Source organism: Methylorubrum sp. GM97 (assembly GCF_024347855.1).
GTDB lineage: Bacteria > Pseudomonadota > Alphaproteobacteria > Rhizobiales > Beijerinckiaceae > Methylobacterium > Methylobacterium extorquens.
In genome coordinates, this window is record NZ_AP025942.1 from 1226634 (window position 1) to 1284304 (window position 57671).

Sequence of the window (57671 nt, forward strand, 5' to 3'; positions counted from 1 at the left end):
CTCGACGCTCAGCACGACCTGCCCCTCCCCGGCCCAGGCGCGCACCGCGACCTCCGCACCGGGGCGCCCCTTCACGGCATCGAGGGCGTTGCCGACGAGGTTGACCAGCACCTGCGACAGGCGGATCGGCTCGAACACCACCCATCGCGCCGCTGGGTCGAGATCGGTCGTCACCCGTGCCCCCGCGTCGCGGATGCGGGAGGACAGGATGGCGAGGCTTTCCGAGACCGCCACGCCGACATCGACCGCGACCCGCTCCGTCCCCGAGCGTCGGGAGAAGCTGCGCAACTGTCCGGTGATCTTGCCGAGCCGGTCCACCAGGGAGACGATCCGGGTCAGGTTGGCGGCGGCCTCCGCCTCCCGGCCCTGGCGCAGGAAGGCGGAGGCGTTGTCGGCCAAGCCCCGCATGGCGGCGAGCGGCTGGTTGAGTTCGTGGGTGATGCCTGCCGCCATCTGGCCGAGGGTCGCCATCTTCGCCGCCTGGACCAGCTCCCCTTGCGCCTCGCGCAGGTCGCCCTCGGCGCGGGTCCGCTCCTCGATCTCACCCGCGAGCTTGAGGTTGGCCGCGCTGAGATCGGCGGTCCGGGCCGCGACCGCAGCCTCCAGCGCCCGCTGCGCCGCGCGGTTCTCGCGCACCCGCCGCAGGTGCTGGCGCCCGTAGAGGCCGATCAGGCCGAGCACGACCAGCGCCAGGATCGCGCCGACCCGGGCGCTGCGCCCGGCGATGGCCACCGGCGCGGCGTCGGCGAAGAGCAGCAGCGTCCAGCCATAGGCCGGCAGGCTGGCCTCCTCGAACAGCGCGGGGGTCTGCGGCGCGGCCTCCGACCGGCTGACCAGGGGCACGCCGCCGACGGTCTCCGTCCGGCCGAGATCGATCGGGGCATAATCGTCGCGCCCGTACTGGCGCGTCCGCTCCATGCCGGCGCGGGCGGCGGCGTCGAGCGGCTTCGTCGCCCGGAACTTGAGAGCCGGATCGGAGGCGAGGAAGACGATGCCGTTCTCGTCGGCCACCAGCACGCGGTCAGTGCCTTCGCGCCAGATCGTCTCCAGCGGGTCGAGGCTGACCTTGGTCGCGACCACGCCGCGCACCGTGCCGTCGATGACGACGGGGGCGCTGATGAAATAGCCGGGCACGCCGGTCAGCGTCCCGATCGCGTAGAAACGTCCGGTGCGCCCGCCGCGCGCTTCCGTGAAGTAGGGACGATAGGAGAAGTCCTGGCCGACATAGGTCTGGGGCGTATCCCAGTTCGAGGCGGCGATGGTCAGGCCGGACGGGATCAGCAGGTAGACGACACCCGCCCCCGCCTCGCGGCTCAGCCGTTGGAGATAGGCGTTGACGGTGGCGACCTGCGCCGGATCGTCGGGGGCGGCGAGCAACGATTGCACCCGCGGATCGAGGGCGGCGGCGGCCGGCAGAAACCCGAACCGCTCGATGGCGCCCTCCAGGCTCTGGGCGTAGATCTCCGCCCGCTGGCGCGCGTCACCCGCGAGGCTTTCCGCCACGCGGGCCTCCGTCACCTCCCCCGCCTTGAGCACGGCGAAGACGGCCGCGACCGCGAGGGCGGCGAGGATGAGGACACGCGCGGCAGTGGCGCGGGGGATGGGCATCACTCTCATGGTCCGGAGGAGGCTTTCGTCACCGCCATCGTATCCGGTGAGCGATCAGATGCGATGTCCGGTTGATCGGACGGGCGCCGCAGCTCCCCCCTCTCCCTGCTGTGCGGGGAGAGGCCCGCAGGCACCCTGCCGTGCCTGCGGGAAGCGGAGGCGAGAGCCGGAGCGGTGGTGAGGGGCTTGTACGGAAGGGGCTCATCCGTCGAAGCCCCCTCACCCTCGCCTACCGGCTCGCTCAGCCGACGACAGGGTCGGCCGAGCCCTCTCCCGCGCGGCGGGGAGAGGGGATCCGCGATCTCCGAAGTGATGATCCGGAAACGATATGAGAACCTAGCATGGGAGCGCCGCGGGCCGAAGAAAGCCGTGGCGGCGATCCTCAATCCGTCGTCAGCCCCTTCAACTCCACCTGCTCGAACCGGTGCTGCTCGGCGGTGACGAGGGCGGAGAGGTCGCGCTTCAGGGCGTTGAAGGCGGCCGAGGCGCTGTCGCGCGGGCGCGGCAGCTCGACCCGCAGGTCGCGCTTGATCGTGCCGGGACGGTAGGTCAGCACGACGATGCGGTCGGCGAGATAGATCGATTCTTCGATCGAGTGCGTGACGAACACGATGGTCTTGCCCGTCGCCGCCCAGATCCGCAGCAGCTCGTCTTGCAGCGAGCGGCGGGTCAAGGCGTCGAGTGCGCCGAACGGCTCGTCCATGAGCATCACCGGGCTGTCCAGCGCCAGCACGCGGGCGATCGCCACGCGCTGGCGCATGCCGCCGGACAGGTCCTTGGGGAAGCGGTCGCGGAACTCGGCGAGCTTGAGCATGTCGAGGAGTTCGGCCACCCGCGCCTGGATCGCGCCGCGGGACATGCCCTTGATCTCCAGACCGAAGGCGATGTTCTGCGCCACCGTCATCCAGGGGAACAGGGCGTATTCCTGGAACACCATGCCCCGGTCGGGACCGGGCGCGGCGACCGTGCGGCCCTCGACGTCGATGCCGCCGCGGGTCGGGTGCGAGAAGCCGGCGATGGCGTTGAGCAGCGTCGACTTCCCGCAGCCGGACGGACCGAGCAGGCAGACGAACTCACCGCGGTTGATGGTGAAATCGATGTCCTTGAGGGCGACGACCTCGCCGCCGGGGACGGGGAAGATCTTGTCCACGCCCGAGACCACGATGTGCGGCGAGGCCTGGGATGGGGCGGCGGAGGTCACCGGAGGTGCGACCGGGACGGCGTCCTGAGTGACGGATTCGATAGGATGCAGTTGCGCGGACATGGGAGACCTCACGATTCCAGGCCGCGATGCCAGCGGAGCAGGTGATTGTTCAGGCGGCTCACCGCCATGTCGATGACGAGGCCGAGCGCGCCGATGGTCAGCATTCCGGCGATGATCTTGTCGGACCAGAAATATTCGCGCGCCTCCAAGATGCGGAAGCCGAGGCCGTTATTGACCGCGATCATCTCGGCCACGATCACCACGATGAAGGCGGTGCCGATGCCGATCCGCGCCCCCGACAGGATGTAAGGGGTGGCGGCCGGCAGGATGACCCGCCGGAAGATCGTCATCCGGCTGGCGCCGAGGCTGCGGGCGGCGCGGATATAGATCCCGTCCACATGCCGCACGCCCGCGATGGTGTTCATCAGCACGGGGAAGAAGGCGCCGATGGCGATCAGGAACACGGCGGGCGCGTTGCCGAGGCCGAACCACAGGATCGAGAGCGGAATGTAGGCGATCGGCGGGATTGGCCGCAGCACCTGCATCAACGGATTGATGTGGCGGTAGATCAGGTCGCTGGAGCCCATGAACAGGCCGAGCGGCAGGGCAAGCCCTGCGCCGACGGCGAAGCCGACGACGACGCGGTAGAGCGAGGCCATCGCGTCGTGCAGCATCTCGCCGGAGAAGAGCCACGCAAACCACGACCCGTGCTCGGGATCATAGGCTTCGAGCGGCGCGAGATAGGCCCACCAACGCACCGCCACCGCGGCGGGCGAGGGCAGCACCATCGGGTTGACGAGCCCGGCCGTGCAGGCGAGCTGCCAGATCACGAGGATGGCGACGGGAACCGCCATCCCCTCGGCCAGGGGTTTGAGACGTAAGGCGTTCACGGGAAGCCCTCCTCAGTTCGTGCCGGCGGAGGCTTTGGCGGCCTCCAGCAGGTCGAGCTTCACCCAGTCGACCGCCTTGGCGGGCTTCGACATCTTGCCGATGCCGTGCTCGGCCATGACGTCGGTGGTCCGCTGGATGTGGTCGGCGCTCATCTCCAGGGTGTAGGGCGAGTTGGCGAGCGCCTCCTGGAACTCCGCCGCGGTGACCTGACCCTTGAACACGTCCTGCGTGACGAAGGTCTCGGCGGCCTTCGGATCGTCCATGAAGGTCTTTTGCGCCTTCACGAAGCACTCCATGAACTTGGCTGCGACCGGCTTCTTCTCGCCGTAGAACTTCTCCGTCATCACCAGCGTGCGGATCGGCGAGCCGACCGGAGTGTCGTAGGGCTTGATCACCTCGACGCCGAAGCCGCGGGCGATGGCCTGGGCCGATTGCGGCTCGGTCTGCATGATCGCATCGACCTGCTTCTGCAGCAGCGCCTGGTTGAGATCCGGATAGCCGAGATAGATCAGGTTGACGTCACGCGCCTTGAGGCCGTGCTTGGCCATCTCGGCGCCGAGCAGCACCTCCTGGATCGAGCCGCGGGTGACGCCGACCTTCTTCCCCTTGAGATCGGCCGCCGACTTGATGCCGGATTCCGGCGTCGCCAGCAGGCGGGCGCCGCCCTTGGCGAAGCCGCCAACGATGAAGACTTGTGCGCCGTTGCCGCGGGCCGAGATCGCGGCTTCCGAGGCGGTGGCGCCGACATCGAGTTCGCCGGCGAGCATCGCCTGCATGATGTCGGGCCCCTTGGCGAAGATCTTGAGATCGACGGTCAGGCCGCAGGTCTTGGCGATCTCCTTGACGTAGGAGACGCCGGCGAAGTGGGCGAGCTTGAGGTTGCCGACGCGCACCACTTCCTGGGCGGAGAGCGGAAGCGGGGCGAGCGATGCGGCGGTCGCGGCGGCGAGCATGGCAAGGCCGCGACGCGTGAGACGGAGGCGTTCGAGCAAGGGGCTTCTCCCGGATGGCCCGGCTCTGCGGCCGGTGCGAATGGTCCGGTCCTCTTTGCAGAGTGCATGCCAGCCATGCAGAAAGCGCTAACCTTCGTGTAATCCCTTGTTCGAAAAAGGCTTCCTTGGGATCTCCCCGATCACGACCGAACGACGGGCGGCGGATTTCCGCCACCTAGGCCGTCGAGGCGGCGGATGCCCGCCATCCGCACGCCTTTGTGATGGACGGCCGCAGCCGGCGGGCGCGTGCCGAAAACGGGGCGTCAGTCGAGCGGCACGAGGACGATGGCGTCGCCTTCCAGCCGCGCCTGGACCGACTGGCCCCAGCGGGCGCCGCCGAGATCGTCGGCGGTCTTGTAAAGACCGTCGATGGCGACGAGTTCCGGCTCGAACTTACGGGTGAGGATGCGGGCGCCCGGATCACCCACCGCCCCCGCGATCGCCCGGCCGCGCAGGGCGCCGTAGATGTGGATCGAGCCCCCCGCGATCACCTCCGCCCCCGAGGCGACCGAACCCATCACGGTCACGTCGCCGTCGAGATGCTGGATCACCTGCCCCGAGCGCACCGGCGCGTCGAGCACGAAGGAGCGTGTCCGGGTCGGAGCCGCGGACGCCACCAAAGCCGGGGCGGACGGGTGGTCCGCCGTAGGCGCCTCGGCGGCGCCGGGTTCGGGGGGGCGATGTCCTCGACCGGCTTGCCCCCCACCAGCGGCGGCGGGAAGCCGGGCCCGAGCGAGGTCGGCCCGATCCCCTCGATGCCGAGGATGGTGATGGAGCGCTGGTTCAATTCCTCGCAGAGATGGGCGAGGTCCGAGCGCTCGAAGCGCAGCCCGGTCACGTCGAGGATGATCGCCCGCACCGAGAAGAAGGCGGGCGCGCGCCGCTTGAGCGCGTCGAGTTCGGCGAGCCACTGATCGATCGGCGGCACGGGGGCCAGCACCATCGCCAGGAAGGAGCGGCCGCGGAAGCGGATCGGGGGACGGTCGGTCACGGGCAACGTCGCAGCGTGTGGATCATGCCCGACAGCTTATGGCAGATCGCGCGCCGCGCCGCGCGGGGGTGCGGCGTCCTCAACAGCAAACGCCTCGACGGCGCCAGGCCGGGGCGAGCGCCGCCCTCAGGCCGGGCTCGCATCGGCGGCCTCGACGGCGCCGGCCGCCATGCGCAGCCGGATCTTGTCGGCCTCGAGCGTGAGCGCGAGCTCGGCGCGTTCCAGGGCCATGCGCGACTGATGCAGCGCGGCAGCCCGGGATGCCTCCCCACCGATGCGGCTCAGGGCCAGCAGCGCCTTCTGGATGCGCAGTTGGACCTCGATCAGCCCCGCGCCGTCGCGGGCCATCAGCATGAAGGCGTCCTCGAACATGTCGGCGGTGTCGAGCGGCGGGACATGGATGCGCGGATGTTTCGGCTGGCCCTCGTCCGGAGCGGTCGTGCCGCGCACCCAGAGGCTGACGAGGCGGGTCGAGCGGCCGATCACGTCGATCGCGGTGCCGGGATCATTGGTCGCGGGCGACAGGGCGCGCGAACCGATCTCGCTCATCACCGCGAGGCCGAAACGCGGGTCCTGGTCGAAGGCACGCTCGTTCCCGACCAAGAACGCCTCGCCGACGGTCCGGCGCAGCGTGTCCCGGTCCTCCCCGGCCTTCGGCCGGCCGATCCAGGCCACCGGCGTCTCCGGGTGGACGAACCGTCCGGGCGTCGCCGCGACGAAGATCTCGATGTCGTGCGCCTCGCCGATCTTGGACAGGGCCGCCATGTCGATGTGCTGAACGTAGCCGATCGCATCCACCGTCACCGCCGCGGCGCCCGCCGGAATCCGACGGTCGGAATCGCGCAGCGGCCTGCCCCCGAGATAGGGGTCGCGCAGCCGCGCTTCGATCGCGGTGCGCGCCGCCGTCTCGACCCGGTCGGTCGTCTCCCCCACGCGGCCGAGGCGCGTCAGATGATCGATCCAGCGCAGCAGCGCGACGACGATCAGAACGATCACCGCGATGGTGACGACGAAGAGGATGGTGCGCCCGCTCTCGCCGTAGGCCCCAGTCTTCGAGACGACGAGGCCGACGATGCCGAAGAGGAAGGACCCCAGAAAGGTCGAGAGGACGGTCTGAGTCACCCGGTCCTCGATGAGGAGCTTGGTCGCACGGGGCGTGACGTTGCTCGTGGCCGAGCCGTAGGACGACACCATGACGTTCAGCGAGAAGGTGGTGACGGACAGCATGCTGGAGGCGATGACGGTCAGGATGCTGTCGAGCGCATCGGTGCTGATCGCGCCCGGCACCGTCCAGGGCAGATAGCGCTCGGCCACCGCCGCCAGCAGCGCCGCCAGCACCCCCGCCGCGCCGATCAGCGTGGCGCGCACCCAGAGGCGCCGCACGACCTGCGCCATCAACCATCGCCAACGCGGCATCTTCGATCACCGTCCCGCAAGGCCTACCGGGGTGGAAACGCCGGCACGCCGTCATCCAGGCCGACCACGCCCACAGAGGTCCGACATCAAGGCACGATCGAACACGCGTCATGCCTCGGTCGGCCTTGCCACGGAGTGAAGGCATGGCTCCCGCGACCGCCCGGCGCCGCGCGCACTTGCCGGATCGGGCGACACCTTATATTGCGACGCGATACCGCCCGAATCCGTACCCTGGCGTCACGACCGTCGAAACACGGCCCGCGACACGGCGCTTTATGGCCGGGCTCCAAGTTTCCGAACGGCTCGAGATCTCCGATGAAGCTGCGCAACATCGCCATCATCGCCCACGTCGACCATGGCAAGACGACGCTGGTCGACAAGCTGCTTCAGCAGTCTGGCACCTTCCGCGAAAACCAGCGGGTCGAGGAGCGGGCGATGGACTCCAACGACCTCGAGAAGGAGCGTGGCATCACGATCCTGGCCAAGGCGACCTCGGTCGTCTGGCAGGATACCCGCGTCAACATCGTCGACACCCCCGGCCACGCCGATTTCGGCGGTGAGGTCGAGCGTATCCTCTCGATGGTCGACGGCGTGATCGTGCTGGTCGACGCCGCCGAGGGCCCGATGCCGCAGACCAAGTTCGTGGTCGGCAAGGCGCTCAAGATCGGCCTTCGCCCGATCGTGGCCATCAACAAGGTCGATCGTCCGGATGCGCGCATCAACGAGGTCGTGAACGAGGTGTTCGACCTGTTCGCGGCGCTCGACGCCACCGACGAGCAGCTCGACTTCCCGATCCTCTACGGTTCGGGCCGCAACGGCTGGATGGCCGATTCGCCGGACGCCTCGCCGGATGTCGGCCTCGCGCCGCTGTTCGATCTCGTGCTCAAGCACGTGCCGCAGGCCCGCGTCGAGGACGGTCCGTTCCGGATGCTCGGCACCCTGCTCGAAGCCAACCCCTTCCTCGGCCGCATCATCACCGGGCGCATCGCCTCGGGCACGGTGAAGCCGAACCAGTCGATCAAGGTGCTCTCGCGCGACGGCAAGGTCGTGGAGACCGGTCGCGTCTCGAAGATCCTGGCCTTCCGCGGCCTGGAGCGCGCGCCGATCGATATCGGCGAGGCGGGCGACATCGTCTCCATCGCCGGTCTGCTCAAGGGCACCGTGGCGGATACCTTCTGCGATCCGGCCGTCAACGAGCCGATCCAGGCCCAGCCGATCGACCCGCCGACCGTCACCATGTCCTTCATCGTCAACGATTCGCCGCTGGCCGGCACCGAGGGCGACAAGGTCACGAGCCGCATGATCCGCGACCGCCTGTTCAAGGAGGCCGAGGGCAACGTCACGCTCAAGATCGAGGAAGCCGCCGACAAGGACTCGTTCTACGTCTCCGGCCGCGGCGAGCTGCAACTCTCGATCCTGATCGAGACCATGCGCCGCGAGGGCTTTGAGATTGCCGTGTCGCGTCCGCGCGTCGTGTTGGAGAAGGACGAGGCCGGCGAGATCCTGGAGCCGGTCGAAGAGGTCGTGATCGACGTCGACGAGGAGTATTCGGGCGTCGTCGTGCAGAAGATGTCCGAGCGCAAGGCCGAGATGATCGAGATGCGGCCCTCGGGCGGCAACCGTCTCCGGCTCGTCTTTCACGCTCCGACCCGCGGCCTCATCGGCTACCAGGGCGAGCTGATGACCGACACCCGCGGCACCGCGATCATGAACCGCCTGTTCAAGGCCTACGAGGCCTACAAGGGCGAGATCGCCGGCCGCCGCAACGGCGTGCTGATCTCGAACGACAAGGGTGAGGCCGTGGCCTACGCCATGTGGAACCTCGAAGACCGCGGCCCGATGATGATCGAGCCCGGCGCCAAGGTCTATCAGGGCATGATCGTCGGCGAGCACAACCGCGAGAACGACCTCGAGGTGAACGTGCTCAAGGGCAAGAAGCTCACCAACATCCGCACCACCTCGAAGGACGAGGCCGTGCGCCTGACGCCGCCGATCCGGATGACGCTGGAGAAGTCGCTGGCCTGGATTCAGGACGACGAGCTGATGGAAGTCACGCCGAAGTCGATCCGCCTGCGCAAGATCCACCTCGACCCGAACGAGCGCAAGCGCTTCGAGCGCTCGAAGGAAGCGCTGACGGGCTAACAGCCCCGCTTCATCCTCCAAAACGAAAAGGCCCCGATGCGGCGAACGCATCGGGGCCTTTTTCATGCGGCGTCCCTCACGAACGGGGACCTTGGCACCCCATCACTCCGGTCAGCCGGGGCGATGGGGTTCCCGGCTCGCCTCAGGCGGCCCGCACCGTCTCGAGGAAGTGGCGGACCTGGCCGTCAAGCCGCTCGGATTGCTGCGACAGCTCGGAGGCGGACGTCAGGACTTTGTTCGCGGCCGCCCCGGTCTCCTCGGCCGCCACCGCGACGCTCGCGACGTTGCCCGTCACCGCACCGGTGCCGGCGGACGCCTCGGAGACGTTGCGCACGATCTCCTGGGTCGCCGCGCCCTGCTCCTCCACCGCCGCGGCGATTGAGCCGGCCAGCCCGTCGATCTCGCGGATGCGGGCCGCGATATCGCTGATGGCCGTGACCGCCTGCCCTGTGATGGACTGGACCTGCCCGATCTGCCCCGAAATCTCGTCGGTGGCGCGCGCAGTCTGGTTGGCGAGTTCCTTGACCTCGGCGGCAACCACGGCGAAGCCACGGCCCGCTTCGCCCGCGCGCGCCGCCTCGATGGTGGCGTTGAGCGCGAGCAGGTTGGTCTGGCCGGCGATGGTGGAGATCAGGCCCACCACGTCGCCGATCCGCGCGGCGGCGACGCTGAGATCCTGCACGAGCTGCGCGGTGCCCTCGGCCTCGACAACGGCCTTCTGCGCCAGCGTGGTCGAGCCGGTAACCTGCCGGGCGATCTCCTGCACCGAGGCGCCAAGCTCCTCGGCCGCCGCGGCGACCGTGCCGACATTGGTGGCGGCCTCTTCCGCGGCGGCAGCGGCGGCGTTCGATTGGTCGGCCGTCTGCGAGGCGGTGCCGGCCATGCTCCGCGCGGTCGCCTGCAACTCGATGGCGGCCGCGGAGACGGTGCCGACGATGCCGCTCACCGCGCGCTCGAAGTTGTCGGCCATGTCGCGCATCGCCGCCTTGCGCTGCGCCTCGGCACCGGCCCGCGCCAGGGCGGTTTCCTCCTCCAGGGCGCGGGTGCGGATCAGGTTGTCCTTGAACACCTGAACCGCGTTCGCCATCGCGCCAACCTCCTCACGGCGCTCACGGAAGGGAATCTCGACGCTCGCATCACCCTCCGCGAGGCGGCTCATCAGCCCGGTCATGCGGCGAATGGGGCGGGCGACGAAGCCGTTGAGCAGCAGGATGCCGAGGCCGGCGACGATCAGCAGCGCCGCGAGGCCCGCGCCGACGGCGAAGCGAGACGCCGTCGCGGCCTCCTCCGCGATCCGGGTGCGCGTTTCCAGCAGGGCCCGCTCGGTGTCGGCGATCGTGCCGGCGACCTTGCGCACCGTGTCCATGGCGCTCTTGCCGGCACCGGATGCCTCGATCCGGCGCGCCTGCTCCCGGGTCGCCTCGTCGCGCATCAGCGCGATCTCGCGCTCGGCGACATCGCGGCTCCACTGGCCCGCGGCCGTATCGAGGGCGTCGAGCCGGCGAAGCTGCTCGGCGTTGTCGGAGACGAGCCTGCGCAGACGCCCCAGCGCCTCGGCATAGTGCTGGGTTCCGGCGTGGAACGGTTCGAGGAAGGCGGGGTCGGCCGAGACGAGGTAGCCGCGCAGGCCCGTCTCCCGATCCACCATGCTGGCCGTCAGCCGGTCGAGATCCAGGAGGACTTGGTAGGTGTGGTCGCGCCAGCGGTTGGTTTCCTCGATCGTGCCGAGGCTACGCCAACTGACAAAGGTGGAGCCGCAAACGGCGAGGATGACGAGCGCGAAGACGACGACGAGCTTGGCGATAATGGAGAGGTTGGCGATGGCACGCATTGCGCTGATCCGCGGGGTCAAATGCGCTGCACGGGGGCGGCGCTTAAACAAATGATGGTCACGGCGCGCCTAAGGCCCCGTTAATCCGGGGTTGCACCAAAAATCGCGTGCCATCGTAGCGAAGCTGGGACCGTCGGCTTGATTCGCGCCGATCACAGGATCCGGCGATCCCACGGGCACAGGCCGGCTTAAGGATTGTTTCCACCCGGTATATTTCGGCCAAACCACTGGCCCGACGATGCTATTCCGGGCGGCGGGGGAGGACCGGAAAAATCCTGCCCGGCAATTCTTGCCCGGTGCGGGTAAAAATTAACTCCCCGGTAACCATCCCGGCGGTCAATGGGCGTGTCGGTAAGGAAACGTCAACGCCCGTGACCAGCCCCGCTCCCACCCGCCCCTCTCTGCCCCTGCGAGGCCGCGTGTTCCGCGCCGTCTCATTGGCGCCGGAAGCCCCCCTCGCCGAATGGCTCGTCCTCCTGGACGCAGCCCTGAAGCGATCGGCCAAGCTGTTCGACGACAGGGCCGTGATCCTCGACGTCGCCGGCCTCAAAGCCGCGCCGTCCGAGTTGGAGTCCCTGATCGCCGAGCTGTCGGCCCGGAAGCTCCGTATCCTCGGCATCGAGGGTGCGGAGGCCCCGCTGCCCTCGCTCTTGCCGCCGCGGCTCGTCGGCGGCCGCCCCGCCGGCGACGTCTTCGAGGCGCCGGCGTTCGAGGAAGAGAAGCCGGGCGTGTCGTCCCTCACCATCGAGGGCTCGGTGCGTTCGGGCCAAAGCATCGTCCACCGCGAGGGGGACGTGACCGTGATGGGCTCGGTGTCCTCGGGCGCCGAGATCCTCGCGGGCGGCTCCATCCACGTCTACGGCGCCCTGCGCGGGCGGGCCATCGCGGGCGCCGCCCGCAACCCTCGCGCACGCATCTACTGCCGCAAGTTCGAGCCCGAGCTTCTCGGCATCGACCGCCTCGTCCGCACGGCCGAGGACATGGGCACTCACCTGCGCGGTCAAGCGGTCCAGATCTGGTCCGACGGCGGCGCGATCAAAATTGCAGCCTTGGGTTAAGGGGAAACGAGAATGGCCAAGGTTCTTTGTGTCACGTCCGGTAAGGGCGGCGTCGGCAAGACGACCACGACGGCAGCGCTCGGTGCGGCGCTGGCGCAGGCCGGCGAGAAGGTCTGCGTGGTCGATTTCGACGTCGGCCTGCGCAACCTCGACCTGATCATGGGCGCCGAGCGCCGCGTGGTCTACGACCTGATCAACGTCACCAACGGCGACGCCAAGCTGCCGCAGGCGCTGATCCGCGACAAGCGCCTCGAGAACCTCTCCCTGCTGCCGGCCTCGCAGACCCGCGACAAGGACGCGCTCACCGACGAAGGCGTCGAGCGGGTGATGGGCGAGCTTCGCGAGAAGTTCGACTGGATCGTCTGCGACAGCCCCGCCGGCATCGAGCGCGGCGCCCAGCTCGCCATGCGCCACGCCGATGTGGCCGTGGTGGTGACGAACCCCGAGGTCTCCTCGGTGCGCGACTCGGACCGGATCATCGGCCTGCTCGACTCCAAGACCGTCCGCGCCGAGCGCGGCGACACGATCGAGAAGCACCTGATCCTGACCCGCTTCGACCCGGCCCGCGCCGACCGTGGCGACATGCTCAAGGTCGACGACGTGCTCGAGATCCTCTCGATCCCGCTGCTGGCCATCATCCCGGAGAGCCTCGAAGTGCTGCGCGCCTCGAATGTCGGCTGCCCGGTGACGCTCAACAACCCGCTCTGCGCGCCCTCGCGCGCCTACATCGATGCCGTGCGTCGCCTGAAGGGCGAGACCGTGCCGATGGCGATCCCTTCCGACCGTAAATCCCTGATCAACAAGCTGTTCACACGGAGGGCCGCATGAGTGTCCTGACCTTCCTCAAGCCGCGCGGCTCCGGTTCGGTCGCCCGCGAACGCCTTCAGCTCATCCTCGCGCACGAGCGCGTGGAGAACGGGCGGCCCGACCTGATCATCACGTTGCGCGAAGAGATCCTGAACGTGATCGCCAAGCACGTCACGGTCGAGCGCGACAAGGTGCAGATCAAGCTGGAGCGGGGCGAAGGCGTCTCGACGCTCGGCGTCGATATCGAATTCCCCGTCGATGCGGTCATCAAGCCGAAGGCGAAGGCCAAGCGCGCCATCGCCTGACCCGCCGGTCCTCCGGACGAACCACGACCTGCGGCCCCGAACGGGTGCCGCAGGTCTTTTTGTTGGCGGACGGACAGGCGCCCATTCGCGCAAGGACGCCTTGGACGAAGCGCTCGGCCTTGCCGTGCTACCCTGTTCCGGGACAGGCCGCTGACGCTGCGGGCGAACGTCGTCAACGTGACGGGCGACGACCGGGCGCGGCATCCTCGCTCAGGGGACGCCGCGGACGGTGCTGCTCTCCGCCTCGTTGGATTTTTAGAACGCGGGGGCGCTCACACCCGCCGCGTCAGCCGGAAGGCGGGGGCGTGGTCGGGCTGGGTCGTCACCACGGCCGCCGGCAGCACCGGGCGGGCATCGGCTCGCTCGATCCGGAAATGCCCGACGATCCGGCTCAACGCGAGCGTCGCCTCGGTGAGCGCGAAGGCCGCGCCGATGCAGACCCGCGGCCCCGCCCCGAAGGGCAGGTAAGCGAAGCGCGGCACCGGCGGCGCGCCGGGCAGGAAGCGGCTCGGATCGAAGGCGTCGGGGTCGTGCCACAGCTTGCGGTGCCGGTGCAGCAGCCAGGGCGAGATCGTCACGCTGTCGCCGGGCCGGACCGCCTCGCCGGCCAGTTCGTCCGGACCGAGCGCGCGGCGGGCCAGCACGAAGGCGGGGGGGTAGAGCCGCATTGTCTCCTCGATCACCGCGCGGGTGAACGGTTTGTCCGCGCTCGCCGATTCCGCCGCCACGGCTCCTTGCGTTTCCGGCGCGAGCGCGAGGAGGGTGCAGGCCCAGAGCAGGGTCACCGCCGTGGTCTCGTGCCCGGCCAGGATCATGGTGGCGACCTGATCGCGCAGCTCCTCGTGCGAGAAGCCCCGGCCGGTCTCGGGATCGCGGGCGGCCCGCAGCAGGTCGAGCAGGTCGCGCGCCTCGCCCCCGCCATGGCCTCCGACTTGGCGCCCACTTTGCCCCTCGTCGCGGTCGGCGATGACCTCATCGAGGAAGGTGACCCAATCGCGGCGGAAGCGGGCGCGGGCCCGGTCGAGCGGCGTGGCGAAGCGCAAGGGCACGACCAGATCGGTCAGGTGCGGGCGCCCGAGCCGCGCGGCGTAGGCTTCGAGGAAGCCGCGCAGGCGGTCGCCGTGGCGGGCCATGCCGACGGAGAACATGGTGCGCCCGGCGATCTCCAGGGCGAGCCGCTGGAGCGCGGCGAACAGATCGACCGGTCCCCGGGCCGCCGGGCCTTCGAGGGCCGCGACCGCCTCGTCGCTCGCCGACAGGATGTGGGGCACCAACGTCTCGACCGCCCGCGGGGTAAAGGCGGGCGCCAGCGCGCGCCGCTGGTGACGCCACGCCGTCCCCTCGCTGATGAGCAGCCCGTCGCCGAGCATCGGCCGCAGCATGCGGATGGTGATCGGGGTGCGGGCATAATTGGCGGCGTTGTCCACCAGCACGTGCCGCACCAGGTCCGGATCGCTGACGGTGAAGCGCGTGCGCCCGAGCAGCCGTCGGCGGCGCAGGGGCGCCTCGTAGGCGGAGGCCGGCCAGCACGCGATGCCGTTGACCCGCATCGCCGCGATGAAGCGCAGGGTCGGCAACTCCTTTTCCGGCGGCACCGGCACAGGCGGCACCAAGCGCGGCGCCGCGTGGCCGGGCGGAGCCTGCATGTCCATTGCGTCAGTCCTCTCGCGCCCGTGAGCGGGCGCTCGCGAAGCGTTCTAGGCGCTGAAACCCGCCGGGGCGAGTGCGACGGCGGAACGGCCCGGCGATGGGCTGCAAAGCCCCAGCGGAACGACGTGGGCGGATGAAAATTCCGCCCCAGACGTAGCACAGGCAAGCTCAGATCATGGGCTAAGTCTTCGCAAAACCCGCGGAACTTCTCTTTTCGACAGACGTCAACGGTCGTTGATTTCAGAGGAATGTCCTGATTTGGCCGCATCTCCGTCGATCCGCGTCCTCGATCCGTCCCGCTGCCATCTCGGCGAGGGGCCCAGCTACGATCCGGCGACCGACACGGCGTGGTGGGTCGATATCCTGGAGAACCGCCTGTTCGAATTGCCCCTGAGCGAGGGCGCCGGCCCGGCGAAGATGCACGCCCTGCCGTTCATGGCGAGCGACGTCGCCGCCATCGACGCCGACCGGCAACTCCTCTCGGCGGAGGACGGGCTCTACATCCGTACGATCCGCGACGGGCAACTGAGCCTGTTCTGCCCGCTGGAAGCGGAGGATGCCGGCACCCGCTCCAATGACGGCCGGGTCCATCCGAGCGGCGCGCTCTGGATCAGCACCATGGGCCGAGACGCCGAGACCGGACGCGGCGCGATCTACCACGTTGCCGGCACGCGGGTGACGCGGCTGTTCTCCGGCCTGTCGATCCCAAACGGGATCGCCTTCTCGCCGGACGGCGCGACCGGCTACTTCGTCGATACCGACGAGGGCATCCTGCGCCGCGTCGCGCTCGACCCCGCCACCGGCCTGCCCGCGAGCGCGCCTGAGACCCATTACGATCACAGCGACGGACAGGGCGGAATCGACGGCGCGGCGGTGGACGCCGAGGGGCTGATCTGGACCGCGCGCTTCGGCGGCGCCTGCCTCGATGCCTACAGCCCGGCGGGCGAGCGGGTGCGCACCGTGTCCGTCCCGGCGCGCCAGCCCACCTGCCCGACCTTCGCCGGCCGCGACCTCGACCGGCTCCTCCTGACCACGGCCTACGAGGGCATGGACGAGGCCGCCCGGGCGGAGGACCCCGAGCACGGGCGCACCCTGCTCGTGGATATCGGCGTTCGCGGCCTGCTGGAGCCGGCCTTCCGCCTCGGCGCCTGACCTCATCCTAGGGCCGTCTCCGACCTGATGACATCAGGCCGGTGCCTCTCGCTCTTTGTTTTGACGCGCATTCTTCCGACGAACCGGCCACCACGTCGTCGGAATGCGCTCGAGCCCCGAAACCGGGCGGCCGGCCTGCGGCGCCCCAGGAACGACCATGTCCGAGACGATGTCCGATCCGCAGACCCGCCCCTATCAGCCGATCGAGGCCTATGCGCTCCTCAGCAATTGCGAGGGCTGCGCGCTGGTGGCGCGCGACGGGGGCATCGACTGGGCCTGCCTCGAGCGCTTCGACGCCGACCCCTCCTTCTCGCGCCTGCTCGATAAGACGCGCGGCGGTCATTTCACGATCCGGCCGACCGAGCGCTTCGAGACCGTGCGGCAATACTTGAGCCGCAGCAACATCCTCGAGACCACCTTCACCACGCAGACCGGCTTCGTGACGCTCCACGACTTCATGGTCGGGCCGGAGGGCGGCGCGGGCCGGCCGCTTCTGGTGCGCCTCGTTACCGGCGTGTCGGGCTGCGTCTCGATGATCGCCGAGTACCGCCCGCTCGCAGGCTTCGCCGAGGACTTCGCGCCGCTCGCCGTCGAGGGCCACCGCGTCACAGCGCCGGGCTGCCCCGGCCTCGTCGCGGATGCTGACTTCGCCGCGGAGGGCGAGCTGGCCGCCGCGCGCTTCACCCTGGAGGGCGGGCAGGCCTGCGGCTTCGCGCTCTACCTCGACACGCCCCCCGAGACTTGCCCGGACGCCCGCATCCTGATGGAGGAGACGCGCCGCGCCTGGGTGCTGTGGACGGAGGACGCGGCCTATGTTGGGCCGCTGGCGGACGAACTGATGCGCTCGGCGCTGGTGCTGAAGGCCCTGACCTACGAGCCCACCGGCGCGATCATCGCCGCGGCCACCACCTCCCTGCCGGAGGAGATCGGCGGTATCCGCAACTGGGACTATCGCTTCTGCTGGATCCGCGACGCCTGCCTGTCCTTCTACGTGCTGAAGAAATTCGGGATGAGCCGCGAGGCCGAGTCCTTCTTCGGCTTCGTCACCGAGCTGTGCGAGCGGGAAGAGAGCCGCCTGAAGCCGCTCTACAGCATCTCGGGCGAGGCGGAGCTCGAGGAAATCAAGATCGATCACTTCGAGGGCTGGCGCGGCAGCACCCCGGTGCGCCACGGCAACGAGGCGGCCGAGCAGCATCAGGCCGATGCCTACGGCCAAGTGCTCGACCTGCTCTACCTCTACGAGCGCTTGGGCGGGACGATGCCGGAGGCGATGCGCAAGCACGGGGCGCGGCTCGCCGACGTCTCGGCAGCACATTGGCACGAGCCCGATGCCGGATTGTGGGAGCCGCGCAAGCCCGAGGAGCGCTACCTGCACGCGGCGATCATGAACTGGGTCGCCCTCGACCGGGCGATCCACTTGTTCGGCGAGCGTGAGGAATGGTGCCGCGAGCGCGACCGGATCGTCGCCTGCGTCAACGGCGAGGCGATCCACCGCGATGGATACTATCCGCAATATATCGGCGGCGACGACGTCGATGCCGCGCTTCTGATCGCGCCGATGGTCGGCTTCCCCGTAGACGAAGCGGCCTTCGCCCGCACCGTCGATGTGGTGATCGAGCGCCTCGGCCACGGCCCCCTCGTCTACCGCTACAAGAACGACGACGGGCTGCCCGGCCACGAGGGCACCTTCCTGCTCTGCGCCTTCTGGCTCGTGGACGCCCTGCTCTGGCTCGGACGGGACGAGGAGGCGCGCACCCGCTTCCAGGCTTTGCGCGCGCTGCAGAACGATGTCGGCCTCTACGCCGAGGAAATCGCGGAGGACGACACCTTCCTCGGGAACTTTCCGCAGGCTTTCAGCCATCTCGGCTTCATCCACAGCGCGCTGATGCTCGACCTCTACGAGCATGGCGGGCGCGAAGCGGTGCAGGGCACCTACGCCGACCGCTCCCTGCGTGAGACGGATTCGCGCCGGGCGCCCCGTATCGACGGGGCCGAGGCGGCAGAGTGAGAACCGGAATGACGCGTATCGGCTACCACGCCTCACACGAGCAGCACGCCCCCTCCGCCCTCATGCGCCACGTGCGGGCAGCGGACGAAGCGGGGTTCGCCTGCGCCATGTCGTCGGAGCACTTCAAGCCGTGGAGCCGCGCGCAGGGGCATTCCGGCCATGCGTGGTCCTGGCTCGGGGCGGCCCTCGCGACGACGCGGCTTCCGTTCGGCATCATCACCGCGCCGGGCTACCGCCACCATCCGGCCGTGCTCGCGCAATCGGCCGCGACCCTGTCCGAAATGTTTCCCGAGCGCCTGTGGCTGGCGCTCGGCAGCGGCCAGCGCCTCAACGAGGACATCACCGGCCTGCCCTGGCCGGAGAAGGCCGAGCGCAACGCACGGCTCGCCGAATGCGCCGCGGTCATCCGGGCGCTGCTGGCCGGGCAGACCGTGACGCATCGCGGCCGCGTCACGGTGATCGACGCGCAGCTCTACTCGCGGCCCAAGACCCCGCCGCTCCTGATCGGCGGGGCCGCCACCGCGGCGACCGCCCGCGCCCTCGGCGCCTGGGCCGACGGCCTCGTCACCGTGGGGATCGAGCCGGACAAGCTGCGCCCGGTGGTCGAGGCCTTCCGCGAGGGCGGCGGTGTGGGCAAGCCGGTCTTCCTCCAGACCAAGGTCTGCTGGGACCCCGACCCGGCCCGTGCGCTCGCCGAGGCGCATGCGCAATGGTCGAGCAACGCCATCGAGGGCGAGGTGAACTGGGAGATGCGCCGCCCGGAAGATTTCGAGACCGCCGCCCGCTTCGTCCGCCCCGAGGACATGCATGCCTGCGTGCGGATCTCGGACGATCTCGGGCAGCATGCCGCCTGGCTCGGGGAACTGGCCGAGATGGGATTTGCCGAGATCATCGTCCATCAGGTCGGCACCCGTCAGGACGCCTTCATCGATGCCTTCGGCCGCCGCGTGCTGCCCCAGTTCGGCGCCTGACGCCGCCCGGGATCAGAACCGCGCGCGGGAAAAGCGCCCGCGGCCGCCGGCTCCGAACACGCTCTCGATCACAGCCCAGTTGGAGGGGCTGAGGCCGTGCTCGCTCCTTGAGCCGGCGCGGGTCCGCCCGTTCGAGCCGGTCCCTCTCGTCGGCACATTTCCGAAGCGCGAGTCTTGGCGTGCCGGTCATCGGCACGGAGCGCGGCCCCTCGTGACGCCAGATGCGCTGAACCCGGTCCTTGCCCCCGGCCAGCCGGCCGCGTCCAGCAACGCGTTGACACGGCGGTCGCCATCGCGCCCGTACTCGGACGCCAGGGCGACGATGGCTCGGGTTAGCCCATCCGCATCGGCCGGCCCGGGTGGGCACGTAGCGCTGCGGACCCCGGTGCTGCCGCCGATCCGGCAGGCGTAATGGTCGTAAGAGGCCGTACTTCCCTCGGACACCATCGACCGCCTGCCTGCGTCGCTCGGGGGCTACCAGTGTCCCGAGGCGACGTCCGCCAGCACCTGCTTCTTCAGAGATAGAGCGGCTACTCGCCGACGAAGCCGAGCGTTCTGGCGTTCCAGACCTTTCATCGTCTGAGCTTGATCATCCCAGTCCAGAGCCAGCCGGTCAGGTCACCCCTGCGCCGCGTCCGTGGCCTCATTGCAAGCCCGATGCCGCAAAATCCAAAAAGACCAAATTGGGAGTTGACCGTGTGCGTTCGCGAGTGTCAGCCTAGTAGAGCAAGAGGGTTATGATCAAAAAATACGCAAAAGCGTGAGGTTTGATCATACTGCAACGGAATCAGACGAGTCGGGAGCCAATACCAATGGCAACCGATCATCCGATCAAATCCATAAACCGGTCATCGGCTGTGGAACGGCTTTTGCGGAGCGTTCGGCAGCCATGCGGATCCTGGGGCGGTACGGTTGTGCATTGCACAGCACGACAACTCCAAAGATCAGTGAAGTCTTGGTCACAAGAAGTCTTGGCCGCAACCGGCAATGCAAGGGGAATGTAAGATGCGACGCGGCGGACACGGAACGGAACGGGGATCGGCTCGGCCCGGACGAATGGCATGGGCGGCCGGCACGCTCCTCGGCGCCCTGGCCTTCGGCCTGCCCGTGAGCGTCTCCGCGCAGCAGCCCTCGCCGGTGGGCCAGTTCAACGATCAAACCCAGCCGCGCACCGATCCGCGCATCGCCGAGAAACCCAGCGATCCCGTCCGCGTCGGCCCGCTGGCGCCCTGGGCCACCCACATGGCCGAGCGCGGGCTCACCTTCGACATCAACATCTACAACTTCTACCAGGCCAACCCTTCGGCCGGCCTGCGCACCGGAGAGCAGTCGAACTCGACCTACTTCGTCCTCTCCATGACCGCCGACATGCAGCGCATCGCCAACATCAGTGGCGGTACCATCAAGTTCACGCAGACTTTCTTCGGTAACGTCCGCAACCTCAACATGGCCGCCGATATCGGCGACACCACGGTCGGCTATCAGCCGCCGTTCAACCCCAACAACAACCGCCTCTCGCTGCTCACCTACCAGCAGAAGCTCCTCGACGACCGCCTCGTCATCGAGGTCGGCCGCACCCACCCCGATCGCTACTACGGCCTGCCGCCGTGCAACTCGATCAATTCCTGCTTCCAGGACCTGTTCTACATCAACGCCGGCTTCACCTCGCCGCTCTACGCGGTCTGGGGCGCGAACGCCGCCTACCAGCTCTCGCCCACCAGCTACGTCCAGGCCGGCGCCTTCTCGGTGAACCCCGGCACCAACGCACTGTCGGGCTACGATTTCGGCTACGAGCGGCTCTCGGGCGCGCTGGTGATGACCGAGATCGGCACCAAGACCGACTACACCATGACCGCCTATCCCGGCCGCGCCTCGCTCACCGGCTTCTTCAACACGGCGGATCACGACGACAACTTCAAGACGGTGTTCGGCACCTCGAAGGGCCTGAACCCCGGCGCCCCGGTGCTGCAGAAGTCGGGCACGTCCGGCATCGTGCTCACCGGCACGCAGACGGTCTGGCGCGCCGACGGTGGCCTCGTCGCCAACCCGCACCCGACGGCGATCTCGCTCTACACCGGCACGGGCTACTCGTTCGACCCGACGGTGCCGATCCGCTTCAACTCGTTCGTCGGCGTACGCCTCGACGCGCCCGACCAGAGCCGGCCCAACGACAGCTACGGCCTGAAGATGAACTGGCAGCGCTTGTCGGAGAACTACACGCAGTTCCTCTCTGACGCGAACTTCATCTCGGGCGGCTCGGGCGCCCCGTATTCGCGCGACAAGTTCGTGTTCGAGGCCAATGCGCATTTCGACGTCGGCGCGGGCGTGATCATCGAGCCGGTGGTCCAGTACGTGGTCAACCCGAACTCGTTCTGGAACCCCTTCACCGCGCGGCGCGCCAAGGACGGCTTCTACGCCGGCGCCACCCTCGTCGTCCCGCTCGGCACCCTGCTCGGCCTCGCTCCGGGCTAGCCCTCGTCCCGAACACACGGCCTTCCCCCGCCCTGTGCCCTCCCGGTTTCGGCAACCGGGAGGGCTTCCATTCCTGCGATTACCGATCAGCCACGCCGGTCTCGGGCGTCCTGCAGACGGCGCAGGAAAACGGCGGCGCGTGCGCCGCGCTCGACCGCGTCGTCGCAGCCCCCGCGGATGACGATGCGCCGATCCCGAACCGTGATCTCGTCGGAGACCGGGATCACCGGTGCCTGCCGGTCCGGATGGAAATCGGCCGCGATCCCCTGCGGGCCGCCGCTGAGGCGGATGATGCCGAGAGCGAGGCAGCCGATCCGCAGGCGCGCCAGGGTGAACAGCGCGTCCACCGATTCCGGCAGGGGGCCGAAGCGGTCCTCGATCTCGTCGCGCAGCGCGTCGATCTCGGCCTCCGCGCGCAGGCGCAGGAGACGCGTGTAGAGGCTCAGGCGGATTTCGGGTTCGGGGATGTAGTCGGCAGGCACACGGCCGTTCAGGCCGATCCGCACTTCCGGGCTCCAATCCTCGGCCGCCTCGCCCTTGGCCGCGCGCAGCGCCAGTTGCAGCAGATGCTGGTAGAGACCGAGCCCCACGAGCTTGACGTGGCCGGACTGGTCGTCGCCGACGAGGTCGCCTGCCCCGCGCAGGTCGAGGTCACGGGCGGAGATGGCAAAGCCCGCCCCGAGCCGGTCGAGCGCCTCCAGCGTGCGCAGGCGCTTCTCTGTCGAGGGGCTGAGCGGCTTGTCGGGATGCCCGAACAGGTACACCACCCCGCGCCGCTGTCCGCGCCCGACGCGGCCGCGCAACTGGTGCAGTTGCGCGAGGCCGAACCGCTCCGCGTCCCAGACCAGCATGGTGTTGGCCCGCGGCACGTCGAGCCCGCTCTCGATGATGCTGGTGGCGAGCAGCACATCGCCGTTGCCGTCGGCGAAGCGCACCATCGCGTCGTCCATCTCGGCGGGCTTCATCTCGCCATGCGCCGTCACCACGTCGAGCCCCGGCACGAGCGCGCGCAGGCGCTTGGCCATCGGGGCGATGTCCTCGATGCGCGGGCAGACCACGAAGCTCTGTCCGCCGCGGCGGTGCTCGCGCCGCAAAGCCGCGGCCAGCGTCGTCTCCTCGAAGGGGGCGATCACCGTGCGGATCGGCTGGCGCACCGCCGGGGGCGTGGCGATCACGCTGAGGCTCTGCAGGCCGACCATCGCCGCCTGGAGCGTGCGCGGGATCGGTGTCGCGCTTAGCGTGAGGATGTGGGCGTCGCCCGCCGCCTTGCGCAGGCTCGCCTTGGTCTTGGCCCCGAAGCGCTGCTCCTCGTCGATGATGGCAAGGCCGAGATCGTGGAACGACACGCCGCGCCCGGCGAGCGCCTGGGTGCCGACGACGAGGCGGACGCTGCCATCGGCCAAGCCTTGCTTCACCCGCTTTGCCTCGGCGGGGGAGACGAGGCGCGAGAGATGCGCCACCTCGATGCCGAACCGGGCAAACCGGCGCCGGAACGTCTCGACATGCTGGCGCACCAGCACCGTGGTCGGCGCCATGACGGCGACCTGCCGCCCGGCAAAGATCGCCGCCGCCGCGGCGCGCAGGGCCACCTCGGTCTTGCCGAAGCCGACATCGCCGCAGACGAGCCGGTCCATCGGCATCTCGCGGGCGAGGTCGGCCAGCGTCTCCTCTACCGCCCCGGCCTGATCGCCGGTCAGCGGATAGCCAAAACCGGCCGCGAAGCGCTCCATCTCGCGCTCGGGCGGCACGATCTGCGGGGCGTGGGCCTCCCGACGCTCCTGCGCGGCCTTCAGCATCGCCCGCGCCGCCTTGGCGAGCGTCGCCTCCGCCTCCAGGCGCCGCCGAGCCCAGGTGCCGCCGTCGAGCCGGTCGAGGGTCACGGCTTCGGCCTCCGAGCCGTAGCGCCAGATCCGGTCCGCTTGGCTCACGGGCACCATGAGGATGGCATCATCGGCAAAACGCAGGCGCAGGGCGTCTTCCTCGTCCTCTTCGCTAGCGCGGATCGCCTCCAGCCCCTCGAAGAGGCACAGGCCGTGATCGCGGTCGATCGCCACATCGCCGACCCGCAGCTCGACCTCGCCGATCGGCAGCACGGCGGCCCGTCGCCCCGCACCCGCCGCCAGAGGGCCGAACAGATCGGCCGCAGCGATCACCGTCGCCCCGGCCTGCGGCACGTGAAACCCCGCTTCGACCGGCATCTCGATCGCCAGCATCGCGCCGGGCTCCGCCGCCTCGACCTCGGCCCAGCCATCGATCAGGCGCACGGTTCGCTCGTCGGCCGCGGCGGCCGCCCGCACGAGGCGGCGCAGCGGCGCCTTGGGGCCGGCAAGCACGACGCGCTCGCCCGCTTTCAGCGCGGCGCGCAGGGCTTTGGCAAAGGCGGCCTCGGGGCGGCGCTCGCGGACGAAAACCGGTCCTGCGATCCGCTCCGCCTCGGCGCTCGTCGCCGCCGCAAGGCTGCGTGCCTCGGCCAATTTCGCCCATTCCTTGGGCGCGAGATAGAGATCCGGCGCGGGCGTCTGTTGGGATCGGTCGTCCTGCCGGCTGCCGGAAGCTGACATCGCCCCTTCCGCCTCGCGGCCCTCGGCGATCTGCTCGAAGAACGCGGCGGCCCGCTCCTCCACCCCGGCCTCGACGACGAGGCGCGCCTCGGGCACGTAATCGAGCATGGTCACGAGCGCGGGATAGAATCGGGCGAGCCGGTGCTCCTGCCCGGTGAAGGGCTCCAGGGCGAGACTCGAATTCGGGTCCAGGATGATTTCGGTGGCCGGGTCGATCACCAGCCGCTCGGTCTCGACGCGCGAGCGCTGCGACACCGGATCGTAGGAGCGGATCGCGGTGATGCGCGCCCCGTCATGCTCGACCCGACAGGGAAGCGGTGCGGCGGCCGGGAACACGTCGATGGTCCGTCCCCGGACCGCCACCTCGCCGGGCTCATCGACGCGATCGTCGAGGATGTAGCCGAGCCGTGCCAGTTGCGCCGTCAGTTGCTCCGCATCGAGCGGCTCGCCGACGCGCAGCTCGATATGGGCCGATTCCCACGTTTCCGGCGGGGGCACGCGCTGCAGCAGCGCCGGGGCGGTGGTCAGGACGATGTCCGGATGTGCGCGGTCGTCGGTCAGCCAGCGCAGCACGCCCGTGCGCGCGCCCATGACCCCGCGCGAGGGCGAAGCGCGGTCGAAGGGCAGGCAATCCCATTCGGGATAAACAGCCACCGTCCGCTCCGGCGCCAGCGCCCGCAGGACCGCGGCGATTTCATCGAGGCGGCGCCCGTCGCGGGCCACGTGGATCAACGGCCGCGCGGCTTGCGCGAAACCGAGCAGAGCCACCGCCAGGGCTCCCGTCGGAACGAGCGGGGCAACGCCCCCATCCGGGCTCGCATCCTGATCGTCTCGGGGCTTGGCGGTCCTGGATTGTGCCATTTTTATTCCGTCGAACGACTTCCGGGGTCGGCTCCCAGGAACGCCGCACGGCCTGCCCGCGGTTCCTGTTCTGCGTCACCATCCCCGGTTTCCACCGCACTTCCCTGGGGACCGCTGGGCCAGCCGGTGCGGGAGGGCCCGGCCGCAGGTTCGGCCGTCCCGTGGCTCGACACCGCTGCGCAGCTGGGCGACTCACAGGCCACGGCCAGCACCCGTCGCTCAGACACAGACGCCCCCGATGTTCGGTCCCGCGTTGGGGAGCGCTCGTCGCAGCGAGGCTACTTCGGGAGGGTGCGATCCATGTTCCACAGGTTGAAGGCGCGCTCGCCGAGCATCGTGTCGAGGCCTTCTTCCTGGATCTCTTCCGGCACCCGCAGCGTGCCGAAGCGATCCAGGCCCGTCAGGATCATGAAGGTGACGAAGGAAGCATAAGCACCGACGACGAGGACGGCGAGAAGCTGAACCCCGAACTGCTGCAGGCTCGCCGAGACTTGGTTGATATGCGAACTGGCCATGATGCCGATGAGCAGGGCACCGGTCAGGCCGCCGACGCCGTGGGCGCGCCAGACTTCCAGCGTGTCGTCGATCTTCAGCCATTTCTGGACGTACTTCGCAAAGTAGCAGGCCGTCGCGCCGATGGCGCCGATCGCCAGGGCGGCGATGGGCTCGACATAGCCGGAGGCCGGCGTGATCGTCGCGAGCCCCGCCACCGCGCCGACGAGCACGCCGGAGAAGGACGGGTGCTTGGTCTCGCGCCATTCCCAGAACATCCACACCAGCATGGCGATGGAACCGGCGAGCATGGTGTTGGTGAAGGCGTAGGCCGCCAGCGCATCCGCCGCATAGGCGCCGCCGGCATTGAAGCCGAACCAGCCGAACCACAGCAGACCGGCGCCGAGAGCGACCAGGGGCAGGCTGGCCGGCGCGGATTCGGATTCGCCCGCCGCCACCCTGCGTTTGCCGAGAAACTTCGCCGTCGCCAGCGCGGAAAATCCCGCGGAGGTGTGAATGACGATCCCGCCGGCGAAATCGACGACGCCCAGCTTGGCCAGGAAGCCGCCGCCCCAGACCCAGTGCGCGGCCGGCACATAGACGAGGATGGTCCAGGCCGTGATGAAGAACAGGTAGGCGCCGAACTGGAAGCGCCCGACGAAGGCGCCGGTCATCAGGGCCGGCGTGATGATGGCGAACATCATCTGGTAGGCAAAGACCATGATGAAGGGGATGTTCGGAGCGTAGACCGGATTTGGCTCGATGCCGACCTCGTACATGCCGAAGTAATACGCGAAATTACCGATCGTGCCGCCGATATCAGGCCCGAAGGCGAGGCTGAAACCTCCGAACACCCAGATCACGCCGACCACACCGATGCAGACGAAATTCTGGATCATGACGGACAGGACATCGCGCTGTCTGACGAGGCCGCCGTAGAAGAGGGCCAGAGCCGGCGTCATCATGAGGACCAGAGCGGTGCAGATGAGGATGAAGGCCGTGTCGCCGGCATTGATGCCTTGCATCGCGTGCTCCTAGATCTGTGCTTCTCGGAAGAGGGGCGTGTCGGCGCTTGCGATGCGCGGTATCGTCGTTCCGGATCAGGACGCTCCGGGGCGTCACCGTGCGGTTCCGGCTGCGTGGACCGGAACCTTGCCCGGCGCATTGCCTTGATCGTCGATCATGGGATCGGCGACGGGCCCGTGCGGATGGGGCGCCATCAGCTTCTTCGGCGCGATGAACAGGTACATCGTCAGCACGTAGGGGGCGGTGAAGGACGGGATGCCCGCCGGCGCGACCATGACGTCGAGGGCACCCTGGACGAAGACGGTCATCACGGTCGCGAGACCGGCATAGACGGCCACCCGCGGCGAGGGCGTCAGGAAGACGACGCCGACGGCCATCGCCGTCAGAACCGGGCTGAAGCCGTAGAGGCCCTGGCTCACGGCCTTGGGATCGGCACCCATCGCGATCGCGACGATCATGCTGATCAGCGATCCGGCGGCGGCGGCGATTCCGGCCGGGACCGAGGCGATCAGGATGCCGGCCAGGATGATGACGCCGCTGACGGCGCTACCCAGCAGGTAGACCTGCGCGATGTTGCGGAAAAAGATCGCGACGAGGTCCATCGGCGCCGGAATGCCGGTGAGGTTAGGCACGACATCGCCCGCGAGCTTGGGGGCATCGCCCGTCACGTGCAGGCCGCCGAAGGAATAGGCTGCGGCGACCATCAGCCAGCCCGTCAGCACGAAGGGGCCGGTCGAGCCGGGAATGCCCCATTTGCCGGTGAGCGTCGCGCTGAAGGCGGCGGTGAAGACCGTGCTCGCAGCCGCGCCGATCACGATCGAGGCCCAGAGTTGGGGCGAAGCTGCAATGAAGGTCGGAAGCGCGGCGCCGACGAGAACGCCGTTGAATCCGTAGAGACCGGAGGAGACGGAGGGGTCGTCGCATTCCAGAAGTCGTGCGGTCAGCGTTGCGACGAGGACGCCGATCGCCGCCCCGATCGTGGTGGCCCAATTGCCCGTCACCGACGAAGCGTAGGCCATCGCGGCGAAGAACAGCACGCCCGTCAGGGCATTCTCAATGAAGAAGACTTGGCTCGTCCCGCGCAGCGACTGGACGAGGAGGTTGCTGTTCGCTCGCGGCATGGATCCGGTCCTCGCTCAGCGCCAGTAGGGTTCGGCGGGAAGAGACCGGTCGCGCGCCTCCTCGCGCACGATGCGCCAGAACCGGCGAACCTCGTGACGCACGTCGTAGGTCTCCACGCCGACGGCGCGCAGCATCAGCCCGGCGGCGTTGGGCAGGCGGCTCACGCCGGACAGCGCCCGCGGCGCCTCGATCGGGAAATGGGGCTCGAACCGTTCCTTGATGCGCGCGGCCGTCTCGGGAGGGGTGACGCAGAGGATGTTGGCGAAGGCGTCGAAGCCGCGCATCGCCGCCGCGAAGGCGATCGTCGGATCGCCCTTCTCGATCAGGATCTTTTCCGCGAACAGCTTATGCCCGCCGGGTCGGCGCAGGTTCACATCCATCGACAGCAGGTCGAAGCCGAACCGCTCCTCGACATGATGATGCTTGCGGCCGGCGAGCACCATCTCGCCGTAGAGCAGGGTGGCGTCCGCTGCGACGACGAGGTCCGTGCGCGAGAGGAAGCGCGAGCCGCGATAGGGTATGGTGAAGTCCGGCAAGTACTCGAGGTAGCCGCCGGCCGCGACGGTCACGGTCTGGTGCTGCGAGGCGTAGTTCGCGTCCATGCAGTGAATGCGGTTGGCGCCTTGGGTCGAGACGTGCGCGCAGGCGCCCTCCCCTACCGCGATGTCGATCGTGTAGCGGTCGCCCTGCAGGATGCCGCCGCCGACCGAGATAATCGGGCAAACCGGCAGTTCCGGCATCGCCTCGTCCCAGTAGAGCGCCTGCTGCACCAGCAGCGGGGCGACCCGGTAGAGGTCGTGGAGCACGGAGCGCCCGTCGCGCAGCGAGAACCCGAGGCGCAAGCGGCCGACCTTGCCGGGCGCGCCCGCCCGCATCTGCGCCGGCTCGGTCTGGAAACCGCGCAGTTCGCGCGCCGCGTCGATGAGGCCGAGGGGCTCGTGCAGGGTCATGGTCTCACGCGCTCGCCGCGAGCGGAGGACGCGTCCTCACATCGAACAGCGCCATGTCGAGAATGAGCTGGAGGAGGTCGTCGACACCCTCGCCGGTCTTGCAGTTGGTGAAGAGGAACGGCTTCTTGCCGCGCATGAGCTTGGAGTCGCGCGCCATGACTTCGAGGCTCGCGCCGACATAGGGGGCGAGGTCCTTCTTGTTGATGACGAGGATGTCCGACTGGCAGACACCGGCGCCGTTCTTGCGCGGGATCTTGTCGCCGGCGGCGACATCGATCACGTAGATGTAGAAGTCCGCCAGCGCCGGGCTGAAGGTGAGCGTGAGGTTATCACCGCCGGATTCGATCAAGATCACGTCGCTGTCGGGATACTTGTCTTCGAGCTCCTCGACCGCGGCGATGTTCATCGACGGATCTTCGCGGACCGCCGTGTGCGGGCAGGCCCCGGTCTCGACGCCGACGATCTTCTCCTCGATCAGCACGCCGTGGAGGGTCCGGCGCACCTGCTTGGCATCCTCCGTCGTCACGACGTCATTGGTGATGATCAGCGGCTTGATCCCCAGCGCGATCAGGCGCGGCGTGATGGTCTCGATGACGGCCGTCTTGCCCGAGCCGACCGGGCCGCCGATGCCGATACGGGTGATCTTCTTCATCTCGATTTCCTTTGCCGCACTCAATTCATGAACAGGCGGACATGGACCGTGGTGTGATGAGCAACGAGCACGTCGAAGACCGGCGCGAAGGCGGCCATCTCGTTGAGGGCGAGATCGCGCACGGCGAGGTAGTCGTCCTCGGCGCGGCCCTGGGCGGCGAACAGGATGCGCTGGGTCTCGAAATGGTCGATCCGCATCAGCCGGAGCGCGGCGCTCAGGATCATTGAGGCCATGCCGTATTGGTGGACGACGAAGGCTTCCGTCTCGTCCGCGCCGAGATGTGCGAGGGTGATCGCCTGACCGATCGGCAGGCAGCCGGGGGTGGCGTCCGACCGGATATCCGCGAGCCAGCGCTCCAGCACCGGCGAGGGGCTGATCTTGAGCGCCAGCTCCGCGAGCTTCTTGCCCATCCGCGTCAGCATCAGCTGCTGCTCTTCCCCGACGCGGCGGCAGAGCAATTCCCGGTCGGCCGTGACGATGCCGGGATAATCCTCCGCCAGGGTGGCGCGATGGGCGTGCAGCAGCGCGACGCCATCCACCCGGGCGTTCTGGTGCAGGACGAGTTCGACGAAATGCAGCAGGCTGCTCGCGTCGGTGACGATCCCCGTCTGCAGCGCGGATTCGAGGCCGTTCGAGAAGGCGAAGGAGCCGATCGGCAGCGTCGAATCCGAGAATTGCAGCAGGCGCGTGAGATGAGCCATGCCGCGCGGTGCGAGACGGGCCCTCGGCTCACCGTGCCGCATCACGCCACCGGATCGTGGTGATGATGCGCGTGCGGATGGCCATGATCGTGCGCGTGATCATGCTGGACATGCTGGTCATGAGCCTGTGCAGCGTCGTGACCGTCATGATGGTGGTGTGGGGTGGCGTCGGCGCCGGCGAAGAGCAGCCGCACCTCCTTCGCGTCGAGCTTGGCCGCCACCTCCTCGCCCGGGGCGAAGCGGGTCTTCACATGGGCGAAGGCGTGCTGATCCGCCCCCACTGAAGTGGTCCGCCCTGAGGTATGGCTTTTGAGCCAGATGAGGACGGACAGATGGGAACGAAGCGGCACAAGCCGGAAGACGTGGTCGCCAAGCTGCGGCAGGTGGATGTTCTGGTCTCGCAGGGCCAGAGCGTGGCGGAGGCGATCCGGGCCATCGGCGTGACGGAAGTGACCTACTACCGCTGGCGCAAGGAGTACGGCGGCCTGAAGAGCGATCAGGTTCGACGGATGAAGGACCTGGAGGTTGAGAACCAGCGGCTGCGCAAGGCGATTGCGGATCTCACCCTCGACAAGCTGATCCTGCAGGAGGCCGCTCGGGGAAACTGACCAGCCCCGCGCGCCGACGCGCCTGCATCGCGCATGTCATGAACGTCCTAGACGTCTCCGAGCGCCGCGCCTGTCGGGCGCTCGGGCAGCATCGCTCGACGCAGCGCAAGGTGCCGCGGGGAAGAGAGGATGAGGCCGCGCTGACAGCCGACCTCGTGGAACTGGCTCGCCAGTACGGGCGCTACGGCTACCGGAAGATCGGTGCATTGCTGAAGGCGGCGGGCTGGTTCGTCAACGACAAGCGGGTCGAACGGATCTGGCGGCGCGAGGGGCTGAAGGTCCCGTCTCGGCAGCCCAAGCGCGGCCGCATCTGGGACGGGGATGGTTCCTGCCTGCGATTGCGGGCGGAGCGTCGCGATCACGTCTGGTCCTACGACTTTGTCGAAGCCCGCACGCACGAGGGCCGCAAGTTCCGGATGCTGAACGTGGTCGATGAGTTCACGCGGGAGTGCCTAGCGATCCGCGTCGCACGCAAGCTGAAGGCGGCGGACGTGATCGACGTGCTGTCCGACCTGTTCATCCTGCGCGGCGTGCCCAGCCATATCCGCTCGGACAACGGTCCGGAGTTCATCGCCAAGTCCGTGCAGGCCTGGATCACCGGTGTCGGCGCCAGAACAGCCTACATCGCACCCGGCTCGCCATGGGAGAACGGTTACGTCGAGAGCTTCAACGCACGACTACGGGACGAGCTTTTGAACGGTGAGATCTTCTACACGCTCAAGGAGGCGCAGATCGTGATCGAGAGTTGGCGTCTACACTACAACAGCGTGCGCCCGCACGCCTCGCTCGGCTACCGACCACCGGCCCCGGAGGTGTTCGTGCCGGCCTTCACCGCTTGGCCGGCTGCGCTCACTCGGTCGGCTCCGCCGGCCAAGCGACCCGTGGAGCAAAGGCCGACCCTGCACTAACTTAGAACTTGGACCACCGCGTGGGGGCCGATCAGGGGCGCCGAGTTGCGACGCAAGAGTTGCAAGGATCGCTCCGCCCCGCATTGGAATGCTCGATTTTAGGGCTGCTGCTCCGGCTGCGATGGCCTCCGGCCATCGTACGATGTGAAGCTCAGAAGCCACTGGCCTCGAAGACGTTTCGCGCCTGATGGACCGAAGACTTGGTGGCCGGCAGGACATGCCACGCCGTATCAGCACCGATGCTCTAAGGGAGGCAATTTTACCGAGACGGTTATCGTCAAAAGATGCTGCGACCGAGATTGCGGGGGCTGCTAAAGGCTGCAACATCTCGATGAGACGTACGAATACGAAAAATTCCTATCTTGTGCCTGCCCACAATTTGCAGTTTAGTAGCGCCCGGATCACTGAGTGCCTAGGTTGCAAGATGTCGCCGCTTCTGACGCGCCTGCTCGCATCGGCCAGCGCACTCGGCGTGAGTACGCTTCCGAGCCATGCGCTCGATCCGACCGCAGTTGAGCTGGAGGAACTACAGGTCACCGCGCAGGGCGGTTCCGCAAATTCCGTTGCGGCGGTTGCGGGACCGGCCGCGAACCTGAAGACCCAGATCTCACCATCGGTCCTGGCCCTGCCGGGCAACAGCACGGTGATCGATGCCGCGGAGATCGCGCGCCTGCCGGTGCAAAGCTACGGCGACCTCTTCCGTCCCGTGGCAGGCTTCGATGTCTCGAATTACGGGCAGGGCGGGGTCGGATACGGCATCGCCCTGCGCGGCTTCAGCGATGCCGAGCACGGTCGCGACGTCGCCGTTTTCATCGACGGGGTGCCGATCAACGAGGTCTCCTCGATCCACACCCCGAACTACGTCGATCTCAATCCGCTGATCCCGGAGACCATCCGCTCCATCAGCATCGTGCGCGGCCCGTTCTCGGTCGAAGCGGGCGACGCCAATCTCGGCGGCTCGATCTTCATCGAGACCAAGCGGGCCGAGCCCTTCTCGACCGTCGGCGCATCGGGCGGCTCGTTCGGTACGTGGCGGGGGCTTGCCACCTTCAGCCAGATCGGCCCGGGGATCCAGCCCTTCCTCGCCTACGAGGGCTACGGCACCGGGGGCTATCGCGAGAACGGCGATCTCGGGCGCTACAACGCCTTCAACAAGGTCACCATCCCCCTCGATCTCGGCTCCAGCCTGTCGCTGCGGGTGCAGATGTACGGCACGGGGTTCGGGCAGCCGGGCTACCTGGAGCGCGACCGCGTGCGCGCCGGTCTCGTCTCACCGCGGGCCGCGACCAACATCACCGATGGCGGCGGCAAGACCCTGCAGACCTTCGTGGCCAACTACGTCAACGGGCTTCCAGACGACGAGCTGTCGACGCTTCTCTACGCCAGCCACGACGTGTTCAGCCGCTTCTCGGATTTCGGCGCCGGCCAGCGCGGACAGGTCGAGGAACGGGAGACCGTGGGTGGCCGCATCCGCAAGGTCTGGACGACGAGCCTGTTCGACGTGCTGCCGACCCAAGTCCTCGTCGGCGGCGATTGGCGGAGCGACGCGCTCGACGTGAACACCGGCCCCTCGGTCGCGCGCACGTTCACCGCACGCACCCTCGATCTCGATCTCTCGCAGCACAACCTCGCGGCCTACGCGCAGGTGCAGGTCAAGCCGGCGCCCTGGCTGAAGCTGACCGGCGGCGCCCGCTTCGACCAGTTCTTCTACGACGTGCGCAACAATCTCGACCCGGCCCTGTCGCCCAAGGTCAGCCCCAACGTGGTCTCCCCCAAGGGCGGGGCGGCGCTCACGCCCTTCGACTGGCTGGAGCTGTTCGCCAATTACGGCCAGGGCTTCCGCAGCCCTTCCGCTTCGAGCGAATTGACGAACAATCCCCGCCTCACTCCGCTGACCATCGAGAGTACGGAGGGCGGCGGCCGCCTCGTATTCGACCGGTTCAGTCTCCTCGGCACGGTGTTCTTCACCGACATCGCCAACGAGGTCTTCCAGCCCGCACCCGGCCTGCCCGTGCAGAACCTGGGCAAGTCCCGCCGCGACGGCTTCGAAATCGAGGCGAAGGTGCTGGCCTATCGTGAAGGCCTCGACCGCGTGGCGTTGTTCGCCAACTATTCGGGCGTCTCGGCCCGACTGCTCAACGGCGCGCCATCCATCTTCATCCCCAACGTGCCGGCGTATCTTGCCACCGTCGGCGCCGAATTCGACGTCGCCGCGCCGGCCGCCCTGTTGCCCGGCGGGCGCCTGACCGGTGCGGCCTACCTGTCCTACATCGGTGCCAAGCCGTTGACCGAGGACGGCGTATTGCATTCCTCGCCCTATCCGCGCGTCAGCGGCCGGATCGCCTACGTCCACCAGAGCGGCTGGACGACCTACGGGCAGGCCACCTGGTATCCCGGCGACCGCACGAGCGAGAGCATCTTCAACTTCGGCTCGTCGGTCTCTGCCTCGGCCGCCGAGATCGTCACCAGCCCGCAGCCGCGCCTGACGCTGCTGGCCGGCATCACCTCCAGCTTTGCAACAGGAGCACCTCTTCGATGAGACGAACCGTCATCCTCACCGCGCTGCTCGCCTTCACCGCACCGGCCGCCGCCCACGACCTCTGGCTCGACCCGGCCGGCAACGGCGTGCAGATCCTCTACGGGCATCCCCACGAGCCGGAACTGCCGAGTGCTGGCAAGCTGATGAGCCTGACCGCCTACGAGCCGTCCGGCGCGGTGGCCCTGAATGCCAAGCTGCAGACCGGCGCAATGCCCGCGCTCAAAGCCGCGCATCAGGGCGACGCGCTGTTCGCCGCGGCCTACGACAACGGCTACTGGGTGCGCTTGTCCGACGGCGGCTACCGCAACGCCAGCAAGCGGATGCTGCCGCAGGCCGACAAGAGCCTCTGGTCGGTGAAGTTCGCCAAGGCCGTATCCGGCCCGACGGCCCCGTGGGACAAGATCGTCGGCCAACCGCTGGAGATCGTCCCGCTGGAGGAGCCGGCCGCGGCTTCGGGCCAGATCCGGGTGCGGGTGCTGTTCGAGGGCCGTCCGCTCGACGGCGCCAGCGTGGTCGCCACCGACGGCGTGAACTTCAAGAGCGAGGCGGATCAGGCCCGCGCCACGACGGATGCGGACGGCGTGGCGGTCGTCTCGCTGCGCAGTGCCGGTCCCCAGGTGCTCGGCGTGGCGCACCGCGTGAGCCCCTCGCAGACGCCGGCGCTGGCCGATGCGGACAGCTACGGCGCGACGCTCGCCTTCACCGTGACCGACCCGAAGTCCAACTGAGCGCGAGGCTCCCTTGAGATCAGGCGGCATCGGCTCTCAAAGCCTTCGCCGCCTCGATCAAGGTCCACGACGCCGAACGGCATCGCTTGCTCGCCCAGACAGAGCGAGGCCTTACGTCTTCAAGACTGGTGAGGGCTCACAGGCCGCAACGAGAGGCGAGGCGCTTTACGGCGTCCGCCAAGAGAGCGGATGAACTCATGGCGTCGCAGCGCGGTGAGCGTTCATCGCCCTGAGGCACGGGGATGTGGCGGGTGCGTTCGGAGAGCACCGCCACGCGAGCGGAGTTCGCCTGAATTCAGGCGAACTCCGTCGATCCGCTGCGCTCCCGGATTGATGCTGCCGTGCTCGCATCACGGGGCGGTTCCAGGCGAGGACTTTCGGATCGGCTGCAAAGGAAGAAGCGGATGCAGGCCGAAGACTCGGCATGCCGTGCCGAGGACGAGACCGCGGCGACGCAGGTGCGCCGGGTCGACCGCGACGAACAACACGCAGGCTGGTGGGCTTCTCGCACGTGCGGTCGTTCCGGGCGGTCTGAGGGCGGCCGCGATACGCTCTCACGGCCTCCCAACGCGGAAGCTCTCGCCCAGCGATGCAGCGCGAAGCGGATGCCCGGCGGAGTGGGTCACGACCCGCACTCGGCCGTCCGCAGATAGTATGGCCGAACTCAAAAACGCGGGCCTGACCCGCGTTCCATGTTGCGGCGCAACATAAGGAGTTAAGGCTCGTTGTATGGAAGCTACCCTCGCATCGTTCGGTGAGGGACGGCACCGGGTTATTCGCTCGCTGGGCGAAGCTGCGGTGTTGCCACCTCTCTGAAAGCTCCTTCCAGATGCGCTTCGCAGCCACTCTCACGACCGTAGCCCTAGCCCTCGCGCCGCTTCCGGCACTGGCTTCCTCCTGCGCTCAGCAGATCGGAACCATCGAGCGCCGCCTCGACAGCGCGGGTGCCGTCGAAATCTCTGGTCTGCAGGCGGGGCATGCTCTCCAGGCCGGTTCACCCCGGGCCGTGCTGGCTGCGCGTTCCGATGCCCCGAGCGACCCTGAGATGATCCCGACCGCAAGCCGCGTGGCAGGGGCTCGGATCCTGATCATCCGCGCGAGCGACGAGGACCATCGGGGCGATCAGCGCGCCTGCGAGAACACCATGACCGAGGCCAAGGGCATGATCGGCGCCCTGCCGTAGTCAATCCCGTCGCCGTCGGCCGATCCCTTCTCGAAAGCACCGCGATGACACTCCTCGCAGACGCGTCGACGACGAGGTCGGGGCTGGCCATCGACCGGCCGCGCGCGCTCGCACGCCGGTTCGGCAACGCTGCCGGGAGCCGAGCTTACGACTTGCTCGTTCCGTCCGGGTATAAGGGAGCTCCCCTGCCGCTAGTGGTGATGCTGCATGGCAGCTCTCAATCGTCGCGCGACTTCGCCATTGGCACGGGGATGGATCGGCTGGCGGAGGAGCAGAGCTTCCTCGTTGCCTACCCCGACCAACCGAGGTCGGCCAATCTCGGCAAGAGCTGGAACTGGTTCAGGAATGAGGACCAGAAGCGCGACGAGGGCGAGCCGTCCATTCTCGCCGGCCTGACGCGCGAGATCATGGCCGCGTTCAATGTCGATCCCGCGAGGGTCTACGTCGCTGGCCTGTCCTCAGGTGGGGCTGCCGCGGCGGTCATGGCGCTGGCCTACCCGGACATCTATGCTGCCGTGGGCATACACTCTGGGTTGGCGGGTGGTTCGGCAGGCTCGATGTCCGTGGCCTTCTCCACGATGCGCCGAGGCGCCTTGCTCCGTCCGCATCAAGCAACGCATCCGCTACCGACTATCGTCTTCCACGGAGACCGCGACACGACCGTCTCACCGGTCAACGGCGATCAGGCCATCGCCCAGGCGCAGCCCGATGGAGACCTGAACATCACCACCGTCGATGGGCGTTCCGATGGCGGAATGGCGTACACGCGAACGATCCTGACTGAACCGGATGGCAAGTGGTCGTCGGAACAGTGGGTCCTGCACGGCGGTGGTCATGCCTGGGCCGGCGGCCACCCGTCCGGCTCTCACACTGATCCGACCGGTCCTGATGCCAGCCGCGAGATGCTGCGGTTCTTCATGACACACGCGAAGGACGACGGAGCGTACTGACACTGACTGCCCGTCCGGATGAAACAGCCCGAAGCGGTTCCTGAGGAGCGTCCCTTGGTTGATCTACGCATCCACCATCGGACGACCTACCGTTACAGGCAGCCTGTCGAACTTGGACCGCATCGGCTGATGTTGCGCCCGCGAGAGGCCCGGGACCTCAGGCTGCGTTCGAGCGACATCACGGTAACGCCGGATGCAGCCGTGCGCTGGGCCGACGACATCGCCGGGAACGCGGTCGCGACCGCCATCTTTGCAGCACCGTCCAGCACACTCGTCATCGATAGCGCAGCTCAGGTCGAGCTTTCCGCGGTTGCCTATCCAGTCTTCGACATCGCCGCCTCGGCCATCTCGTTTCCCTTCCGGTACTCTGACGACGAGTGGACGGACCTCGGAGCACTGACGGTTCGGCAATACCCCGATGGGGATCGCCTGCAGAACTGGGCGCAGGGGTTCGTTGCGGGCTACCCCACCGATACTCTATCGCTCCTCAAGGACATCAATGCCGGAGTGAGTGTCGCGATCACCTACCGGGCTCGGGAGGACGAGGGCACACAGTCGCCGAGCCAAACCTTGTCATCAGGTCTGGGCTCATGCCGGGATCTGGCCACGCTCTTCGTTGAGGCGGTTCGTAGCCTCGGCTTCGGTGCAAGGGCTGTCTCGGGCTATCTGTACGACCCCACACGTCGCCTGCTTGGGTCGGCCGATGCCGGCTCCACTCATGCCTGGAGCGAGGTGTACCTACCCGGCGCAGGGTGGGTCACCTTCGACCCGACGAACGGCAGCTTGGGCGGGGCGAACCTGATCCTGGTCGCTGTGGCACGTGACATTCGCCAGGCCATGCCAGTGACGGGCAGCTTCATCGGGCCTGCTGATGCCCTCCTGGATATGTCCGTGGCCGTCGAAGTTTCGATTAGCGTGCCGCTGAACCCGCAAAAGGCAGGTCGCAAGCTCTATCTTCAGCGGGTTTGAGGCAGGCAATCTCTTCGATGCCTAGCTCGTCGCCTCGCGCGGCGGCAAATCCGGGAAGGAGATTGTCACGGTCACCCCGGCATCGTTGCGGATGTCGATGTCGCCCGCGATCTGCTGCACCAGCGAGCGCACCAGCCCGTAGCCGAGGGACCCCTCTCGCACGCCCGCCATGCCGACTCCGTTGTCCTGGATCACCAGTTCGATCCGACCGGGCTGCGTTCGGCGCACCTGTGCGCGGATCGTGCCGGAACGCGGAGACGGGAAGGCGTACTTGACCGCGTTGGTCACCAGCTCGGTCAGGGCCAAGCCCAGCGGGATAGCCCGATCAGCACTGACAAAGATCCCGTCCTCCGCCTGGGCCTCCAGCCGGATGCGATCATCGCCTTCGGTCAATGCCTCCAAGGCAGCACAGAGGTCGGCTACGTAGCTGCCGGCATTAACCTGCTGCACATAATCCGATCTGCTCAGCAGGTCGTGTGCTCGTGCCATGGCGTTGAGCCGCTCCTGGGTCTCGGCGAACAGCGCTTTGACAGCCGGATCGGACTGGCGGCGCCCCTGCAGGCTTAAGAGCGCTCCAGCGATCGACAGGCTGTTCTTGGCCCGGTGGTTGACCTCAATCAGCAACATCTCGCGCTCGGCCCCAAGCGCCTTCAGCCGCGCATTCGCCGCCTCTAATTCGCGGGTGCGGTCAGCCACGCGTTGCTCCAGCTCGGCGGCCAGCGCCTGCAGCTCTGTCTCGGCCTTAACGCGACGGGTGATATCGAGGTACGACAGGAAGTGGTTGGTGACTGTGCCCTGGCCGTCATCCAGCGCGGCGGCGAACAGCATCGCCCGAATCACGCTACCGTCCTTGCTGTACTGCAGGATCTCCAACGTTGCGTTGCGGCTCTCGCGGATTGCCGCCTCGTACTCTTGGACCGTCGCCGGACTAGTCTCCGGGCCGTTCATGAAGTGCGGATCCTGCCCGAGCAGCTCCTCCAGGCTGTAGCCTGACAGCTCCATAAACGCCTGATTGGCAAAGATGATCGGGTTGCCCGGCAGGGTGGCATCGGTGACGATCATCGGCATCCGGGTAAGCCGCACCGCATCGACAAAGATGCCCCCGTGCTGGCGGATCGCCTCGATATGCCGCTCAGCCAAGGTGCGTGCTGGGGTCCCAGATAGGTCGGGCTGAAATTCGTTCATAGCGGACCCTAGGTGATCCTGCGCGCAGAGGATACTTTTCCGACCTGCCCATGCAGGCGGCGTGCAGCCGCATTCTAGCGGGGTACGTTGACCTGACCGGCTTGCTTTGGACCGGGCTGATCGAGAGGATCAGCCAGGACCGGAGGAGTTGGGGATGAAGCGAGGTCAGAAGACGAGCGCGGAGCAGGTTGTGCTAAAGCTGTGGCAGATCGAAGTGCAGACAGCGCAGAGCAAGAGTTTGGCTTTGGTCTGCAAGGAGGCGGAGATCTCCGAGTAGAGCTATTATTGGAGAGGCGGCGCTGAGTTAATTGAGCGGACCATCTACCGACCGCCGCCCGTCTACATCATACCCGCCCTCCCGCAGACTCTTCCAATCACAATACTTGACTTGCCCGGCCCGGTCAGCCGGCGCTGGAATTTTTTTGCACTGTGTAGGCTTCAGCTCGCCAGCCTGAGACGCTTGGGCTACGATTTGAGACGCACGGTTGATCAAATGACGGCACAACTCCGCGCCGACGGCATCACGGTCTAGGTCTGCTACCCCGACACGTAAGTGGCGGACTTCATGAGCCTAGATCAAAGAAATCAAGTGCGGGTGCTGCGACGCCGTCACGAAGCCTGAATTGAGAGACGCTCATTCCACACAGCCGAGGTGATCCGGCGATCGAAGCGCGTGGAGAGTCGAGCGCAGATTGACATGGCCTGCCCCATCCGGTGGCCCAGGTTCGAAGTTAATGCATCGTCGGTATGGAGTTGACCCAGTTTGTGGTCCACGGCCTATGCAAGTTTTCGGGCCGTGACAGCTTGGTTGGCGAAGGCTCGGGGCGTCAAGCCACCCAGGGCCGTGTGGGGTCGATCTTCGTTGTAGTGGCACCTCCATTCCTCAATGCGCTCACGGGCATCCGCTAGCGACAGGAACCACGAGGCGTTCAGGCACTCGGCCTGCAGGCGGCCGTTGAACGACTCGATATAGGCGTTGTCGGTCGGCTTACCCGGTCGAGAGAAGTCGATCTCGACCCCATTCAGTTAGGCCCATTGGTCGAGCATGCGCCCAGCGAGCTCCGGCCCGTTATCGACCCGCTGACTCTTGGGCCGCCCCCGCAGCCGGCCCAAGGCGTCCAGGGCCTCAGTCACTTGGTACGCGCGGAAGTTGGCTCTCTGTGTGAGCGAGAGCGCCTCTGGCGTATGGCAGCCCACCACCGTCAGAATCCGGAACGGGCGTCCGTCGAACAGACGGTCGGGCATGAAGTCCATCGCCCAAACCTCATTCGGCTCACCGATGGCCGGCCGTCCCTGCCGGTAGCGCCAGGCACGCTTGCGCCTGGGCAGCTTGGGGCGGATCGACAGGCCCTCGTCCCGGTAGATCCGGTAGGCGCGCTTGAAATTCACCTTCCAACCCTCCCGCCGCAACAGGATGTGCAGCCGCCGGTAGCCGTAGACCACCAAGTACATGCCGAGGCTGAACAGCACGATCTGCCAGGGGGCACCGATCAGCACTTTGCAGATTGGAATGACCCGGCTCCGGCCCGCGAGCAGCACCAGCACCGCCGCGCCGGCACAGGTCACGACGGAGACCGGCACGCCTAACGGTTCGGTGATGAAGTAGGCGAGCAGCGGCAAGCCGAGCAACCGGCGCAACCGGTCGGCCTCAACGTCGGCGACTGCCTTGCCTATGCCTGTGCCCGCTACCACCGGCTTCCGCTGCTTTACAAGGGGGACCACTTCCCGCGGACCGACATCGAAGCAGCATGACCCTGGCCAGGAGTCGAAACCGTCATCGATTCGAGCGCGTCTCAGGCCGATCCGGGGGCGTGCAGCCGTTCGACCCCTGATCGCATCGACGTTTGACGTCGATCAAAGAGCCACGCTCGCCTCGACCGCGCAGAGATCTCCCCTCTACCGAAAAAGTTCGGGCCGGCAGGAGCCACCATCAAGCTCATGCAGCCGCTGGACAGAGTCCGAGATCGCGGCGCCCCGCTGCGATCTCCGGGCGGGGAAGTTCAGACGTCGACCGCCACTGGTTTGCCTTGAAAGCGTTGAATGGGGGAACGCATGCCGAACCGAGCGTCGGTTCACGCGACCAAAGCTGCCCGTTACATGATCCGTCAGAACTCCGGCCAACTACCGACATCCATCGACCTGTCCTCGTGCGACCGCGAGCCCATCCACATCCTCGGGGCGGTCCAGCCCTTCGGCTTCCTCCTCGCCGTCTCGCCCGACTGGATCGTCGCCCGGGCCAGCGCGAACGCGTCGGACTGGCTCGGACGTCCGGTCGATGCGATTCTCGGGCTGCCTCTAAGCGACATCCTGGATGGCGAGGCGATCCACGTCCTGCGCGGCCATCTCCAGACCCTGCGCGGACCGGACGCCGTCGACCGGGTCTTTGGGGTTCGCCTGTTGCAGGATCAAGGCCCTTTCGACGTTGCCCTCCACCTGTCAGTCGGTGCCATAGTTATTGAGGCCGAGCCGAGCGTTCCCGAGCACCTCAGCGCCGGCAACCTCGTGCGCAGCATGGTCTCGCGCCTCCAGCAGACTGCGGGCTTCGAGCTGCTCTGCCGCGAAGCCGTGCGCCAGATGCGGGCGCTGACCGGCTTCGACCGCGTGATGGTCTACCGCTTCGCCCCCGACGGCTCGGGTGAGGTCATCGCCGAGGCGGTGCGCTCCGGCCTCGACCGCTACCTCGGCCTGCACTACCCGGCCTCAGACATCCCGAAGCAGGCCCGTGCCCTGTACGAGCGCAACTGGCTGCGCATCATCGCCGACGTCGATGCCCCGGGCGCAGCCGTGCTGCCGCCGCGCGATCCCGAGGGCGAACCGCTCGACCTCTCGCTTTCGACCCTGCGCACGGTATCGCCGATCCACATCGAGTACCTTCGCAATATGGGCGTGGCGGCCTCGCTCTCCGTCTCCATCCTGCGCAACGGGCGCCTCTGGGGGCTGTTCGCCTGCCACCACATGGAGGCCCGGCACATCTCACTCGAACGCCGAACCGGCTCCGAGCTGTTCGGGCAGATGTTCTCGTACATCCTAGAGAGCCGCGAACGTGAGGCCGAGGTCGCGCAGGAGAGTCGGTCGCGCGAGATCCACACCCGATTGATGAGCGCGCTCGCCTCGGGCGGCACCAGCCTCGAGGACCTCTCCGGCTTCCTCGACGAGCTTTCCGGCATCGTCGCGTGCGACGGGATCGGGCTTTGGGTGAACGGCGAGGTCACGCTCCAGGGCGCAACGCCGACGGCGGAGGAGTTCACTGGCCTCGTGCGCTTCCTCAACCGAACCGCCGCGAGCCGGCCCTACGCCAGCGACGAGATCGGGCGCGTGCACGAACCGGGGCGCGACTTCACCGAACGGGCCGCTGGAATGCTCGCCATCCCGGTCTCGCGCACACCACGCGACTTCCTGGTGTTTTTCCGCTCCGAGGTCTCGCGCACGGTGACCTGGGCGGGCAACCCGAAGAAGCCGGCCACCCCAGGTCCGAATGGCGTCAGGCTCACCCCGCGTAAAAGCTTCGAGGCGTGGCAAGAGGTCGTGCACGGACGCTCGCTGCCGTGGTCCGAGGTCGAGTTGCGGGCCGCGGAGGCGCTGCGCGTGACCCTGCTGGAGGTGATCCTTCGACTGACCGATTCAGCCGTGAAGGAACGCAAGGGCGCCCAGGAGCGCCAGGAGCTCCTCATCGCCGAGCTCAACCACCGGGTCCGCAACATCCTAAACCTGATTCGCGGCGTGGTCACCCAGAGCCGCTCCGAGGAACTCAGCGGCAAGGAGTTCGCCGCGCTCGTCGGCAGCCGCATCCAGGCCCTGGCCCGAGCGCACGATCAGATCACCACCTCGAACTGGGGTCCGGGATCCCTGCGCAACCTCATCCTGCTGGAGGCGGGTGCCTACCTTGGCGCGAAGGCTGACCGCCTCGTCCTGGATGGCATCGACGTGCTCCTGGAGCCGCAGGCGTTCTCGACGGTGGCGTTGGTCATCCACGAGATGATGACGAATTCGGCCAAGTATGGTGCGCTGTGCGACACCCGAGGGCGGGTCGAAATCCGCTGGGAGCGTGACGCCCTCGATTACCTCGTGCTGCACTGGAGTGAGAGCGGCGGCCCGGCCGTCCGGGCACCGACGCGCCGAGGGTTCGGCACCACCATCATCGAACGCTCCATCCCTTACGAGCTCCAGGGTGAGGCCGAGGTCCGCTACGAGCTCACCGGGGTGGAGGCGCGGTTCACCTTGCCGCCCGCCTTCGTCCAGGCTGCCCCGCCGGCAACCTCGGCGCCCGGCCTCCGCGAGGCGGCGGCAGTACCGCTGCGCCTCACCGGAACGGTGCTGCTGGTCGAGGACAACATGATCATTGCGCTGGAAGCCGAGGAGTTGCTCACCGCGTTGGGCGCCGATGCCGTCGACATGGCGGCCTCGACACGGGACGCGCTGCGCCTGATCGAGGCGTCACCACCGGACCGGGCGCTGCTCGACGTGAACCTCGGTTCCGAGACGAGCATCCCCGTCGCCCGTCGCCTGGCCGAACTCGGTATCCCTTACGCCTTCGCTACCGGCTACGGCGAGAGCTTCAGGATACCCACGGACCTCAGCACGGTCCCGGTGGTAAAAAAGCCTTACGATGTGGACGCCCTGCGCCGTGCGTTCGCGTCATGAGGCGTTCAACACCCTTCGAGTGGTTGGGGCCTCGAAGCTCCGGCGTCGGAGGCGGGTGGTTGGCTAGGCGGGAACGGCGATGGCCCGTCTCTGCGAACCGATCCTGAGGGTTCGATGTGACCTATCGGAAGGTGCGGCATTGAGCCGTGACGTTTTCCCGAACCGCACCGTCTATCCGCTCGTAATAGATAATTGGCGTACGCCCCCGCAAACGAAGCCCATGGCCGACGATCCGGCAGGCGTGACGTTCCGAGAGGCCGTACTTGGCTCGGATACCGTCGACCGCCTGTCTACGTCGCTCGGGGGCTAGATGGGGTATTCGGGGTGCCTCGCGCGGCGGAAGCGGCGGCATGATGGCGCTTCGATCCAATCCCGGAGCCCCACCATGAGCGAGCAGCACCACGTCGGCCTCGATGTCTCCGTGAAGGAGACTGCGATCTGCATCGTCGATCCCCATGGTAAGGTCGTGCACCGCGCCACCGTCGAGAGCCATCCCGAGGCGATCGGCCGGCACTTGATCGACCTGGGCCACAGCTATGCGCGTGTCAGCTTGGAGGCGGGGCCGCTCTCGCCATGGCTCTACGCCGGCTTGGTGGAGGCCGGACTGCCGGCCATCTGTGTCGAGACCCGCCACATGCATGCTGCCCTCTCGGCACGCATCAACAAGACCGACCGCAACGACGCGATGGGCATAGCCCAGATGATGCGGGTCAGGCTGTTCAAACCGGTTCACGTCAAAACGCCGGCCAGCCAGCAACGCCGCCTGCTCCTGACCTCCCGCAAGCTGCTTCAGCGCAAGGCTTACGACATCGAGAGCGACCTGCGCGGCCAGTTGCGCAACTTCGGCCTCAAGGTCGGTGTCGTGGGGGCTGCCGGGTTCGAGCAGCGCGTGCGCGACCTCGTGCTCGATCTGCCCTTCGTCGCGGCTGTGGTCCTGCCGCTGCTGGAGGCACGCTCCGCGCTGCGGACCCAACTGGCCAAGCTGCACAAGATGCTGCTGGACCAGGTCCGCACCGACCCGGTCTGCCGGCGATTGATGACCGCGCCCGGCGTTGGGCCGGTCGTGGCGCTGACCTACCGGACCTGCGTCGACAACCCTGCTCGATTCGGACGATCGCAGTGCGTCGGGGCGCATTATGGTCTGACGCCGCGGCTCTACCAGTCCGGCGAGACAATGCGGGTCGGTCGGGTCTCGAAGTGCGGCGACACGATGATGCGCGCTGCGCTGTATGAGGCTGCGCTCGTGCTGCTGACGGGCCCACGGGTTCGATGGTCCTCGCTGAAGGTCTGGGGGCTGGCTGTGGCCAAGCGTCGAGGCATGCAGAAGGCGCTTGTGGCCGTCGCCCGCAAGCTGGCGATCGTGCTGCATCGCATGTGGCGCGACGAGAAGGACTTCCGCTGGTCGACGGGAGCCGCGACGGCAGCCTAAGGCTTACGGACCAGCATCACGCAACACCGAGCTCCTCCGGCGTGGAGGAGGTCCCTGTGGGGACGACGGGAGCGGGTGAGACCGAGGAAACTCGAGCGTCGTCCTGCCGAGCGCGCGGCTTAGATGGCTCCGCCCACTCCCTCTGATCCCATCATGAGGCGGCACTGGCCGACCTCGGAGAGAAGCAAGAGCTCCACAGGACCGATCACCCGTCGAACCAGGATGCGCACGAAAGGGCGTTGACCGATGAGCCCCGAATAGAGAACAAGTTTCCCGAGGCGACGTCCGCCAGCACCTGCTTCTCCAATGACAGATCGGCCACCAGGCGGCGCAACCGAGCGTTCTTGCGCTCAAGATCCTTCATCTTCCTGGCTTGGTCGACCTGAAGGCCGCCGTACTCCTTGCGCCCGCGGTCATAGCTCTGCTCGGAGATCTGCGCTTCCTTGCACGCCAGCGCCAAGCTCTTGCCCTGGACTGATTGCACCTCGATCTGGCGCAGCTTCAGCGCCACCTGCTCCGCGCTCGTCTTCTGACCTCGCCGAATGTCCGACTCCTTCAGTCCTGGCTGATCCTCTCAATCAGCCCGGGCCAAAGCCAGCCGGTCAGGTCAGGTCAGGTCTATTGCCTCAAGCTGCTAAAGCTCCCCATGTGCGGTCGCGCCAAGCTTGACTGCACCATCCCCTCTTCTTGCAGAATTACTTACTGAACTCAGCGATGAACCACTACGCGGCAAAATTAAATTTTGTCGTCAATCCCGCCAAATGTCAGTGTTGGCTTCAGCAGCTCGTGCATGTTGGAGCGGCTGGACGATCGCTCTCATGATCTCAGGGAACTTGCAGTTTTCCTGCCGTGAACACGCTACCGGCAGGATTGGACCATCTAGCCCCGGATCGACCATGAATTACCGGATCGAGATCCAAAAAATCGACGAGAATGGCTTACCACTCAAGCCGTTACATGTTTTTGGCGCCGACACGCCAGCAGAGGCTATCAACCTGGTAAGGAATGAATTCGCTTCTACATCGCCGGAATCATACCCCCGCAGCGCCATCATCTTTGACGAAAATCAGCAAATTATCCTATCATATACAGATGCGGTCCCGCAGAAAGATAATGAAATTTGATATATGTAGTTTATTTTGGCAAAATTTTTAGTAACCAATACAGGCCATGGCTTCGGCGATGGTCCAACGGTGTAGTCCCTCCATTACATCGTTTCGTTTCTCCCAGGACTTCGCCCCGCAACCAGGTTGGTATGCGGGGCGCTTTAAGGGAGCGCGCAATCGTGGGATTGCATCAGTCGCTTATCGGATCTTCAGACCGTCGATGGGTTACGATCATTGTATCCCTACTTCCCGTAGGCGTAGGAATATTCCTTGCCATTGGCATGATGTAGCCTGGACAATCCGGTGCGACAGAATGTGACGTAAGCATCTATAGAACCCGCGCCTCTGCATGCGACTTGATACTATGCCATAGGATTTAACTGCAATATCTTCTGATGACATGATATAATTCAAAAAACCTCAGCATTCTATCATAATAAATTAGACCGACGTTCAATTGTTTCGGTTCTTTCATGGAAGATGGCTATGCGGATCTTAATGCTGATGGCGATCTTGCCGCTGCTTACACCTGTTTGTGCGCACGCCCAGGCCGTCCCGCCTCAGCAGGCAGATGGCCGGGGTCCAGGTACAGGCAAGCCCGCAAATCTCTGCCAGGAGCTTGTCGCTTTTGCGCGTCGACCCGAAACTGTTACGAAGGCTGCCGAGACCCCACCGCAACTGGCAACAGCAGTGACGGCGAGGCGGAGCGACGACGTGTCTGCGAAACCTGTGGCAGATAATACGCCTCAGAGCAGTTCAGGGCAAAGTGGACAAATCACGGCTTCGGGACCGGGTGCCGCCGGGCCACAAGGCACATCTCAGAACATGGCAGCGCCTGCAGGCTCCACCGCAACGGCATCAGGACCGGAACGGAACAGCCTTGCCGCGGATTCGGAGGCACCGAAGCCCTCGGCTGAGAACGTGACGCAGATTGATAGTGCTGCCCAGGCCAACGACCTTCAGGCTTGCCGGGCGCTCGCGCAGAACATGCGCCGGGCCGGCGTCGTCATGCCGGCACCTCTCTTGGCTCTGGCGGCGATGTCGCCGAAGCTACTCGAAGCCGCTCCACCGCCGTGATGGTTAGAAGCTGCGCCACGCAATGCTGCAACCCCAAACAATCCTGAGGCGAAACTCTACAAGTTCAAACCGTAGGCTCGGCGATCATTGTGCGGGCTTGACCGTTCCTTCGATCAGCCGCTCATATTCGGCTTCCGGCACGCCGTAGGCTGCGCCAGCCTCCACCAAGAGCGCGTCACGGTCGCAGATGGTGATGGTGCCACGCCTGGTCGCAATGATGCCTGCACGCTCAAGAGCCGCCACTGCCGTCGTGAGGCCGGGTCGGTTCACCCCCAGCATCAGCGAGAGAAAGCGGTGGGTCGTCGGCAGTGTGTCGCCCTCGGTTCGATCGTGGCACATCAGGAGCCAGCGTGCGAGGCGTTGCCCGACCTTGTATCGGCCGTTCGCGAGCGCGGTACAGGCCACCTGCGTGTTGAGGACCTGAGCGTAGCGCAGGAGGTGTTCGTGCAGCACCGGGCTGCACCGCAGCACATCGCGAAAGGCCTCGACATGCATCGCGTAAGCCAGCCCAGCCGCCTGCACCCGAGCTTCGTTCGGGGTGCTCTCCGCACCCAGCAGAACCGGAATGCCAACCATTCCTTCGCAACCGACGAGACCCGTTTCGATCTGCTCACCGTCACGGGCTACCGCAACAAGCGAGACGATCCCGCGTTCGACGAAGTGCACGTAGGCGATGGGCGTGTCAGCCCTGATCAACACCTCACCCAAGGCGAGCGTCACGAGCTTGAGGTGCGGCTCAAGCGAAGCTAAGCCGGCGAGTGCAAATGCTTGCAGCAGGCGATTCGCGTAGGTTGAGGTAAAAGGCGGAGACATGATCCCGTCCAATGCAGGGCGGGAGTTCTCGAACCCTCGGTCGCCTGCGCCCAGATGCGTCAGCAAGCGATGCCTTCTCCTACGCGCAAGCGAGAAACATCGCAAGAACTCATCATTTGACGGGGTGAGTGTCGCATTCCTAACATACGAATTGGTATCTGTCGGATACGGTACCTTCGATGAAGCAAGCATTGATCCGCAAGCTCGAGGGCTACGAGGAGCTGTCCGATCAGGATCGATGGGCGCTGAGCGGGCTGGTTACCAAGGTCCGTCAGGTAGGGGCCCGCGTCGATCTGATCCACGAGGGGGACCCTCCAGAAAACGTCCACCTCATCCTCGACGGCTTCGCCTGCCGCTACAAGGTGCTGCCCAATGGCCAGCGCCAGATCATGGCCTTCCTGGTGCCGGGCGATTTCTGCGACTTGAACGTCTTCATCCTCGATCAGATGGACCATTCCATCGGAACGATCTCGACGTGTCAGGTAGTCGACATCCCGCGCCAAGCCATTGAGGACATCACCGCGAACCACCCGCGCATCACCCGCGCGCTCTGGTGGTGCAACTTGGTGGACGAGGCGGTGCTGCGCGAGTGGCTGGTCAACCTAGGCGGTCGGCAGGCCGACGAGCGCATCGCTCATCTTCTGTGCGAGTTGCTGGTGCGCTTGGGCGCCGTGGGCTGCGCCACGGACATCAGCTACGAGTTTCCTTTTACGCAGACCGACATCGCCGACACGATGGGCCTGTCCAGCGTACATGTGAACCGGACCTACCGCGAGCTGAGGGGCGCAGGTCTGATCACACTCAAGCATCGCACCTTGACCATCCACGATGTCGAGCAGCTGAAGAGCTATTGCGGTTTCAATCCGAACTACCTTCACCTTATGAACACGCGCTGGAGGGATCGCCGCAACTTAACGTGGCTAAACCAAGCTCGGAGCAGCTAGCCTTGGATGATCAGCGCAACGTCGAGACGTTGGTCGTTCTGCAACCTATCGCTGTCGACACCAGCAGCGCCGACCGGGATGGGCGATTGGTACTAGCCAACGGGATGCTCGTTGGAGTTTTGGTCCACCTTGACAGCCCTGAGCATGAGAGTAATGGCGGCTGGTTCCTAGAAGTTGGCCTCGGCCGCCTGTACGGTCTAAGGCCGCCGCCCTTCAACACCTTGGAGGATGCAACACGTTGGATGCGTCAGCGCCTAAAGCCTAGAGCCTAACCTGCACTATCAGGATCAGATTTGTCGTAAATAGACGAAAAATAGTTATTAGCCTTCAGCGGTTGCTTCAGTCTGCATCAACACATCCCTTGGCATCGAAATGAGCACGCGCAGCCCTTTCGGCTTCCAGCGATAGGTAATCCTGCCGCCGAGCTGGCCTTCGACGTTGCGTTGCACCAAGATTGAACCAAAGCCAGCATGCTCTGGAGTTTGCCTGATCAAGGGCCCACCGTTCTCGCACCAAATCAAGCTAATACTTTTGTCGTAGCGGCGGCAGCTTAAGCTCACGGAGCCATTTTTACTTGACAGCGCACCATACTTGATTGCGTTAGTCGCCAGCTCGTGGGTGACTAGTGCGAGACCTGTCACTGCCGTGTCGCGGATTCGAATATCCGCGCCGTCAAAGAGTTTGAAGCGCCGCTGTGCGCTTTCTTTGCCCTCGTAGGGCACCAGCAGTGTGCGTAGCAGAGCCTGCAAGGTCTGGATGGGAGGTGGCGCCACACTGCTCAGCCGTGATGGATGCAGATATTCCAACGCTCGTGCCAGACTGGTGAAACGATCGCGCAAGGTGCTTGCGTACGGCTGCACCAACGGCTGGCTACGCGCCGAGAGGGTAACGAGGCCGTTGACTAGAGCGAAGAGGTTTTTCTGCCTATGGATCAGCTCCCTGTTGTACAGTTCGTGCTCCGTCTTCGCCTGAACCAGAGCGGTGATATCGCGCGAAGAGGCTAGCAAGCCGATCAACTCGCCATCATCGTCCAGCATGCGCGAGATCGCCACGTCCCAGCAGCGCATCTCCCCTGAGGTACCTGGACGCCACTGACTGAAGCGTGTTGCACCCGTCTCCCGTGCGGCCTGGAGCCCGGCCATGACAGTCTCTTGAGCCTCGTCAGACCAAGAGAGCAACCAAGGTTCACCCTCGTTCTCGGAAGTGCTGCCGCTACGCAGCTGGCGGAGAGCGGTCGGATTGGCGAGCTGGAGGTTACCCTGCGGGTCGAGCACCTCAATGCAATCCGGGCTCGCCTCGACGATGCAGCGGCTCAACTTATCTACAGACCACAGGCTTTGTCTGGCCGCCTCGGTTGTTCCATGAGCGAACAATGAATGCGTTTGAAGCGGGCGATGAGGAGGTAAAGCATACCCTTGCAGCGAAGGGGATGCCGCCAAAGCAAGGCGGCTCCATAACGGTTCTGCGACCATAGCTAGTGCCTGTATTTTGCTGAATTGCACGATGGGAGTGTCGAGGCAGGAGCACCCTAAAAAGGAACAGGAGCATTTCTACAACATTAGATGCCTTTTTGGAAACAATATTCATAAATTAACCTGTGTTTGCATACTCGCCTTCTAAAGGATACGTCGCCATCAAAACTGTATAGTGATAGGTATAAGCCGGCTAGAAAGTTCAAACTATTTCGACTCGCAGATCAAAGAGCTGCGGTCGGGATGAGGCTCGGCTCGCGCCCGCCTCCGCTACACTCACGACGCGAGTGACTGCTTCCCGCGCTGTTTCGGCCAACAAGGCTTAGACCCGTGAGGCTTGCTGGGGCACATCGACACCACTTAAATAGGCCTGCGGTTCCTGCTTCTTCAACGACATGACGCCCTGATCGCCGAGCCGATTTCAGACACTCCAACAACGGGTTCTGAACATGGCGCACCGCCCTGCGCTCCAGCTTGCGGGGGAAGTCTGCATTTTCCCTACCTGGACCATCGTCGTGAGCTTTCGCCGACGCGGCGGCGTTGTCGTTTCAGACGGCGGAGGCCTAGCAGGGCACGTGAGACAGACCCAGATGCGGCAGGTCGTGGCTGGCCCCAGCGAGGGCGTGATCCTGATCGAGCTGGGTCGGACCATCTCTCTACGCCAACGAGGCCGCGCTCACAGTGCACGGTACGGGCGCTGTCGACGACACAGTCGCTGAGCACCGGCGCAATTTCGTGCTGGACTACCGTAGCCACAAGGCAGCCGCGAGGCCGCAAAGCCGGGGCAGAAACATCAAGTTGTGTGTGGGTCAGGCCCACGAGTCGCCTGAGGAGGTCGCGCGTGGAGCGCGGAGCACGGCTGCAGGACTGAGCGGCGCAGTCACCCGTCTACCTTATGCCCGCCCTCCAGCGGGCTCTTCCATCTCGATACTTGACTTGCCCCACCCGGCTCAGCCGAAGCCGGGTTTTTCGTGCGCCGACCTAAACGAGCTATCGCGCGCGATCCGAGATCACCATCGGGCCGGTCACAACGTTTACCGGAGAGACGCCGAAGGAAGTGGTACGCGCAGGTGCGTGGAGCGCGGGCCCCTAAGGTGTTGAGCTGATCCGCCCACCGCTGGTCTGTGCCGTTCACCGAGCCTGCTGCTCCGTGATTGACCCTCCCCATTCCGACGGTTCACCGTCGTGAAAATGCGACCACACGAGATAGACGGTAAGCAGGACGACAGCAGCGCAGAAGAAGACCGAGCAGCGGGGCATTAACTGCGCTCCCGTCGCGACCCGAGCACCATGAAGGCCAGTGAGCCGCCGGCAATCAGCCCGAGGACGAACCCGGCACCAAAGTGGCTATCCTGTTGGTGGGTGCCCAGCCAGAGGCTTCCTACGACCAACGACACGATCAGCGTGAGAACAGCGGGGTCAACGAGACGGCGGTAACGGGACATAATAGGACGGTAGCCCGGGCGAGGCCATCCTCGAAGCGGTCCGATTAAGACGTTCGTGCGAGAGCCGCGGAGGAGGTGGAGCGGAGGGCATGTATTGAGAGAATCGCCGCCCGGAGTGTAGGGCCAAGGGAAAGAAATTGTCGGTCAGCTCGACGCCGGCGCATTTGGCTTCAACTTCGTCCGCTGTCGCCTTCGTCGCATGCCTGGATACGACATCACCTCTGCGGGTTGTTTGCGCACGTAACTTTTAGGATCAAATATGAAAACCGTTCTCACCGCCGCCTGCGGACTAGCGCTGGCGGTCGCAGGCTTTGCCTCTCTCCCCATCTCCGCGGGCGCGCAGACGCGATCCGGATCGGGAGCCATCGTTACGGACGATGGTAGCGTAACCGGCGGACGCGACCGAGGCGTCACGATTTCTCGGGGCGCCACGGGCGCGGACACCATCACCAACAACTCCGCGGCCGGCGGCAACGCCAATCAACCCGAACGAGCCGTGCCCCAGGGCAGTGGCGGCGGCGGCAGTGGGAGCGGCCCCGGCAACTAAGCTCTATCCCACCGAACATTTTCAGCCCCGCCCGGCTCAGCCGCGGTAGGGTTTTTCCGCTACTGCGCAGACCGGCCAGTTATATGGGATTGGCAGCGGGCGGGGGCGCTTCCGTTTGGAGGGGCGGACTATCTACCGACCGCCGCCCGTCTACCTCATGCCCGCCCTCCAGCGGGCTTCGATACCGGACTTGCCCCACCTCGGCGCGCCGCGGTGGGGTTTTTCATGCGCCTACCCATGCAGGGGCGCTACGCAGAATGTGAAGGGCCAAGCCTCCAAGAACGGTGCCAGCGCCGATGAGTACGAGGATATCGCCGAGTGACATAGGTTGTTTCATGGCCACTTTTTGCGGCTCAACGGACCTACAATCCATCGGAGAAAGGGGCTCTAACGCGGTTTTGATTTGGCGCAGGAGAATCGCCACTAAAGGGATGGCTCCGCCCGGTTCGGCCACGGCGGAGTTTTCCGTGCGCGACCCAGCCGGACGTTGACCCAGAGACCGAGCGCACGCGGCCTTACATCGGCGATTGGTGGCGGACGGGGTCGCTTCCGTTTGGAGGGGCTGCGCCGGGATGAGGCAACCCATCCTAACAATTAGTTGCACCAGGGCGGTGTTGCCAACTCAAGCTAGCGGCCGATTTGCGGCACATCCTCTTACGCGGGAATTGCATCGTTGGCCCAAGCATCTGACCCCGGTGGGGCCGGAAACGAAACGGACCCCCTCGTCGCCATCTTCAGGCTCTGCACTGAAGCCGCGCAAATCATTGATCCGGCCGAGACGCCTCACATCCACGAGGCGATGCAGGAGCTTTTGAAGGAGATCGGAATGGAGATGGGGCGGCGCTTGAACGCTCGCCTTCACTGATCGCAGCCCATCATCTGCCGCCTACGTCAGGCCCGTTCTCAAGCAGGTGTCTCCCGAGCCTCGCCTGGTTCAGCCGCGGTGGGGTCATTCGTGTTCGAGGCCGGGCAAGGCCTCGGAGGGGGAGGTGCGGGCGATGTCGTGAAGCGGGTAGGCACCGCCAACGGGAGGTTCTGGATTCTGGCGGTGGGGGACCCGCGCCAGTGCTCCTCCGTGGCGACCGGCCCGGTCATCGAGCTGCTTTGGGAGGCGCTGGGTAAGGAAGCGATCCCCGAGATCCTGACGACTGCTCGTCAGAGAGAGCAGGGCGAGCGTGAGACGACCGGCATGTTCCGGCAGGGGCGGGCGGTAGAAGCGCTGTTGCGCAAGCGACGCGACGGAACTGCGCGGCTCGTGCCCGGCTCGCCCGCAACGGTTGCGGAGGTGGTCGCCGACTTTTGGACCGAGCGACATGCCGAGCACGCCAACGATCCGACCTACAGCCTATCGGTGAGCGCTCCGCCCAACGCCGATGCGCTGATGCTGGCGAGTGCGATCCGCGGCCGGAAGAGGAAGGCGGGCGAACTCATCGGCCCGGATCATCTCGTCCAGGCGACTGACAACGTCGGACGCAAGTTCGGGGTCACCCTGGCTGTGGGCGACAGGGTTCGGCTGTTCGCACAGCTCGAGTGATGGGCTTCTTTCGACCGATTTTGTTCTCTAATGAGTCAATGGGCGGCAGCTCAATCCAGAGCGTTCGACGCTTTCGGGTGCCTGCGTTCTCTACGTGCTCGTGCGGCACTTGATGGGGTCAGCTGGGTGCAAAGCGGCTCGGTTGAAAGCGCAGTCGGCGCAAGGCCGCATGCTACAGAATCGGCGCCATCTTCTGCTCCCTCCCTCGGGCGTCGCTCCCGCTCGGGAGCTCGGTTCGGCCTCCTGTCCGGTGATGTCAGCCGCTACGCAGGTCGGAACTCGGTGCCCTGCCGCAGCATCGCGTGCATGATGATCGCTAGCCGGCGCGCGAGAGCGATGCGGGCCTTGCGCATCGTAGAGCGCTTCGCGATGGCCAGAGCCCAAGCCTTCAGCTTCAGGGGCTGCCTGCAGCGCGTCAGCATCACGTTGGCGGCTTCGTACAGCAGCGTTCTGACCCGCCGGTCGCCGCACTTCGAGATGCTACCGGTGTAGTCGACCTCGCCCGATTGGTAGCGTCGCGGAACAAGGCCAAGATACGGACCGACGTCGCGGGAGCGCCTGAAGCGCTCAGGATCATCGACGGCTGCCGTGAAAGCGAGCGCGGTGAGTTGACCGACGCCCGGGATCGTCATCAACCGCCGGCAGGCATCTGAGGCTCGGACCATCCGCTTGATATCTGCATCGATGGCGGCGACAGCTGCCAGCACGGCAGCTCGTGCTCCGATCAGGCCGCGCATGGCGGCGGACAGTCCAGCGATCCCCTCGCTCGAACGCAGAGCCTGCTCGATGAACGCAGGGCTGAGCGCCCGCGGTAGCCGCACCCCGAACACGACGGCAAGACCGCGGATCTGGTTCTCCAGCGTGACCCGCTGGCCGACCAGCTTCTTGCGCGCGATGATCAACGACCTCACGGCGTGTGCCGGCAGCGACTTCACGTGCACCGGCTTGAAGAAGCCTGTTCGTGCCAGATGAGCCAGACCGCGCGCATCGTTCCGGTCGGTCTTGTGCGTCGTAAGCGACTTCAAGGCTTGGTAAGCCTGCCGGCTCTCGACGCAGACGACCGGCACACCATGGTCGGCCAAGCCGTGGAACAGCATTGGAGCCATCCGGCCTGTCTCGAACACAACCCGACGGCAGGCAGGCGCCTTCGCGAGTTCCTGCGCGATGTCGGCAGGCGTAGAGGCCACCTTCGCCTGATGGGTAACTACTCCGTCGCGGTCGACCACGCAGACGTGCGTCTCCTCCATCGAGACATCTAGGCCAGCGAAATACTCCATAATCAGCCTCCTCTTCCGGCAGCGGAGCCGATCCTATCGACTTCCGCAGAAGAGCTGCCGCCCATTACCCGATGTTGAAAAACTCGGCTGTTGCAGCGGCATTTACGAGGTGATTCACTGCCGTTGTGAGGCGGGTGGCGATCGGCGGGTTTCGACGACGAGCAGCGCAGCGCTGAAGCGGGCCGAGGCGATGGCCGCGCGCATGCCGGGAACGGCCGCCTTGCAGATCGTGGCCGACGACGAGACCGGCGAACTCAAGAGCGCGACGATCCTTGGGCAGTTCGGCGAGGTGCCGGACGATTTCGCCGAGAGTTTGCAGGCGGCCTGACCATGCGCACCATCATCGAGATCGACAACGGCAACGCCGCAGCCATCAGCGGCGGCGGGAAGGATCTGGCCGACCTGCTGGTCCGCGCTGATGACCGGAAGCAATGCGTCTTGGATAAGCTGCGACCCTTCGGGATCCAGCGCATCGTAGAGCGTCACCCGACCGAACCGGCGAAGGTTGTCGTTGGCGAGCGCGAGATCGCGGTCCGGTAGGCCGATGAGCGAGACCACCGATCAATCCGCCGCGGAGCTGCGCGGCTTGCTCCGGTTCGCGCAGGGCCTCGGCCTGGACGAGGAGACCGTACGGGAGATCTACGAGGCCGTCGGACGTGAGGCCATGGCGACAGGCGCTAGCGATGACGACCGCATGGCCGAAGTTCGGAAGCAGATGCTCACGGCGGTCATCTGAGGGGCGCGATCAGACGCCGCAACGGAAAAGCTCTCGTATGAGTTGCTGACGGCGATCGGGTCGCAATCAAGTTGCCCCGCCGCGTCGCAACGCAGAGCATGAACCCATGGACGACCCAAGTGTATCGCCGAAGCGGGTAACCAAGGAGGACGTTATTGTCGGCCTGCGCATCCAGACCATGCGCAAGTCCAGGGGCCTCTCGCAAACTGCGCTCGGCGTCGCCATCGGCGTGACGTTCCAGCAGATCCAGAAATATGAGAACGGCACGAACCGCGTCGGCGCCGGCCGGCTGAGTGTCATCGCTCGGGTACTTGGGGTGCCGGTCTCCGTCTTTTTTGAGGAAGGGGATAACGCCGCCGCACAGGAGAAGACAGAAGCGTTCGGCTTTCTGCGTGTCCCGGGCGCCATCGATCTGCTGAACGCCTTCATCACGATTGAGAATGACCAGCTACGCCGCGAGGTTCTGGCCCTCGTTCGCAGCGCCTCTCGCATGGAGCAGGATCAGGGCGCCTGATCCAGTAGGGCTACGAGTTCACGGCCCCGGCGAACGTCGAGAGGACGGAGATCCCCTCAGCTCGGGTCACGAAGCCATGCGAGGTGAACCGATACGACCGCATGGCCGAGGTGCGGAAGCGGATGCTCACGGCGGCGAAGGGTGCCTGAAACTAAAAACACTGCTGCGGCTGAGCCGGGCGAGGAGGCGCCTGATTGAGAACGGGCTCGACGTAGGCGGTAGATGATGGGCTGCGATCAGTGAAGGCGAGCGTTCAAGCGCCGCCCCATCTCCATTCCGATCTCCTTCAAAAGCTCCTGCATCGCCTCGTGGATGTGAGGCGTCTCGGCCGGATCAATGATTTGCGCGGCTTCAGTGCAGAGCCTGAAGATGGCGACGAGGGGGTCCGTTTCGTTTCCGGCCCCACCGGGGTCAGATGCTTGGGCCAACGATGCAATTCCCGCGTAAGAGGATGTGCCGCAAATCGGCCGCTAGCTTGAGTTGGCAACACCGCCATGGTGCAACTAATTGTTAGGATGGGTTGCCTCATCCCGGCGCAGCCCCTCCAAACGGAAGCGACCCCGTCCGCCACCAATCGCCGATGTAGGGCCGGGTGCGCTCGATCGCCGGGCCAATGTCTGGCCGGGTGGCGATGATGACGCCCAGGACGCGATTAAACCCCCGCGCGCCCTAGATGCGACGGGATGACCAAACAACTCGTCAAACGTCGTGTCATCATGGCTCTGCTGAGCGGCGTGTGCTGTGGGCTCATCGCCCTCGGCACTCTTTGGCTGCTGTGGCCGCAGCAGATTGCGCCAATCCCTCCCGTTGCCGTCGCGCTGGCAGGCGTTCTTGGATCGGCGGGCGGCGCGTTCGGCGCACTAATAGCGCTGAGCCAGACCAGATCGGAGCAAAGCCGGCAGGAGTGAAGTGCACTGGTGAGACACGTTACGGCGAGTCCTGCTCCACGCACGGCGACCGCATCACCTCCTCCGGCGTCTCTCGAGCGAACGTCGTCAGCAGTCCGATGGTGATCTCTGAGCGGGCGTGCGGCCGGTTACCCGGATCGGTAACTACCGGGCTGATGCGCGTGCTCGGCCAGATGAACAGGCAGGCATGTGCATCCTTCAGCCAGAGTTCGACGTCGGCGCAGGGCGACGGGACGGTGGAGCGCCGTGGGCCAAGTCCATCCGGCAATGCGAGCATCAGGCTCCGGATGTGGTT

The 57671-nt window shown here is 66.4% G+C and carries 45 protein-coding genes and 5 pseudogenes (2 of these 50 cut by a window edge); 27 read left to right on the top strand and 23 right to left on the bottom strand.

The window, feature by feature from the left end:
- The 6 genes and pseudogenes from MSPGM_RS05775 to MSPGM_RS05800 form a co-directional block, all read right to left on the bottom strand.
- A protein-coding gene (locus MSPGM_RS05775) for an ATP-binding protein (protein ID WP_012752299.1) crosses the window boundary here: on the bottom strand, positions 1–1608 show its 5' portion. 273 nt of this gene lie to the left of the window's left edge; 1608 of the gene's 1881 nt are visible here — the first part of the coding sequence; it begins with the start codon at positions 1606–1608; the stop codon falls past the left edge of the window.
- A gap of 382 nt (positions 1609–1990) precedes the next feature.
- The gene (locus MSPGM_RS05780) at positions 1991–2872 is read right to left on the bottom strand and encodes an ABC transporter ATP-binding protein (RefSeq protein WP_003602621.1); all 882 of its coding nucleotides are present in this window, start codon (positions 2870–2872) and stop codon (positions 1991–1993) included.
- 8 nt (positions 2873–2880) lie between these two features.
- The gene (locus MSPGM_RS05785) at positions 2881–3702 is read right to left on the bottom strand and encodes an ABC transporter permease (protein ID WP_003602620.1); all 822 of its coding nucleotides are present in this window, start codon (positions 3700–3702) and stop codon (positions 2881–2883) included.
- 12 nt (positions 3703–3714) lie between these two features.
- Positions 3715–4695 carry an ABC transporter substrate-binding protein gene (locus MSPGM_RS05790; protein WP_012752301.1) on the bottom strand — a complete coding sequence of 327 codons (981 nt, stop codon included), beginning with the start codon at positions 4693–4695 and terminating at the stop codon, positions 3715–3717.
- A 263-nt stretch (positions 4696–4958) separates the two neighbouring features.
- A pseudogene (minC, locus tag MSPGM_RS05795) lies at positions 4959–5686 on the bottom strand (septum site-determining protein MinC).
- A gap of 126 nt (positions 5687–5812) precedes the next feature.
- On the bottom strand, positions 5813–7081 hold the full coding sequence (locus tag MSPGM_RS05800; RefSeq protein ID WP_003602606.1) for a DUF2254 domain-containing protein: 1269 nt from the start codon (positions 7079–7081) through the stop codon (positions 5813–5815).
- Positions 7082–7417: 336 nt separating this feature from the next.
- Here MSPGM_RS05800 and typA point away from each other — a divergent pair, with 336 nt between their 5' ends.
- Positions 7418–9244 carry a translational GTPase TypA gene (gene typA, locus MSPGM_RS05805; protein ID WP_003602604.1) on the top strand — a complete coding sequence of 609 codons (1827 nt, stop codon included), beginning with the start codon at positions 7418–7420 and terminating at the stop codon, positions 9242–9244.
- 142 nt (positions 9245–9386) lie between these two features.
- Here typA and MSPGM_RS05810 read toward each other — a convergent pair whose 3' ends face one another.
- Entirely contained in the window at positions 9387–11075 is a 1689-nt protein-coding gene (locus MSPGM_RS05810) for a methyl-accepting chemotaxis protein (protein WP_012752302.1), read from the bottom strand.
- A gap of 419 nt (positions 11076–11494) precedes the next feature.
- Here MSPGM_RS05810 and minC (MSPGM_RS05815) point away from each other — a divergent pair, with 419 nt between their 5' ends.
- From minC (MSPGM_RS05815) to minE, 3 genes are read left to right on the top strand one after another with little or no spacing between them, the layout of a single operon-like run.
- Positions 11495–12133, top strand: a complete 639-nt coding sequence (gene minC / locus MSPGM_RS05815) for a septum site-determining protein MinC (protein WP_003602601.1) — start codon at positions 11495–11497, stop codon at positions 12131–12133.
- 12 nt (positions 12134–12145) lie between these two features.
- On the top strand, positions 12146–12961 hold the full coding sequence (minD, locus tag MSPGM_RS05820) for a septum site-determining protein MinD (protein ID WP_003602600.1): 816 nt from the start codon (positions 12146–12148) through the stop codon (positions 12959–12961).
- Positions 12958–13245, top strand: coding sequence for a cell division topological specificity factor MinE (gene minE / locus MSPGM_RS05825; RefSeq protein WP_003602598.1), 288 nt, complete (start codon positions 12958–12960; stop codon positions 13243–13245). Before minD ends, minE begins: the two co-directional genes overlap by 4 nt.
- A 272-nt stretch (positions 13246–13517) precedes the next feature.
- On the opposite strand, the gene MSPGM_RS05830 is transcribed toward minE, so the two are convergent.
- Positions 13518–14897 carry a cytochrome P450 gene (locus MSPGM_RS05830; RefSeq protein ID WP_003602597.1) on the bottom strand — a complete coding sequence of 460 codons (1380 nt, stop codon included), beginning with the start codon at positions 14895–14897 and terminating at the stop codon, positions 13518–13520.
- A 256-nt stretch (positions 14898–15153) separates the two neighbouring features.
- Here MSPGM_RS05830 and MSPGM_RS05835 point away from each other — a divergent pair, with 256 nt between their 5' ends.
- From MSPGM_RS05835 to MSPGM_RS05845, 3 genes are all read left to right on the top strand, one after another.
- Entirely contained in the window at positions 15154–16047 is an 894-nt protein-coding gene (locus MSPGM_RS05835; RefSeq protein WP_012752304.1) for an SMP-30/gluconolactonase/LRE family protein, read from the top strand.
- A 157-nt stretch (positions 16048–16204) separates the two neighbouring features.
- Positions 16205–18055, top strand: a complete 1851-nt coding sequence (locus MSPGM_RS05840; protein ID WP_012752305.1) for a glycoside hydrolase family 15 protein — start codon at positions 16205–16207, stop codon at positions 18053–18055.
- 8 nt (positions 18056–18063) lie between these two features.
- A complete protein-coding gene (locus MSPGM_RS05845; protein WP_261926197.1) occupies positions 18064–19026 on the top strand; it encodes a TIGR03885 family FMN-dependent LLM class oxidoreductase in 963 nt (320 codons plus the stop codon).
- 163 nt (positions 19027–19189) lie between these two features.
- On the opposite strand, the pseudogene MSPGM_RS05850 reads toward MSPGM_RS05845, so the two are convergent.
- Positions 19190–19617 (bottom strand): annotated as a pseudogene (locus MSPGM_RS05850) (IS3 family transposase); the annotation flags it as partial.
- A gap of 465 nt (positions 19618–20082) precedes the next feature.
- On the opposite strand from MSPGM_RS05850, the gene MSPGM_RS05855 reads away from it, so the two are divergent.
- Positions 20083–21498: a carbohydrate porin gene (locus tag MSPGM_RS05855; protein ID WP_003606044.1), complete on the top strand. Its 1416-nt coding sequence runs from the start codon at positions 20083–20085 to the stop codon at positions 21496–21498.
- An 86-nt stretch (positions 21499–21584) separates the two neighbouring features.
- On the opposite strand, the gene MSPGM_RS05860 is transcribed toward MSPGM_RS05855, so the two are convergent.
- The 6 genes from MSPGM_RS05860 to MSPGM_RS05885 form a co-directional block, all read right to left on the bottom strand.
- Positions 21585–24920 carry a helicase-related protein gene (locus tag MSPGM_RS05860; protein WP_043765906.1) on the bottom strand — a complete coding sequence of 1112 codons (3336 nt, stop codon included), beginning with the start codon at positions 24918–24920 and terminating at the stop codon, positions 21585–21587.
- A 278-nt stretch (positions 24921–25198) separates the two neighbouring features.
- On the bottom strand, positions 25199–26437 hold the full coding sequence (locus MSPGM_RS05865; protein ID WP_056501932.1) for an ammonium transporter: 1239 nt from the start codon (positions 26435–26437) through the stop codon (positions 25199–25201).
- A 93-nt stretch (positions 26438–26530) separates the two neighbouring features.
- The gene (yut, locus tag MSPGM_RS05870; RefSeq protein WP_012752308.1) at positions 26531–27559 is read right to left on the bottom strand and encodes an urea transporter; all 1029 of its coding nucleotides are present in this window, start codon (positions 27557–27559) and stop codon (positions 26531–26533) included.
- A gap of 15 nt (positions 27560–27574) precedes the next feature.
- Complete coding sequence (locus tag MSPGM_RS05875; protein ID WP_012752309.1) at positions 27575–28510, bottom strand: urease accessory protein UreD; 936 nt, start codon at positions 28508–28510, stop codon at positions 27575–27577.
- Positions 28511–28514: 4 nt separating this feature from the next.
- On the bottom strand, positions 28515–29162 hold the full coding sequence (ureG, locus tag MSPGM_RS05880; RefSeq protein WP_012252936.1) for an urease accessory protein UreG: 648 nt from the start codon (positions 29160–29162) through the stop codon (positions 28515–28517).
- Between the two features lie 20 nt (positions 29163–29182).
- On the bottom strand, positions 29183–29863 hold the full coding sequence (locus tag MSPGM_RS05885) for an urease accessory protein UreF (protein ID WP_012752310.1): 681 nt from the start codon (positions 29861–29863) through the stop codon (positions 29183–29185).
- Between the two features lie 62 nt (positions 29864–29925).
- Here MSPGM_RS05885 and MSPGM_RS05890 point away from each other — a divergent pair, with 62 nt between their 5' ends.
- The 7 genes from MSPGM_RS05890 (at position 29926) to MSPGM_RS05920 (ending at position 37748) form a co-directional block, all read left to right on the top strand.
- On the top strand, positions 29926–30147 hold the full coding sequence (locus MSPGM_RS05890; protein WP_261926198.1) for a hypothetical protein: 222 nt from the start codon (positions 29926–29928) through the stop codon (positions 30145–30147).
- A 48-nt stretch (positions 30148–30195) separates the two neighbouring features.
- Positions 30196–31379, top strand: a protein-coding gene (locus MSPGM_RS05895; protein ID WP_209688052.1) for an IS3-like element ISMex5 family transposase whose coding sequence is annotated in 2 segments (ribosomal slippage) — positions 30196–30460 and positions 30460–31379 — 1185 coding nt in all. Because the reading frame shifts where the segments join, the coding sequence is not laid out codon by codon here.
- Between the two features lie 424 nt (positions 31380–31803).
- On the top strand, positions 31804–33918 hold the full coding sequence (locus tag MSPGM_RS05900; protein ID WP_012752317.1) for a TonB-dependent receptor: 2115 nt from the start codon (positions 31804–31806) through the stop codon (positions 33916–33918).
- Positions 33915–34646: a DUF4198 domain-containing protein gene (locus MSPGM_RS05905; RefSeq protein WP_012752318.1), complete on the top strand. Its 732-nt coding sequence runs from the start codon at positions 33915–33917 to the stop codon at positions 34644–34646. The genes MSPGM_RS05900 and MSPGM_RS05905 overlap by 4 nt, the downstream gene beginning before the upstream one ends.
- 829 nt (positions 34647–35475) lie before the next feature.
- Positions 35476–35829, top strand: a complete 354-nt coding sequence (locus tag MSPGM_RS05910) for a hypothetical protein (RefSeq protein WP_012752319.1) — start codon at positions 35476–35478, stop codon at positions 35827–35829.
- Between the two features lie 44 nt (positions 35830–35873).
- Complete coding sequence (locus MSPGM_RS05915; protein WP_012752320.1) at positions 35874–36779, top strand: alpha/beta hydrolase family esterase; 906 nt, start codon at positions 35874–35876, stop codon at positions 36777–36779.
- Between the two features lie 54 nt (positions 36780–36833).
- Positions 36834–37748, top strand: a complete 915-nt coding sequence (locus MSPGM_RS05920; protein ID WP_209688733.1) for a transglutaminase N-terminal domain-containing protein — start codon at positions 36834–36836, stop codon at positions 37746–37748.
- Positions 37749–37769: 21 nt separating this feature from the next.
- Here the strand turns inward: MSPGM_RS05920 and MSPGM_RS05925 are convergent, their stop codons facing one another.
- Positions 37770–38933 (bottom strand): sensor histidine kinase, encoded by a 1164-nt coding sequence (locus MSPGM_RS05925; protein WP_253389217.1) that lies wholly within the window; start codon positions 38931–38933, stop codon positions 37770–37772.
- A 154-nt stretch (positions 38934–39087) separates the two neighbouring features.
- Between MSPGM_RS05925 and MSPGM_RS05930 the strand changes: the two are divergent.
- A pseudogene (locus MSPGM_RS05930) lies at positions 39088–39207 on the top strand (IS3 family transposase); the annotation flags it as partial.
- Positions 39208–39710: 503 nt separating this feature from the next.
- Here MSPGM_RS05930 and MSPGM_RS05935 read toward each other — a convergent pair.
- Positions 39711–40562, bottom strand: a pseudogene (locus MSPGM_RS05935) (IS3 family transposase); the annotation flags it as partial.
- 468 nt (positions 40563–41030) lie between these two features.
- On the opposite strand from MSPGM_RS05935, the gene MSPGM_RS05945 reads away from it, so the two are divergent.
- Entirely contained in the window at positions 41031–43574 is a 2544-nt protein-coding gene (locus MSPGM_RS05945) for an HWE histidine kinase domain-containing protein (protein WP_082290939.1), read from the top strand.
- Positions 43575–43959: 385 nt separating this feature from the next.
- The gene (locus tag MSPGM_RS05950; protein WP_209688679.1) at positions 43960–45003 is read left to right on the top strand and encodes an IS110 family transposase; all 1044 of its coding nucleotides are present in this window, start codon (positions 43960–43962) and stop codon (positions 45001–45003) included.
- A gap of 265 nt (positions 45004–45268) precedes the next feature.
- Here the strand turns inward: MSPGM_RS05950 and MSPGM_RS05955 are convergent.
- Positions 45269–45547 (bottom strand): annotated as a pseudogene (locus MSPGM_RS05955) (transposase); the annotation flags it as partial.
- A gap of 121 nt (positions 45548–45668) precedes the next feature.
- Between MSPGM_RS05955 and MSPGM_RS05960 the strand changes: the two are divergent.
- The gene (locus tag MSPGM_RS05960) at positions 45669–46127 is read left to right on the top strand and encodes a hypothetical protein (protein ID WP_209688678.1); all 459 of its coding nucleotides are present in this window, start codon (positions 45669–45671) and stop codon (positions 46125–46127) included.
- A gap of 903 nt (positions 46128–47030) precedes the next feature.
- Positions 47031–47186 carry a hypothetical protein gene (locus MSPGM_RS05965; RefSeq protein WP_209688677.1) on the top strand — a complete coding sequence of 52 codons (156 nt, stop codon included), beginning with the start codon at positions 47031–47033 and terminating at the stop codon, positions 47184–47186.
- 84 nt (positions 47187–47270) lie between these two features.
- Here MSPGM_RS05965 and MSPGM_RS05970 read toward each other — a convergent pair whose 3' ends face one another.
- Entirely contained in the window at positions 47271–48065 is a 795-nt protein-coding gene (locus MSPGM_RS05970; RefSeq protein ID WP_253394290.1) for a Crp/Fnr family transcriptional regulator, read from the bottom strand.
- 113 nt (positions 48066–48178) lie between these two features.
- Here MSPGM_RS05970 and MSPGM_RS05975 point away from each other — a divergent pair, with 113 nt between their 5' ends.
- The gene (locus MSPGM_RS05975; RefSeq protein WP_209688676.1) at positions 48179–48943 is read left to right on the top strand and encodes a Crp/Fnr family transcriptional regulator; all 765 of its coding nucleotides are present in this window, start codon (positions 48179–48181) and stop codon (positions 48941–48943) included.
- A gap of 320 nt (positions 48944–49263) precedes the next feature.
- On the opposite strand, the gene MSPGM_RS05980 is transcribed toward MSPGM_RS05975, so the two are convergent.
- The gene (locus MSPGM_RS05980; protein WP_209688675.1) at positions 49264–50445 is read right to left on the bottom strand and encodes a PAS domain-containing protein; all 1182 of its coding nucleotides are present in this window, start codon (positions 50443–50445) and stop codon (positions 49264–49266) included.
- A gap of 1674 nt (positions 50446–52119) precedes the next feature.
- Between MSPGM_RS05980 and MSPGM_RS05985 the strand changes: the two genes are divergently transcribed.
- Positions 52120–52407 (top strand): hypothetical protein, encoded by a 288-nt coding sequence (locus MSPGM_RS05985; RefSeq protein WP_253389214.1) that lies wholly within the window; start codon positions 52120–52122, stop codon positions 52405–52407.
- 955 nt (positions 52408–53362) lie between these two features.
- Positions 53363–53941, top strand: coding sequence for an AAA family ATPase (locus MSPGM_RS05990; RefSeq protein ID WP_253389213.1), 579 nt, complete (start codon positions 53363–53365; stop codon positions 53939–53941).
- Between the two features lie 263 nt (positions 53942–54204).
- On the opposite strand, the gene MSPGM_RS05995 is transcribed toward MSPGM_RS05990, so the two are convergent.
- Positions 54205–55218, bottom strand: a complete 1014-nt coding sequence (locus MSPGM_RS05995) for an IS110-like element ISMdi14B family transposase (protein WP_101475451.1) — start codon at positions 55216–55218, stop codon at positions 54205–54207.
- Between the two features lie 100 nt (positions 55219–55318).
- Here MSPGM_RS05995 and MSPGM_RS06000 point away from each other — a divergent pair, with 100 nt between their 5' ends.
- The 4 genes from MSPGM_RS06000 to MSPGM_RS06020 all read left to right on the top strand — a co-directional run bounded on the left by MSPGM_RS06000 (position 55319) and on the right by MSPGM_RS06020 (position 57376).
- Positions 55319–55546, top strand: a complete 228-nt coding sequence (locus tag MSPGM_RS06000) for a hypothetical protein (protein ID WP_209688732.1) — start codon at positions 55319–55321, stop codon at positions 55544–55546.
- Positions 55547–55762: 216 nt separating this feature from the next.
- Positions 55763–55954, top strand: a complete 192-nt coding sequence (locus tag MSPGM_RS06010) for a hypothetical protein (RefSeq protein WP_082289888.1) — start codon at positions 55763–55765, stop codon at positions 55952–55954.
- A 106-nt stretch (positions 55955–56060) separates the two neighbouring features.
- Positions 56061–56468, top strand: coding sequence for a helix-turn-helix domain-containing protein (locus tag MSPGM_RS06015; protein ID WP_261926199.1), 408 nt, complete (start codon positions 56061–56063; stop codon positions 56466–56468).
- A 683-nt stretch (positions 56469–57151) separates the two neighbouring features.
- A complete protein-coding gene (locus MSPGM_RS06020; protein ID WP_128089884.1) occupies positions 57152–57376 on the top strand; it encodes a hypothetical protein in 225 nt (74 codons plus the stop codon).
- A 19-nt stretch (positions 57377–57395) separates the two neighbouring features.
- On the opposite strand, the gene MSPGM_RS06025 is transcribed toward MSPGM_RS06020, so the two are convergent.
- Both MSPGM_RS06025 and MSPGM_RS06030 read right to left on the bottom strand, forming a co-directional pair.
- Positions 57396–57653 (bottom strand): hypothetical protein, encoded by a 258-nt coding sequence (locus MSPGM_RS06025; protein ID WP_253389211.1) that lies wholly within the window; start codon positions 57651–57653, stop codon positions 57396–57398.
- Positions 57653–57671 carry the end of a MucR family transcriptional regulator gene (locus tag MSPGM_RS06030; protein WP_261926200.1) on the bottom strand. 446 nt of this gene lie beyond the right edge of the window, so the window shows 19 of its 465 coding nt (coding positions 447–465); its start codon lies beyond the right edge, outside the window; the stop codon is at positions 57653–57655. The genes MSPGM_RS06025 and MSPGM_RS06030 overlap by 1 nt, the downstream gene beginning before the upstream one ends.

What these genes read in the sequence shown, in the direction of transcription:
- MSPGM_RS05780 (WP_003602621.1), bottom strand. Translation starts at nt 2,872, where the DNA reads ATGTCCGCGCAACTGCATCCTATCGAATCCGTCACTCAGGACGCCGTC.
- MSPGM_RS05800 (WP_003602606.1), bottom strand. Translation starts at nt 7,081, where the DNA reads ATGGCGCAGGTCGTGCGGCGCCTCTGGGTGCGCGCCACGCTGATCGGC.
- typA (WP_003602604.1), top strand. Translation starts at nt 7,418, where the DNA reads ATGAAGCTGCGCAACATCGCCATCATCGCCCACGTCGACCATGGCAAG.
- MSPGM_RS05810 (WP_012752302.1), bottom strand. Translation starts at nt 11,075, where the DNA reads ATGCGTGCCATCGCCAACCTCTCCATTATCGCCAAGCTCGTCGTCGTC.
- minD (WP_003602600.1), top strand. Translation starts at nt 12,146, where the DNA reads ATGGCCAAGGTTCTTTGTGTCACGTCCGGTAAGGGCGGCGTCGGCAAG.
- minE (WP_003602598.1), top strand. Translation starts at nt 12,958, where the DNA reads ATGAGTGTCCTGACCTTCCTCAAGCCGCGCGGCTCCGGTTCGGTCGCC.
- MSPGM_RS05830 (WP_003602597.1), bottom strand. Translation starts at nt 14,897, where the DNA reads ATGGACATGCAGGCTCCGCCCGGCCACGCGGCGCCGCGCTTGGTGCCG.
- MSPGM_RS05840 (WP_012752305.1), top strand. Translation starts at nt 16,205, where the DNA reads ATGTCCGAGACGATGTCCGATCCGCAGACCCGCCCCTATCAGCCGATC.
- MSPGM_RS05845 (WP_261926197.1), top strand. Translation starts at nt 18,064, where the DNA reads ATGACGCGTATCGGCTACCACGCCTCACACGAGCAGCACGCCCCCTCC.
- MSPGM_RS05855 (WP_003606044.1), top strand. Translation starts at nt 20,083, where the DNA reads ATGGCATGGGCGGCCGGCACGCTCCTCGGCGCCCTGGCCTTCGGCCTG.
- MSPGM_RS05860 (WP_043765906.1), bottom strand. Translation starts at nt 24,920, where the DNA reads ATGGCACAATCCAGGACCGCCAAGCCCCGAGACGATCAGGATGCGAGC.
- MSPGM_RS05865 (WP_056501932.1), bottom strand. Translation starts at nt 26,437, where the DNA reads ATGCAAGGCATCAATGCCGGCGACACGGCCTTCATCCTCATCTGCACC.
- yut (WP_012752308.1), bottom strand. Translation starts at nt 27,559, where the DNA reads ATGCCGCGAGCGAACAGCAACCTCCTCGTCCAGTCGCTGCGCGGGACG.
- MSPGM_RS05875 (WP_012752309.1), bottom strand. Translation starts at nt 28,510, where the DNA reads ATGACCCTGCACGAGCCCCTCGGCCTCATCGACGCGGCGCGCGAACTG.
- ureG (WP_012252936.1), bottom strand. Translation starts at nt 29,162, where the DNA reads ATGAAGAAGATCACCCGTATCGGCATCGGCGGCCCGGTCGGCTCGGGC.
- MSPGM_RS05885 (WP_012752310.1), bottom strand. Translation starts at nt 29,863, where the DNA reads ATGGCTCATCTCACGCGCCTGCTGCAATTCTCGGATTCGACGCTGCCG.
- MSPGM_RS05890 (WP_261926198.1), top strand. Translation starts at nt 29,926, where the DNA reads ATGATGCGCGTGCGGATGGCCATGATCGTGCGCGTGATCATGCTGGAC.
- MSPGM_RS05900 (WP_012752317.1), top strand. Translation starts at nt 31,804, where the DNA reads ATGTCGCCGCTTCTGACGCGCCTGCTCGCATCGGCCAGCGCACTCGGC.
- MSPGM_RS05905 (WP_012752318.1), top strand. Translation starts at nt 33,915, where the DNA reads ATGAGACGAACCGTCATCCTCACCGCGCTGCTCGCCTTCACCGCACCG.
- MSPGM_RS05910 (WP_012752319.1), top strand. Translation starts at nt 35,476, where the DNA reads ATGCGCTTCGCAGCCACTCTCACGACCGTAGCCCTAGCCCTCGCGCCG.
- MSPGM_RS05915 (WP_012752320.1), top strand. Translation starts at nt 35,874, where the DNA reads ATGACACTCCTCGCAGACGCGTCGACGACGAGGTCGGGGCTGGCCATC.
- MSPGM_RS05925 (WP_253389217.1), bottom strand. Translation starts at nt 38,933, where the DNA reads ATGAACGAATTTCAGCCCGACCTATCTGGGACCCCAGCACGCACCTTG.
- MSPGM_RS05945 (WP_082290939.1), top strand. Translation starts at nt 41,031, where the DNA reads ATGATCCGTCAGAACTCCGGCCAACTACCGACATCCATCGACCTGTCC.
- MSPGM_RS05950 (WP_209688679.1), top strand. Translation starts at nt 43,960, where the DNA reads ATGAGCGAGCAGCACCACGTCGGCCTCGATGTCTCCGTGAAGGAGACT.
- MSPGM_RS05975 (WP_209688676.1), top strand. Translation starts at nt 48,179, where the DNA reads ATGAAGCAAGCATTGATCCGCAAGCTCGAGGGCTACGAGGAGCTGTCC.
- MSPGM_RS05985 (WP_253389214.1), top strand. Translation starts at nt 52,120, where the DNA reads ATGAAAACCGTTCTCACCGCCGCCTGCGGACTAGCGCTGGCGGTCGCA.
- MSPGM_RS05995 (WP_101475451.1), bottom strand. Translation starts at nt 55,218, where the DNA reads ATGGAGTATTTCGCTGGCCTAGATGTCTCGATGGAGGAGACGCACGTC.
- MSPGM_RS06010 (WP_082289888.1), top strand. Translation starts at nt 55,763, where the DNA reads ATGAGCGAGACCACCGATCAATCCGCCGCGGAGCTGCGCGGCTTGCTC.
- MSPGM_RS06015 (WP_261926199.1), top strand. Translation starts at nt 56,061, where the DNA reads ATGGACGACCCAAGTGTATCGCCGAAGCGGGTAACCAAGGAGGACGTT.
- MSPGM_RS06020 (WP_128089884.1), top strand. Translation starts at nt 57,152, where the DNA reads ATGACCAAACAACTCGTCAAACGTCGTGTCATCATGGCTCTGCTGAGC.
- MSPGM_RS06025 (WP_253389211.1), bottom strand. Translation starts at nt 57,653, where the DNA reads ATGCTCGCATTGCCGGATGGACTTGGCCCACGGCGCTCCACCGTCCCG.